The organism is Paraphotobacterium marinum (assembly GCF_002216855.1).
Lineage (GTDB): Bacteria > Pseudomonadota > Gammaproteobacteria > Enterobacterales > Vibrionaceae > Paraphotobacterium > Paraphotobacterium marinum.
On sequence record NZ_CP022356.1, the window covers coordinates 519,045 to 576,715 of the forward strand.

General features: G+C 29.8%; 58 protein-coding genes and 1 riboswitch (2 of these 59 cut by a window edge). Of the genes, 23 read left to right on the top strand and 35 right to left on the bottom strand.

Going from position 1 to position 57,671, the window contains the following annotated elements:
• Window positions 1-408: the 5' portion of a uridine phosphorylase gene (udp, locus tag CF386_RS09535; RefSeq protein ID WP_089074207.1), read on the bottom strand. It extends 375 nt beyond the left edge of the window; 408 of the gene's 783 nt are visible here — the first part of the coding sequence; the start codon lies at window positions 406-408; its stop codon lies beyond the left edge, outside the window.
• 167 nt (window positions 409-575) lie between these two features.
• Between udp and CF386_RS09540 the strand changes: the two genes are divergently transcribed.
• Window positions 576-1,001 (top strand): membrane lipoprotein lipid attachment site-containing protein, encoded by a 426-nt coding sequence (locus CF386_RS09540; protein WP_089074208.1) that lies wholly within the window; start codon window positions 576-578, stop codon window positions 999-1,001.
• 23 nt (window positions 1,002-1,024) lie between these two features.
• Here the strand turns inward: CF386_RS09540 and CF386_RS12865 are convergent, their stop codons facing one another.
• The 5 genes from CF386_RS12865 to CF386_RS09555 form a co-directional block, all read right to left on the bottom strand.
• A complete protein-coding gene (locus CF386_RS12865; RefSeq protein WP_158522375.1) occupies window positions 1,025-1,183 on the bottom strand; it encodes a hypothetical protein in 159 nt (52 codons plus the stop codon).
• Between the two features lie 147 nt (window positions 1,184-1,330).
• Window positions 1,331-1,987 (bottom strand): 3,4-dihydroxy-2-butanone-4-phosphate synthase, encoded by a 657-nt coding sequence (ribB, locus tag CF386_RS09545; protein WP_089074209.1) that lies wholly within the window; start codon window positions 1,985-1,987, stop codon window positions 1,331-1,333.
• Window positions 1,988-2,103: 116 nt separating this feature from the next.
• A riboswitch (FMN riboswitch) is annotated at window positions 2,104-2,250 on the bottom strand.
• Window positions 2,251-2,269: 19 nt separating this feature from the next.
• Window positions 2,270-2,572, bottom strand: a complete 303-nt coding sequence (locus CF386_RS13155) for an MFS transporter (protein WP_225971790.1) — start codon at window positions 2,570-2,572, stop codon at window positions 2,270-2,272.
• Window positions 2,566-3,450: an MFS transporter gene (locus tag CF386_RS09550; RefSeq protein WP_225971791.1), complete on the bottom strand. Its 885-nt coding sequence runs from the start codon at window positions 3,448-3,450 to the stop codon at window positions 2,566-2,568. Before CF386_RS09550 ends, CF386_RS13155 begins: the two co-directional genes overlap by 7 nt.
• 194 nt (window positions 3,451-3,644) lie before the next feature.
• Window positions 3,645-3,923 carry a peptidylprolyl isomerase gene (locus CF386_RS09555; RefSeq protein WP_089074210.1) on the bottom strand — a complete coding sequence of 93 codons (279 nt, stop codon included), beginning with the start codon at window positions 3,921-3,923 and terminating at the stop codon, window positions 3,645-3,647.
• 317 nt (window positions 3,924-4,240) lie between these two features.
• On the opposite strand from CF386_RS09555, the gene CF386_RS09560 reads away from it, so the two are divergent.
• Window positions 4,241-5,134: an NAD-dependent epimerase/dehydratase family protein gene (locus tag CF386_RS09560; RefSeq protein WP_089074211.1), complete on the top strand. Its 894-nt coding sequence runs from the start codon at window positions 4,241-4,243 to the stop codon at window positions 5,132-5,134.
• A gap of 64 nt (window positions 5,135-5,198) precedes the next feature.
• On the opposite strand, the gene CF386_RS09565 is transcribed toward CF386_RS09560, so the two are convergent.
• The 6 genes from CF386_RS09565 to CF386_RS09585 all read right to left on the bottom strand — a co-directional run bounded on the left by CF386_RS09565 (window position 5,199) and on the right by CF386_RS09585 (window position 10,559).
• Window positions 5,199-6,026 carry a metal ABC transporter permease gene (locus tag CF386_RS09565; protein ID WP_089074212.1) on the bottom strand — a complete coding sequence of 276 codons (828 nt, stop codon included), beginning with the start codon at window positions 6,024-6,026 and terminating at the stop codon, window positions 5,199-5,201.
• Window positions 6,023-6,421 carry an ATP-binding cassette domain-containing protein gene (locus CF386_RS13490; RefSeq protein WP_264080503.1) on the bottom strand — a complete coding sequence of 133 codons (399 nt, stop codon included), beginning with the start codon at window positions 6,419-6,421 and terminating at the stop codon, window positions 6,023-6,025. The genes CF386_RS09565 and CF386_RS13490 overlap by 4 nt, the downstream gene beginning before the upstream one ends.
• 20 nt (window positions 6,422-6,441) lie before the next feature.
• Entirely contained in the window at window positions 6,442-6,774 is a 333-nt protein-coding gene (locus tag CF386_RS13495; RefSeq protein WP_264080504.1) for an ATP-binding cassette domain-containing protein, read from the bottom strand.
• Between the two features lie 17 nt (window positions 6,775-6,791).
• Window positions 6,792-7,688 carry a metal ABC transporter solute-binding protein, Zn/Mn family gene (locus CF386_RS09575; RefSeq protein ID WP_089074213.1) on the bottom strand — a complete coding sequence of 299 codons (897 nt, stop codon included), beginning with the start codon at window positions 7,686-7,688 and terminating at the stop codon, window positions 6,792-6,794.
• 199 nt (window positions 7,689-7,887) lie between these two features.
• Entirely contained in the window at window positions 7,888-8,793 is a 906-nt protein-coding gene (locus CF386_RS09580) for a DUF3658 domain-containing protein (RefSeq protein ID WP_089074214.1), read from the bottom strand.
• Between the two features lie 272 nt (window positions 8,794-9,065).
• Window positions 9,066-10,559, bottom strand: coding sequence for an amidase family protein (locus CF386_RS09585; RefSeq protein WP_158522376.1), 1,494 nt, complete (start codon window positions 10,557-10,559; stop codon window positions 9,066-9,068).
• A 299-nt stretch (window positions 10,560-10,858) separates the two neighbouring features.
• Here CF386_RS09585 and queF point away from each other — a divergent pair, with 299 nt between their 5' ends.
• Complete coding sequence (queF, locus tag CF386_RS09590; protein WP_089074216.1) at window positions 10,859-11,686, top strand: NADPH-dependent 7-cyano-7-deazaguanine reductase QueF; 828 nt, start codon at window positions 10,859-10,861, stop codon at window positions 11,684-11,686.
• Window positions 11,687-11,769: 83 nt separating this feature from the next.
• On the opposite strand, the gene CF386_RS09595 is transcribed toward queF, so the two are convergent.
• The gene (locus tag CF386_RS09595) at window positions 11,770-13,662 is read right to left on the bottom strand and encodes an SGNH/GDSL hydrolase family protein (RefSeq protein ID WP_089074217.1); all 1,893 of its coding nucleotides are present in this window, start codon (window positions 13,660-13,662) and stop codon (window positions 11,770-11,772) included.
• Window positions 13,663-14,495: 833 nt separating this feature from the next.
• Here CF386_RS09595 and CF386_RS09600 point away from each other — a divergent pair.
• Both CF386_RS09600 and CF386_RS09605 read left to right on the top strand, forming a co-directional pair.
• Window positions 14,496-16,010: a SulP family inorganic anion transporter gene (locus tag CF386_RS09600; protein WP_089074218.1), complete on the top strand. Its 1,515-nt coding sequence runs from the start codon at window positions 14,496-14,498 to the stop codon at window positions 16,008-16,010.
• 587 nt (window positions 16,011-16,597) lie between these two features.
• Window positions 16,598-17,101, top strand: a complete 504-nt coding sequence (locus tag CF386_RS09605; protein WP_089074219.1) for a DUF2165 family protein — start codon at window positions 16,598-16,600, stop codon at window positions 17,099-17,101.
• A gap of 21 nt (window positions 17,102-17,122) precedes the next feature.
• Here CF386_RS09605 and CF386_RS09610 read toward each other — a convergent pair whose 3' ends face one another.
• Window positions 17,123-18,064, bottom strand: a complete 942-nt coding sequence (locus tag CF386_RS09610) for an AEC family transporter (protein WP_145955048.1) — start codon at window positions 18,062-18,064, stop codon at window positions 17,123-17,125.
• Between the two features lie 299 nt (window positions 18,065-18,363).
• Here CF386_RS09610 and CF386_RS09615 point away from each other — a divergent pair, with 299 nt between their 5' ends.
• Window positions 18,364-18,828 carry a GNAT family N-acetyltransferase gene (locus tag CF386_RS09615; protein ID WP_089074221.1) on the top strand — a complete coding sequence of 155 codons (465 nt, stop codon included), beginning with the start codon at window positions 18,364-18,366 and terminating at the stop codon, window positions 18,826-18,828.
• Window positions 18,829-19,221: 393 nt separating this feature from the next.
• Here CF386_RS09615 and CF386_RS09620 read toward each other — a convergent pair whose 3' ends face one another.
• A complete protein-coding gene (locus CF386_RS09620; protein WP_089074222.1) occupies window positions 19,222-19,683 on the bottom strand; it encodes an SAM-dependent methyltransferase in 462 nt (153 codons plus the stop codon).
• Window positions 19,684-20,235: 552 nt separating this feature from the next.
• Between CF386_RS09620 and CF386_RS09625 the strand changes: the two genes are divergently transcribed.
• Both CF386_RS09625 and CF386_RS09630 read left to right on the top strand, forming a co-directional pair.
• Window positions 20,236-20,793, top strand: a complete 558-nt coding sequence (locus tag CF386_RS09625; protein WP_089074223.1) for a GNAT family N-acetyltransferase — start codon at window positions 20,236-20,238, stop codon at window positions 20,791-20,793.
• 315 nt (window positions 20,794-21,108) lie between these two features.
• Window positions 21,109-22,377, top strand: a complete 1,269-nt coding sequence (locus CF386_RS09630) for an O-acetylhomoserine aminocarboxypropyltransferase/cysteine synthase family protein (protein WP_089074224.1) — start codon at window positions 21,109-21,111, stop codon at window positions 22,375-22,377.
• A gap of 245 nt (window positions 22,378-22,622) precedes the next feature.
• Here the strand turns inward: CF386_RS09630 and CF386_RS09635 are convergent, their stop codons facing one another.
• On the bottom strand, window positions 22,623-23,168 hold the full coding sequence (locus tag CF386_RS09635; protein ID WP_089074225.1) for a nucleotidyltransferase domain-containing protein: 546 nt from the start codon (window positions 23,166-23,168) through the stop codon (window positions 22,623-22,625).
• Window positions 23,169-23,391: 223 nt separating this feature from the next.
• Here CF386_RS09635 and CF386_RS09640 point away from each other — a divergent pair, with 223 nt between their 5' ends.
• Window positions 23,392-24,165, top strand: coding sequence for an acetolactate decarboxylase (locus CF386_RS09640; protein ID WP_089074226.1), 774 nt, complete (start codon window positions 23,392-23,394; stop codon window positions 24,163-24,165).
• 467 nt (window positions 24,166-24,632) lie between these two features.
• On the opposite strand, the gene CF386_RS09645 is transcribed toward CF386_RS09640, so the two are convergent.
• Window positions 24,633-24,956 carry an antibiotic biosynthesis monooxygenase gene (locus CF386_RS09645; protein WP_089074227.1) on the bottom strand — a complete coding sequence of 108 codons (324 nt, stop codon included), beginning with the start codon at window positions 24,954-24,956 and terminating at the stop codon, window positions 24,633-24,635.
• A 378-nt stretch (window positions 24,957-25,334) separates the two neighbouring features.
• Here CF386_RS09645 and CF386_RS09650 point away from each other — a divergent pair, with 378 nt between their 5' ends.
• Window positions 25,335-26,216, top strand: a complete 882-nt coding sequence (locus tag CF386_RS09650; protein ID WP_089074228.1) for an alpha/beta fold hydrolase — start codon at window positions 25,335-25,337, stop codon at window positions 26,214-26,216.
• A gap of 89 nt (window positions 26,217-26,305) precedes the next feature.
• On the opposite strand, the gene CF386_RS09655 is transcribed toward CF386_RS09650, so the two are convergent.
• Window positions 26,306-27,271 carry a hypothetical protein gene (locus CF386_RS09655; RefSeq protein WP_089074229.1) on the bottom strand — a complete coding sequence of 322 codons (966 nt, stop codon included), beginning with the start codon at window positions 27,269-27,271 and terminating at the stop codon, window positions 26,306-26,308.
• A 472-nt stretch (window positions 27,272-27,743) separates the two neighbouring features.
• Here CF386_RS09655 and CF386_RS09660 point away from each other — a divergent pair, with 472 nt between their 5' ends.
• The 6 genes from CF386_RS09660 to CF386_RS09685 all read left to right on the top strand — a co-directional run bounded on the left by CF386_RS09660 (window position 27,744) and on the right by CF386_RS09685 (window position 34,538).
• Window positions 27,744-28,694: a VUT family protein gene (locus tag CF386_RS09660; RefSeq protein WP_089074230.1), complete on the top strand. Its 951-nt coding sequence runs from the start codon at window positions 27,744-27,746 to the stop codon at window positions 28,692-28,694.
• 710 nt (window positions 28,695-29,404) lie between these two features.
• Window positions 29,405-29,608, top strand: a complete 204-nt coding sequence (locus CF386_RS09665; protein ID WP_089074231.1) for a hypothetical protein — start codon at window positions 29,405-29,407, stop codon at window positions 29,606-29,608.
• 9 nt (window positions 29,609-29,617) lie between these two features.
• Window positions 29,618-29,827 carry a hypothetical protein gene (locus tag CF386_RS09670; protein ID WP_089074232.1) on the top strand — a complete coding sequence of 70 codons (210 nt, stop codon included), beginning with the start codon at window positions 29,618-29,620 and terminating at the stop codon, window positions 29,825-29,827.
• Window positions 29,828-30,361: 534 nt separating this feature from the next.
• Entirely contained in the window at window positions 30,362-31,276 is a 915-nt protein-coding gene (locus tag CF386_RS09675) for a LytR/AlgR family response regulator transcription factor (RefSeq protein ID WP_089074233.1), read from the top strand.
• Window positions 31,277-31,442: 166 nt separating this feature from the next.
• The gene (locus CF386_RS09680; protein WP_089074234.1) at window positions 31,443-32,522 is read left to right on the top strand and encodes an acyltransferase family protein; all 1,080 of its coding nucleotides are present in this window, start codon (window positions 31,443-31,445) and stop codon (window positions 32,520-32,522) included.
• A 777-nt stretch (window positions 32,523-33,299) separates the two neighbouring features.
• A complete protein-coding gene (locus tag CF386_RS09685) occupies window positions 33,300-34,538 on the top strand; it encodes an MFS transporter (RefSeq protein ID WP_089074235.1) in 1,239 nt (412 codons plus the stop codon).
• A gap of 111 nt (window positions 34,539-34,649) precedes the next feature.
• Here CF386_RS09685 and CF386_RS09690 read toward each other — a convergent pair whose 3' ends face one another.
• Window positions 34,650-35,543, bottom strand: coding sequence for a hypothetical protein (locus CF386_RS09690; RefSeq protein WP_089074236.1), 894 nt, complete (start codon window positions 35,541-35,543; stop codon window positions 34,650-34,652).
• Between the two features lie 228 nt (window positions 35,544-35,771).
• Here CF386_RS09690 and CF386_RS09695 point away from each other — a divergent pair, with 228 nt between their 5' ends.
• From CF386_RS09695 to CF386_RS09705, 3 genes are all read left to right on the top strand, one after another.
• Window positions 35,772-36,671 carry a hypothetical protein gene (locus CF386_RS09695; RefSeq protein ID WP_089074237.1) on the top strand — a complete coding sequence of 300 codons (900 nt, stop codon included), beginning with the start codon at window positions 35,772-35,774 and terminating at the stop codon, window positions 36,669-36,671.
• Window positions 36,672-36,965: 294 nt separating this feature from the next.
• Complete coding sequence (locus tag CF386_RS09700) at window positions 36,966-38,243, top strand: MFS transporter (protein WP_089074238.1); 1,278 nt, start codon at window positions 36,966-36,968, stop codon at window positions 38,241-38,243.
• A 434-nt stretch (window positions 38,244-38,677) separates the two neighbouring features.
• Window positions 38,678-39,523 carry an isocitrate lyase/phosphoenolpyruvate mutase family protein gene (locus tag CF386_RS09705; protein WP_089074239.1) on the top strand — a complete coding sequence of 282 codons (846 nt, stop codon included), beginning with the start codon at window positions 38,678-38,680 and terminating at the stop codon, window positions 39,521-39,523.
• Between the two features lie 224 nt (window positions 39,524-39,747).
• Here the strand turns inward: CF386_RS09705 and CF386_RS09710 are convergent, their stop codons facing one another.
• Both CF386_RS09710 and CF386_RS09715 read right to left on the bottom strand, forming a co-directional pair.
• The gene (locus CF386_RS09710) at window positions 39,748-40,257 is read right to left on the bottom strand and encodes an NAD(P)H-dependent oxidoreductase (RefSeq protein WP_089074240.1); all 510 of its coding nucleotides are present in this window, start codon (window positions 40,255-40,257) and stop codon (window positions 39,748-39,750) included.
• Window positions 40,258-40,546: 289 nt separating this feature from the next.
• Window positions 40,547-40,966, bottom strand: a complete 420-nt coding sequence (locus CF386_RS09715; protein ID WP_089074241.1) for a VOC family protein — start codon at window positions 40,964-40,966, stop codon at window positions 40,547-40,549.
• A gap of 126 nt (window positions 40,967-41,092) precedes the next feature.
• On the opposite strand from CF386_RS09715, the gene soxR reads away from it, so the two are divergent.
• Both soxR and CF386_RS09725 read left to right on the top strand, forming a co-directional pair.
• Window positions 41,093-41,524: a redox-sensitive transcriptional activator SoxR gene (soxR, locus tag CF386_RS09720; protein WP_089074784.1), complete on the top strand. Its 432-nt coding sequence runs from the start codon at window positions 41,093-41,095 to the stop codon at window positions 41,522-41,524.
• A gap of 222 nt (window positions 41,525-41,746) precedes the next feature.
• On the top strand, window positions 41,747-42,337 hold the full coding sequence (locus tag CF386_RS09725) for an NAD(P)H-dependent oxidoreductase (protein WP_089074242.1): 591 nt from the start codon (window positions 41,747-41,749) through the stop codon (window positions 42,335-42,337).
• 18 nt (window positions 42,338-42,355) lie between these two features.
• Here CF386_RS09725 and CF386_RS09730 read toward each other — a convergent pair whose 3' ends face one another.
• From CF386_RS09730 to CF386_RS09760, 9 genes are all read right to left on the bottom strand, one after another.
• Window positions 42,356-42,901: a flavodoxin family protein gene (locus tag CF386_RS09730; RefSeq protein ID WP_089074243.1), complete on the bottom strand. Its 546-nt coding sequence runs from the start codon at window positions 42,899-42,901 to the stop codon at window positions 42,356-42,358.
• A 143-nt stretch (window positions 42,902-43,044) separates the two neighbouring features.
• Window positions 43,045-43,587 carry an MFS transporter gene (locus tag CF386_RS09735; protein WP_158522377.1) on the bottom strand — a complete coding sequence of 181 codons (543 nt, stop codon included), beginning with the start codon at window positions 43,585-43,587 and terminating at the stop codon, window positions 43,045-43,047.
• Between the two features lie 68 nt (window positions 43,588-43,655).
• Complete coding sequence (locus CF386_RS09740) at window positions 43,656-44,252, bottom strand: MFS transporter (protein WP_089074245.1); 597 nt, start codon at window positions 44,250-44,252, stop codon at window positions 43,656-43,658.
• A 277-nt stretch (window positions 44,253-44,529) separates the two neighbouring features.
• Complete coding sequence (locus tag CF386_RS09745) at window positions 44,530-44,985, bottom strand: hypothetical protein (protein WP_089074246.1); 456 nt, start codon at window positions 44,983-44,985, stop codon at window positions 44,530-44,532.
• Window positions 44,986-45,109: 124 nt separating this feature from the next.
• Window positions 45,110-46,084, bottom strand: a complete 975-nt coding sequence (locus CF386_RS09750) for a Gfo/Idh/MocA family protein (RefSeq protein WP_089074247.1) — start codon at window positions 46,082-46,084, stop codon at window positions 45,110-45,112.
• Window positions 46,085-46,344: 260 nt separating this feature from the next.
• Window positions 46,345-48,906 (bottom strand): TM0106 family RecB-like putative nuclease, encoded by a 2,562-nt coding sequence (locus tag CF386_RS09755; protein WP_225971792.1) that lies wholly within the window; start codon window positions 48,904-48,906, stop codon window positions 46,345-46,347.
• Window positions 48,903-49,349, bottom strand: coding sequence for a hypothetical protein (locus tag CF386_RS13160; protein ID WP_225971793.1), 447 nt, complete (start codon window positions 49,347-49,349; stop codon window positions 48,903-48,905). The genes CF386_RS09755 and CF386_RS13160 overlap by 4 nt, the downstream gene beginning before the upstream one ends.
• An 86-nt stretch (window positions 49,350-49,435) precedes the next feature.
• Window positions 49,436-49,810, bottom strand: a complete 375-nt coding sequence (locus CF386_RS13165; RefSeq protein WP_225971794.1) for a hypothetical protein — start codon at window positions 49,808-49,810, stop codon at window positions 49,436-49,438.
• 482 nt (window positions 49,811-50,292) lie between these two features.
• The gene (locus CF386_RS09760) at window positions 50,293-50,988 is read right to left on the bottom strand and encodes a pirin family protein (protein ID WP_089074248.1); all 696 of its coding nucleotides are present in this window, start codon (window positions 50,986-50,988) and stop codon (window positions 50,293-50,295) included.
• A 143-nt stretch (window positions 50,989-51,131) separates the two neighbouring features.
• Here CF386_RS09760 and CF386_RS09765 point away from each other — a divergent pair, with 143 nt between their 5' ends.
• A complete protein-coding gene (locus tag CF386_RS09765; protein WP_089074785.1) occupies window positions 51,132-52,025 on the top strand; it encodes a LysR family transcriptional regulator in 894 nt (297 codons plus the stop codon).
• A gap of 173 nt (window positions 52,026-52,198) precedes the next feature.
• Here CF386_RS09765 and CF386_RS09770 read toward each other — a convergent pair whose 3' ends face one another.
• From CF386_RS09770 to CF386_RS09780, 3 genes are all read right to left on the bottom strand, one after another.
• On the bottom strand, window positions 52,199-52,978 hold the full coding sequence (locus CF386_RS09770) for a helix-turn-helix transcriptional regulator (protein ID WP_089074249.1): 780 nt from the start codon (window positions 52,976-52,978) through the stop codon (window positions 52,199-52,201).
• A 91-nt stretch (window positions 52,979-53,069) separates the two neighbouring features.
• A complete protein-coding gene (locus tag CF386_RS09775; protein ID WP_089074786.1) occupies window positions 53,070-53,549 on the bottom strand; it encodes a YbhB/YbcL family Raf kinase inhibitor-like protein in 480 nt (159 codons plus the stop codon).
• Window positions 53,550-53,818: 269 nt separating this feature from the next.
• Window positions 53,819-55,393, bottom strand: coding sequence for an ATP-binding cassette domain-containing protein (locus tag CF386_RS09780; protein WP_089074250.1), 1,575 nt, complete (start codon window positions 55,391-55,393; stop codon window positions 53,819-53,821).
• Between the two features lie 658 nt (window positions 55,394-56,051).
• Between CF386_RS09780 and CF386_RS09785 the strand changes: the two genes are divergently transcribed.
• A complete protein-coding gene (locus tag CF386_RS09785) occupies window positions 56,052-56,591 on the top strand; it encodes a DUF2938 family protein (RefSeq protein WP_089074251.1) in 540 nt (179 codons plus the stop codon).
• A gap of 38 nt (window positions 56,592-56,629) precedes the next feature.
• Here CF386_RS09785 and CF386_RS09790 read toward each other — a convergent pair whose 3' ends face one another.
• Both CF386_RS09790 and CF386_RS09795 read right to left on the bottom strand, forming a co-directional pair.
• Window positions 56,630-57,208 (bottom strand): LytR/AlgR family response regulator transcription factor, encoded by a 579-nt coding sequence (locus tag CF386_RS09790; RefSeq protein WP_158522378.1) that lies wholly within the window; start codon window positions 57,206-57,208, stop codon window positions 56,630-56,632.
• Between the two features lie 332 nt (window positions 57,209-57,540).
• Window positions 57,541-57,671, bottom strand: partial view of a LytR/AlgR family response regulator transcription factor gene (locus CF386_RS09795; RefSeq protein ID WP_089074253.1) — the 3' end only. Its footprint extends 688 nt past the window's final position; the window shows 131 of its 819 coding nt (coding positions 689-819); its start codon lies beyond the right edge, outside the window; the stop codon is at window positions 57,541-57,543.

Consider the following 57,671-nt stretch of genomic DNA (forward strand, 5'->3'; position numbering starts at 1 on the left):
AAAATCTGAAACAGCAGGATACTCAAGTGGTGCGTAATGTTTACTAGCGCCATCTAATCTAATTGATGCTGTTGTAATAATCACATCACCAACTGATATATGAGGTTGAATGGCCCCTGTTGTTCCAACTCGAAGAAATGAATTAACTCCTAGGGTTGCTAGCTCCTCTACAACAATTGATGTTGAAGGGCCTCCGATGCCAGTTGAGCAAACAATGATTGGGGTATTTTCAATAAAGCCCGTATAAACACAAAACTCTCTTGAGTGATTTATAAAAGATGGACTATTTAATTTGCTTGATATTTTTTTTGCCCGGGCAGGATCACCTGGAAGAATCGCTATTCTTGCACCTTTCAAACTTGCTTTGTTGACTCCTAAATGGAAAACATGATCATTTTTAATATCCATAAATCAAAAATACCTTTCAACAATAATTGTAATCAAATACAATATTAACGAATAATAACAATAAAAAATATTAAGGACATCTCAAGAATCAAGTTAATTTGAATTTTGGGAAAGTGTAAATTTTTGTACTAGTATATCTATATTCAAAAAATATAACGGAAAATATTATGAAGAAAATATTAAGTTTTTTATTTTTAGCTCTAATTTTGACAGGTTGTGCTACAAGAGAAAATTACGATCAAGCGGTTAGATCTTGGATAGGTGCACCTAAGGAGAGGTTAACTTCCGTTCCCAATTGGAGTGTGCCCTCTAGAATTGTAAAAACTGGTAATAAACAGGAAAAGCTTATCTATATTTATGATCAAAGTGGTGTAACACCAGTTGAAGTTCATCCTGCTAAAAAAGAAGTTCGTTGGGAGGGTGATAGAAAAATCGTAACAGAAACACCTGCTTATACGACTGGCGGAGATCATTACCGTCATTATTGTAAGACAACATTCTTTATTGAAAACGGATACGTTTCTAATGTTACAGGTGTTGGGAATTACTGTATCATGACTGATGATTACAAAGAAGCTTCCTCAAGATATTAGATTTAAATGAGTAAGATAACCTCTTACTCATTTTTTTCTGTTTTATCAACACTTCCTTCTTTATCAATCGACTTCTTATCTTTGTCATAATCACCACTGCAATGATGGGCAAGTGAAGTAAACGAAAATAGACCTGTAAATAAAACAAAGATAAAAGAAGAAACAAAATTACGGATTTTCATAAACAGCCCTCTATTAAATTAACTTTTACTTAATAGGTATAATATAAGTTAATGAGATTTTCCAATTTCAAAGATATTTACTTGAAACTTATTTTTTTAAGCTGTTGATTTTTCAATACATAAAAAGTTTCTGTCAAAATTGCAAACTTAAGCGCACGATAAAACTGCTTCTTCAGTTAAGTACTGTACAATATCTTCAATACTTAAAACTATCATGTTATTTTTTTCTGCAAAATTGATAATTTCAGGTAAGCGTGACATTGTACCATCAGGGTTTGTCATCTCACATAAGACACCATATGGTTTTTGATTCGCAAGTTTCATCAAATCAATTGAAGCTTCTGTATGTCCTCTTCTTGCTAGAACGCCTTCCGCATTTGCTTTTAAAGGAAATACATGTCCTGGCCTATTCAAGTCAGAAGGAACCGCATCTTCTTTGATAGCTGTTTTAATGGTTTGAACGCGATCTGCTGCAGATACACCTGTGGTAACACCCTGAGCAGCCTCTATAGATACAGTAAAACCAGTTCTATTTGTACTGGTATTGTGTTCAACCATCATAGGCAAGCCTAATTGATTCACTTTTTCTTCTTCTAGGCAAAGACACACAATACCTGATCCTTCTCTTATCATTAAAGCCATTTGTTTTTCTGTAAGAGTTTCTGCTGAGAAAATAAAGTCACCTTCATTTTCACGATTTTCATCATCAACAACGAGAACACCCTCGCCATTTTTAATTGCTAAAATTGCTTTTTTGACTCTTTCAGTAGCTGTACCAAATTGAGATAGTAAAGATTGACTCATATTAATAATTTCCTATATTAAATATCAAATGAATCAGGGCGAAACAACAACTATTTAATTGTTATTTTATACATATGGAATATGATGTTTGAAGCTTAATGCTTAAAACATATATATTTAATACTCTTTCATCCGGACTATAACCGTCGGCTTTGGAATCTCACCAAATCTGCTGACCTTTTCTAGAAAAGAAAAGCGCTCGCGGGCTTAAGCTAAAAACTAATACCGCCGGTGGGGAATTTCGCCCCGCCCTGAGAATTAGTCTGTATAATAAAAAAAAAACTAATATGATTCAACTAGTTCTTGTGAATTCAACGAATGATTTTTTTTAAGTTGTCCCAAAAAAATAACCAATAACATGCCCAAAATGGCAATACCTATTGCAGGAACTTCCGGACTTTTATACGAATAATGATATGCAAGAGGTAACCCACCGAGAAAAGCACCTAGGGCATTAGCGATATTAAAGCCTGATTGAGCCAAAGCAGAACCCAGCATTTCTGATCCTTTAAACGTATTAATTAAAATCATTTGAATTGGCGAAGCTAGAGCAAATGCGAATGCCCCTGTCAAAAAGGTTAACATGAGTGAAATGATTTTGAATTGCGAAAAAAGTATACCATCAGTAAACAACCAATTAATCCTATCAAAAGATAAATTGTGCTTTTAATGGGATCTAACCTATCAGATATTTTTCCACCGACAATAACACCCATTAACATTCCAAAACCTGTTAAGGCCATAATATAGGGAATATAAATTTCTGAAATTTTAGTCACATGTATCATTAAAGGCGCAATATAACTGTACCATGCGAACATTCCACCACATCCAAATGAAACAATTGCGAGAGATACCCATATATCTAACTTTTTAAATAATTTTAAGTCCTCTTTCAATCCTTTAGTTTCCAATTTATCTATATTAGGTATAAAGTAAACCACGCTCATAACCGTAAAAAAACCAAGCAAACCTACCATTAAAAAAACATAATGCCATGAAAAATGAATCGCTATAGATGTTCCAACAGGAACCATCATTAGATTTGCAACGGTTAAACCAGCAAACATCATAGCAATAGCTGCCGATCCTTTTCCTTTTGGAGACAATTTGATTGCAACAATCGCACCTATCCCAAAAAATGCACCATGTGGTAAACCAGATAAAAAACGAACCAAGAGCATTAAGTGATAATTAGTGGATAAAGCTGATAAACTATTTGAAATAGCAATAAAAGCAGCAAGGAAAATTAAAATACTTTTAGGTGAAAATTTATTCGAAAAAATAACAAGCAGTGGTGAACCTACTACTACACCCAAAGCATATATACTGATTAGGTGCCCAGCTTCAGGAATCGTAATTTTTAGAGATTGCGATAACTGAGGTAAAATACCCATCATCACGAACTCTGTTAAACCAAGGGATATGCCTCCCAAAAACAAAGGGAAAATATATTTTTTCATTGAGTAAATCCTTGAACAGACGAAATGTAGTTTTATTTAAAAAATAAAACCAAAGTCATTCAATTAAAACGACTTTTACAAAAAACAATTATATAAAGAAAGACTGATTATATTTAAAATGCAAACAAGCCATATTTTACACAAATAAAAAATAATTCAGCTATTAAATTCATTTAAAAGCAATTAATAACAACCTACGTTCGATATAATACTTTAACAATGTGCCAACCAAACTTTGTTTTAATCAAATGCGGTTTTAAAATTTCTCCAGTAAAACAGACTTTATCAAACTGAGCTACCATTTGACCTCGTTTAAACTCCCCCAAATCTCCTCCTTTTTTACTTGAAGGACATATAGAATATTTTTTGGCTAAAAGATGAAATTTTGCGCCTTTTTCAAGCTCTTTTAAAATTGTTTCTGCCTTTTCTTTATGCTTTACAAGGATGTGTAGAGCGTGTGCTGTGTTTGCCATAAAATTAAGTACCACTAAACGATTTATTTATAAAAAAAAGATTATAGAGACAAAGGATTTATAATACAAATATCTAAAGATATTTCACTTTATAATTTAACACATAAACTCCTTCCCAACTGAAGAAAACCTTTATTTTATGAAATTAACTAAATATAAAAATCTTGAAATAAAATTTAATGTATGGATCTCAATTGAATAAACGAAAGCACCATATCCATAATTTTTTAATATTATACAGGCATAACAAAGTCTGTTAGTTTTAATGACAAACAGATAATTTTTATTTATAAGTCTTTGAACATTAGGAGTCTCACATGAATATTTTAGTTTTAGGTGGAACCAAGTATTTTGGTCGTTCTCTTGTGAAAGAATTACTATCACAAAACAACGAAGTCACCGTCATATCAAGAAATATCTCAAATCAAATAGCGCACCCTAATTTAAATTATATAAAAGAAGACAAAGAAAACTTTTTATCAACTATTCAAGAACTGGGACAAAATTGGGATGTTATTTATGATCAAATTTGCTTCAATGCTAGCGATGCCCAAAAAACCCTCAATGCATTAGAAAATAGAGCAAAAAAAATCATCTTTACATCTACCTTTTCGGTTTATGATTATGGTTTCCAAATGACCGAAGATAATTTTAACCCATATACTTTTACACCTGTAGATCAAAAAGATACATGCTATCAGACAGAAAAGCGCTCTGCTGAGGCAATTTTCTTACAAAATGAACAAGTACCCGTTATTGCTGCTCGAGTTCCTCTAGTGCTTGGCCCTAATGATTATACAAACAGACTTTATAATCTTATAGAGGCAATCTATCATAATCATGCTTTTTCTTTAAATAACCCTGAAGCAAGGTTATCTGTCATCCATGAATATGATATTGGAAAAGCTTTAGCAAATTTATCATCTGTTGATTTTCAAGGAGCGATTAATTTAGCCCCTTCAGATAATATAAAAATACAAAATGTCATAAATACCATTGAACATCATACCCATAAAAAAGCTCAAATATTAGATAAAAATGATCCGAGTATCACTTTTCATCTTGAATTTGATGCTGAGCAGGATTTAACTTGTAATAACAGTAGAGCTATTGAACTGGGACTAAAGATCAAACCCGTTTCAAGTTGGTTAGAGGAGTTAATTCTTTTGAATATTAAAAGAATTAAAACTAATGAAGTACATATAAATTAAATTCATGGCAAAAAAGTAAAATATGAATATATAGCAATACTTTTTTGCCAATTAATCAATAAAGTTAATTTAGTTTTATACGATTTCTTTGTAACAAAGTTTTTATTAAAAAATTTAAACCAACGCAAACTGAAGCAACCAAGACAATAGTAGCACCTGACGGCAAGTTCGTATAAAAAGAGACAATAAGACCAACCAGTGTAAAGAAAAGACACCATAAAATACTATGAATCATCATGCCCGCTGTTGATTTAGCATATTGTGAGCCTAAATATGCAGGCATAGTTAACAAGGCAATAACCATAATGATGCCTACCACTTGAACCATAATGACACTGGTAATAGCGATTAACACGAGCAAGGTAAAATATATTCTTCGAATTTTAATCCCTTTACTTTTTGCAAATTCAGGATCAAAAGCCATGAGCACTAAAGAACGGTAATTATAAATTGTATAAATCACAATGATGAAAGTCAAAACTAACATTAAATAAATAGAGCTTTTAGGTATAGTTAAAATACTTCCAAATAAATAACTAGATAAATCAGCCGTATATCCGGGTGTAAGTGCCATAAAAATGATGCCCAGCGCCATTCCAAATGACCAAATAAGACCAATAAACACTTCAATAAAGCCAGTCTTTTTTATCGTTATAAAACCTAATAGTAAAGCGCTTAGAGAGGTAAAAATAAGTGTGATGGGCAAAACTGAAGAGCTACCTACAAAAAATGCAAGCCCTACTCCACCATACGCAGTATGCACAATTCCACCAGAAAGAAAAACAAGTCGATTAATTACAACTAAAACGCCCACTATCCCAACAGCAATACTCACTAAAATTCCTGCATAAATAGCATGTTGAATAAAATTATATCCTAATAACTCAATCATAACGACGGCTCACATGGTGTGGGTACTATTGTTTCATCTTTAATAGATAAATGGTGACAATTCATACCATATAAATGATCTAACATTTCAGGCGTTAACTTAGCTGAATTTTGAATATTCATGGTCTGATTTACTCCAAAAACTCGATTAATGTTGTGACTGAGAACACTTAAATCATGACTTACAACTAAAATAGTGATATCTTTTGGTAACTTGGCTAAAATCTTATAAAAACAAGCCGTCATATTTGGATCAACATTGCTCGTAGGTTCATCGAGAAAAAGTAATTTGGGATTACCCATTAAAGCTCTTCCTACTAGAACTCTTTGACGCTGTCCACCAGACAACTCAGAAAACATGTATTGTCTTAAATCTTTTATTTCTAAAATATCCAAAACATAATCTAATTGATCAATTAACTCTTTTTATTTTTGATTTGCTTTTTAGTAGCGCCCATTAAAATCACGTCACTAACTCTAATTGGGAAAATGGGTTTAATTTGATGATGTTGAGGGACATAACCAATTAAGTTTGGCGATCCTCCCGGATTTTGATTAAATACTTTGATGGTTCCACGAAAGCCATCCTCAATACCTAGCAATAATTTAATTAAAGTTGTTTTTCCTCCGCCATTAGGACCAAGCAAAACTGCTCGGTCCCCTTTGTATAATTGGAAGGAAACATCTTTTAAGATTAAATCAGTATTGTAAGCAAAACTTAAACCTTTAACATCTATGATGTTTTCCATTATATTCTCACTACATCTTATTTCATTGTGGCTTTAAATGTTTCTGCAATTGAAACTAAATTCTTGCCCCAATCTTCAGCTAATGGATCTATAGCAATAACTTTGCCACCAATAGCATTGGCTATTACTTTAGCTTGTTTTTTGGAGAACTGTGGCTCCATGAAAATAACTTTTATATTTTCTTTTTTTGCATAATCAATTAACTTTTGAAGGTGTTTCATATCAGCTTCTTTACCTTCAACTTGAATCGGAAGTTGGTGTAATCCATAATCTGCAGCAAAATAACCCCATGCTGGATGGAACGTAATAAAACTTGTTTCAGAGGCAGGTATACCTGACATGATATTTACTAGCTGCTCATCAATAGAATTAATTTTCTTAGCAAATTTCATATAGTTTTGTCGGTAGTATTCTTTATGCGAAGGATCAGCATCTGACAATGCATCTCTGATATTCATTGCTTGAATTCTAACTAGTGCAGGCGATAACCAAACATGTGGATCCATCAAACCTTTTGATGTTGGGATACGATTACCTTCATCATCAAAAGCGAGAGGCATTTTTTCAATACCCTGTTCAGTCTTGATAATTTTCATATCAGGATTGGCACCTTGAAAACGATTTAACCAGCTTTTCTCAAAAGGGACTCCAATTGAAAAATAAAGTTTACTCTTTGATAACTCAGTCATTTGTGAAGGTTTTGGTTCATAATCTGCAGGCTCTGCTCCTGGTGGCACCATAACATTTACTTTTACATATTTACCACCAATTTCATTTAAGAAATATTTTTGTGGCAAGATACTGACAGTCACTTGCATGGGTTCTGCTTCAGAATGTCCTTCAGCAAACGTCTGAGTCGACAAAAAACCGACGAAAAGAGTTAAGATACTAAAAAAAATAGCACGAAGCTTCATAATTTTCTCCAAATAATTAAATTTTATATTATTTCAATGATTAGCAAAAGTTATGATGCAACATAACAAAAATCTAATCTATTGTAATTTTATAAAAAACAATAGATTAATCTAATCTTATCGTTAGGGTTTCTTTTTAAGATAGAAAATAAAAAAAGAAACCAATAGGAGTAATAGATTATTTTTCAATTATAGAAATTTAATTTAAAGAGATCCAATAATTATCAAGCATTTGATGATACAAAGATGTTGTATGGACATTAAAGTCACCATACACCTCGTAGTTTATTTTTCCTATGTCTATGAGATAAATTAAACGATTTATAATAGCAATATCACCTAAAAAATACTTTCTCATGACTGAACCATAAACATCCCCTAAAGGGACGTATTCATGTAGTTTTTTGGGTTGAGAAACAAGATTTAATTTTGGGTTTTTTATAGGCACCTTTTGCATTTCAAACTTTAAACAATCTAATATTTTCTCGTCATAATAAGATAATTTTTCATTAGTTAATTGTCCTTTGGCATATACCCGCATTAAATCAGGAGTCACCCATATGTTTTTCCATAATTTTCTATACATTAATATGTCTTCTTGACTAACTTTTATACTCATCTCAACAGCCTTATTAAGGGTATTTTCACACCAATTATATTCAAGATATGCTGATTTTTTTTGACCTTTAAAGATATTATTTTTAACTTGGTTTTCATCTATTAAATAAACATTTTTGCAATCGGATAGTGTTGCCAGATAACATAACAAAAGAGGATTGCTGCGTGAGTTTTCCTCCATCCAAATAATTACTTTTATGTCAGATTGCTTCAATGCTTGTTTAAGTTTCTTATTGATAGACTGAAATTTGTTTTTCCATATATCTGAATATGAATTTTCTTTACGATGCGGACTTATTTGAGGCTCATAAAATTTATCTAACCAATTCATATAACTATCTAGTGAATTCTCATCTTCTATATCAAGATAAGGCCCGTAATGAAGAAAAATCCAATCCCAAGCATTCATGACATTTTTCTTATTTCTATTATTTTTATGTATTAAAATATCATGCATTCTTTCATCTGCTGTAATATGAAAAAACATTAAAACCTCCAAAAGTTTTGTTATTTAAAAGATTGATAATAAAAAATTTATTCGATAAATTTTTAACAGCCTTTGTGTTAAAAAACTTAGCTTATTTTTTTAAAAGCACATTAATTCATTTATATTTGATGGATATAAGAAAAAAGTTGGAAGATTATACTGGATATCACTCTCCATTCAACGTAAATGTGACGAATGCTCCTATTTTGGTATCAATTGGAATATGCTTTAGGAAATGATTGAGGTTTTAAAAACCAAATAGGCTTTTTAACTCATAATTCAAAATTTGGTTTTTTTCGAAAAAAAGTATTCTGCTCAAAAGCATAAGCATAACTTATTAATTTGGCATCTTGATTTCTATTTGCAAAAAAAGAAAGCCCAACAGGTAATTTGTCAATAAATCCCATCGGTAAAGTAATATGAGCACCTCCTGAAAATGCTGGCAAAGCTGCACAACTAATTCTAGGAATATCACCGTTAACCAAATCTGTCTTGTGAGGTTTTTCACTTAAAGTTGGAGCTATAATGGCATCTATCTGATGAATGTTCAATAATTTATCAATACCTTCTTCTACCGACAAGTGAAAACACTGTCTTTTAATTTCTTCATACTCTTTGGAGTCAATATCACTTTTCATTTGAGCTAATTCAAAAAGTTCTTGCTTGAAAGTGGGCATAATAACATCACAGTATTTTATGTTCAGCTCGATTAAATCAGATAAACTATTGGGCTTTATCTCTGGATTATTTGATAAAAAAGCATTCATCTTTTCTTTAAAATCAAATAAAAGTAATTCAAATCCTTTTTGTCTTAACTCAGACTCGTTTGATGAGAAAACAGGATCGATAATAATGGCTCCTAACTCTTTTAATTTTAAAATAGCTTTTTCAAAAACAGTATCAACTTGTTCACAGTACCCGGTGTAAGAACGGTTGACACCTAATCTAGCACCTTTTAATGCATCAATGTCTAAGTAATCTTCATAATTAATTATTTTTTTTCCACTTATTTTAAAGCACTCTGATTTTGTTACCATATGAGTCAGCAAAATGGATAAATCTCTTACGTTTCTTGCCATTGGTCCTGGAGTATCAGTAGAAGCGACAGGAATAACACCTGATGTACTAATTAATCCAAGTGTCGGTTTAAGACCAACAATACCATTAACAGAAGCTGGAGAAATTATAGAGCCTAAGGTTTCTGTTCCTATAGAAACAGTGCACAAATTAGAAGATACACTCACCGCAGAACCAGAGCTAGAGCCTGACGGAGTTATATCAAGTTGATAGGGATTTAAGGTTTGTCCCCCGAGACTACTCCACCCACTTGATGTTTTTGTAGAACGAAATCTTGACCACTCACTCAAGTTTGTTTTTCCCAAAATTAAAATACCCGCATTTCTTAAGCTTTTTATAACACTAGCATCTTCTTGAGCATAATGGTTTTTTAACAGAACTGAACCCGCTGTTGTAGCCATATTATCTTGAGTCAAGATATTATCTTTTATTAAAATAGGAATACCATGTAGAACACTTTTTTTCCTTCCTACTACCCTATCTTTATCTAATTTTTTGGCTTCTTCAATAACATCTGGATTTATTTGAATAATACTATTTAATTTTGGTCCTGCTTGATCTATTGAATAAATTTGTTCAAGGTAAGCCCTAGTTAAATCTTCTATGCTATATTTTCCAGCATCATAATCGCTTTGAATTTGATTAATTGTCAATTCGTCAAGCTTAACCTTTTTAAATAGTAAGTTCATATTTTGCTTATCACCCCTAGTTATATAGTCAAATTTTTTGTTAATTTTAATATTGAATTGCATTAAAATGACATTCACAATTTTATTTAAATGTTTAGGGCTTCTTAATATTCAATTCAAAAAAGAAGTTTACAGCAATCAATCATATTTTCTTTTATAAATGACATAAAAATTATAAAAACGAACGATTAAACCTGAATTAAAAACCTGGTTTCTCTATTAAAACTTTTCATTAAAAGAATAATCATCTATCATGCTTGAAATAAATTTGTATCATATTACTAAAAAGGTATCAATCTATGCTTTTAGACAATTCTGAACTTGGAAAAAAATCTGCATATAAAGATCAATATGATCCTAGCCTACTTTTTCCTATTCCAAGACAAACCAAAAGAGATGAAATTCATATTTCTAAAGATTACCAATTTGAAGGATGCGATATTTGGAATGCTTTTGAAGTCTCTTGGTTGAATTCAAAAGGAAAACCAGTCGTAAGAATCATGCAATTTCGAATTGATGCAAATAGTCTAAACATCATTGAATCAAAATCTTTTAAACTCTACCTCAATTCATTTAACAACACAAAATTTGCTAATGAAAAGGAGGTTCTCAATACATTACAAAAAGATTTGGAATTGAATGTTAAAGGAGTGGTTTCAGTCAAATCAAGTCACGTAGACAAATTTGATGACGTTCATAGCATCTACCAAATAAATGACACATGTATTGACGATTTGGATATTGAAATAGATGATTATGAAATAAATCCAAGTAAATTAAAGATCGATTCAAATACAATAACATCTGAAACAATAACCAGTCATTTATTAAAATCCAATTGTCTCATTACAAACCAACCAGATTGGGGAAGTTTAATTATTAAGTATGAAGGACCAAAAATAAATCGTGAAGGCCTACTTAAATACATCATATCATTCAGAAATCATAATGAGTTTCATGAACAATGTGTTGAAAGAATTTATATGGATATTATGAAAGAGATTAAACCTCAGAAACTTCTAGTATATGCAAGATACACCAGAAGAGGTGGTTTAGATATTAATCCATTAAGAGCAAATTATAAATATGACTCTAACCTTGAACAAATGAGATTAGTTCGTCAATAAATTAAGAAAAGACAATAAGCCATATTGTCTTTTCAATCATTTGACCTCTAAGTTAAAGTTAATTTATTTGAAGATGTTTTTTGTTAAGAAGTCTTAATTAAATCTGGGTTGCAGTAAAATGTCCTACCCCCGCTGTTTTTAAAGCTAGAATATGCCTCACAAAGCTTCTTCGCAATGACCTTCTGTCCCAGTACATTTGGGTGTGTACCCTGATCACCATAATACTTAAACCCATCGGGTTCATTCGGTAACCAGTTATCACTTGGATCATAGCCATCTTTTGGAAAGACCGAGACTCTTGAGCTATTTAAATTTTGAACAACATTTTCAATGGCTTTCCAACAATTTTTCCATTTTTGAGAATAATAAGCAGTGGTACCTTGCAATGGAAGAAATGCAATCACATGCGCATTTGGATTATCCGTCAAAACTTGTTGCATTAATTTTTTATAATAATTTTTAAATTCTTTTACAAAAGCAGAAGAAGAAGGAGAAGGCTGATCATCCCCATAACCAACATCAAAATCATTTGTTCCTAAGTTTACAATAATTAAATCAGGCTCTATTTTGTTTGGAAAATTCCATTTGGTTGCATATTGCTCATCCCAATTCACTTGTTGATAGGGATACTCAGCTATCATTTTAGGAGTATCACTCACTGGACCAACACCGATCCCAGATACGGCAATTATTGACCAGTTATTTGAACCAAAAGCACGACTTAAAATAGGTCCATAGGTTAAAGTCCCATCTTCAAAAAAAGTTCCATCTGCACTTCCACAACCTTTGACAGAACTTCTAGTTCTCAAATCACAATACCCAGCTGAAATAGAATCTCCTATGACCTCTATTTTTATAGGAGTTGAGTTAGCTGATTTTTTTTGAATTAACTTAGCAGAGCTATCCATTTTGATTTTATCAAGAACTAAACTACCTTCCATACCCTCAGTTGATTTGACCAGCTCTAAGGTGTAAGTTTTGTTTTTATCTAACCCTTGATAATTGAGATTTGGTGTATTATCAATTGAAGTTCTCTTAAATTGTGTATCTATTGGTGATGTGCCATTTATTTTAACAGACAATTTGGAAGATACTTTATTTTGACAAATAGTTTGTATCTGATATTCAAATGGTGGTGTTTTTCCCTCTGTTGACCTATCAATGAATTTTGTGGACTTATTTTCTTGAAGTATTGAAGTGCCGCTTTGATTATAAATCTTATATGCAATCGCATTTTGTTGTTTATCCCAAGAAATCTTAGCATCACCTTTTGCATTAATGTTTGTTTTAATATTTCCTGGAACATTACAACTCTCAACCGGAGGTATGTTTTGATTGACCAGTGAAACAGTTTCACATGCATCTGAAGGAATATTTTTAGCTGAAATGGTAAAATTAAGGACATGATTTTTTGCTAGTTCATTTGAAGAAAATTTTTGGGGTTGAACTTTCTCTATTCCCTCGTCAAATGTATATGTGGCCTCCTGAATGGCAGGTTCAGAATCAACTTGAATCCATGTTGATGTCGGCTCAATTGCATGGTCCGTATTAAACTGTAAAAAATCATTACTTATATCGACAGGATTTTTGTTACGGTTCTGATATTGTACACTTAATATTGTGTTATCATGTGTGCAATTAATTTTAGTTAAGTTAGTTGTGTTTTTAAATTTCTGACTATTATTCTCTAATAGTCTATAAGAATAATAAACAGGATGTTGATCACTACCTGCTTCCAAATCAATAGATAAATTAGACGTTCCTGTAAAGGTTACAGTCAGACCTCCTTGCCAGTTGAGCGTATGCTTTTTATCTTTTAAAAACCAACGACCATTATAATCAATATCTTTGCTTGATAAATTTATGCTTTTAAGAGACTGCTCCCCAATTAAACGCAGATTCATATTATTTTGAACAGAGGCATAACTAAGTGATGATATTAAAGTTATACCTATGATTGAAATCATTTTTTTCATTTAAGTCTTTCCTAAAGTTGTTGTGGTTAAAAATCAAAACTAATCAGAAAAACAAGGTATTTATAAATTATTTTTATTCACCCAAAATATATTTTTTTCACGCCAATAAATATCAAAAACACATTACACAAAAATGATCTTAGATTAAATTTCAGATATAAATCACGGTCTTGGTATGATTTTATATGAAATATGAGTATTTAAATTCCAATAATAGATTATAAAGTAAAATTTATACGTACTTATAAAGATTTTGTTATTAATGAAATTATAAGAACAAATAATTTCCAAAAAAATTGAGTGATTTTAATGTTTTCTCAACCACATGTTTGTTTAGATAGCCTAAGTATCGATCATCCAAGAGGCATTAAAAAATTTTTGATACCAGCTATAAAAAGGAGGTCCAATAATCCTTCAAATAATAAGTAATGTTTCTAACTCTTATCTAACCGAATCCTTACTTTAATTATTCAATCTTCAAATCTGAAAACTATGTTTGTTTTTAAACATGGCCATCTGTAATTGAAGTTTCATTCTCAGGAAGGTATATTTCAAGAACTTAATTTTAATATGAGAAAAATAAGTCACAATGAAATCAAATCTTAATATCTTGATCTTGTTAAAACCCCACACTTATTTAATTAGTCCGCCCTAATTACAAACCATTCTTTTTAGATTTAATTCTTTATTTTAGTTTTTGAAATATATAATTTAACAACTAAGTTTTGCTATGTAAAAATAAGCGATATTAAGCCTTGTTATAAGTAATTATATAGCTCTTTTATATTTCAAAAATGTCACGTTATTCAATTTAATTTGTTATGGACTATTTAATGATAAATATAAAAACATTCTTATTTCCAGAAAGCTCATCATCTCAAAAAGAAATTTTATCCGGTATGACAGTCGCCTTGGCACTCATACCAGAAGCAATTGCATTTTCAATCGTCGCTCATGTAAATCCTGCTGTAGGCTTATTTGCTACGTTTTTTATGTGTTTAATTACTTCTTTAATAGGTGGAAGGCCCGGTATGATTTCAGGTGCAACTGGCTCTATGGCTATAGTTATAGTAGCTTTGGTTTCTCAATACGGTGTCGATTACTTATTTGCTACTATATTACTTACTGGTATCTTTCAAATCTTAATAGGAGTCTTTAAATTAAACAAGGTAATTAACATTTTGCCAAGATCAGTCATGATAGGTTTTATCAATGGATTAGCCATTGTCATTTTTTTAGCGCAAATAGAACAGTTTAAACACACATCTATAACAGGAAGTGTCTCTTGGCTACCGCAGCATGATATTCTTGTAATGAGTATTTTTATTATCATAACAATGTTTATCTGTTTTACCTTACCTAAATTTTTGAAATCAATTCCTGCTGCATTAGCTGGGATCATTATTGTCACAATTATTTGCCATTACAGTGGTGTCCATACTCGGCTTGTGCAAGATATGATGAATCATGCTCAGATGGATCTTACTTTCCCTAAATTCCATATACCTGAAATACCTTTTAACACACATTCATTAGCAATTATATTACCTTACAGTTTAATATTAACAATCATCGGCTTATCCGAATCCTTAATGTCTTTGCTAATAATTGATGATATTACCAAGAGTAAAGGAAAACAAAGTAAGGAGTGTATTTCTCAGGGACTATCTAACATTGTCTGTGGCTTTTTTAAAAGTATGGGAGGATGTGCAATGCTTGGTCAAAGCATGATCAATATAAACAATGGTGCTAGAGGAAGGTTATCTGGCATTATTGCTAGTGTAACCCTCTTATTCTGTATTTTAGTTTTTTGGCCTGTTATGAAAATCATACCCCTAGCAGCGCTCATTGGCGTTATGTTTGTCGTTGTCATAGAAACTTTTGCGTGGGAAACGTTCAGATTACTCAAAAGAATTCCAATCCACGATGCCATTATTATATTAGCTGTGACAATGATAACAGTTGCAACTGATTTAGCTATAGCAGTTATCGTAGGGATTATTATTGCTTCTCTCGAGTTCGTCTGGCGATTATCTAAAAATTTAAAGATTAATGTCCAAAATACAAAAGAACATCAAAAATATAGTATACAAGGAATCGTTTTCTTTGGAAGCTCTTCAAAATTAAAGTCTGCGTTTAACTTTAACCCTTCTCAAAACTATGTGGTCATAGATATGAGTACGGCAATATTAGTCGATTATAGTGCAGTTCATTCAATTCAGTACATTATTGAACAATATAAAATGAATAAAATTGAGGTTAAATTATCTAATTTGTCTTCACGTTGTAAAGAGTTATTTTTAAAAGTAGACTCAAATATTAATTTAGACGTGCTAAGTAAAGTTTAGTTTACAAAATTAATGATCAATATAAGAATTCTTTTTGATTTTGTTTAAAGCACATATTATGTATTTAGCGAGTGATTGAGTTGCTGGTTTAAACACAAGAGCATTATAGAATGATCAAAATGATACGCACAATTTTTGGTACGACCTATTTTGCTTTTACTCAACGAAAATGCTTATTTGAACTGTTATAATCCTAAATTTAATAGTTTTTGTACTTTATCATGAAATATTTAAACTTTAGGATGAAATTAGAAACTCAGAGAATAATACTCAATTTTTAAATTGGGTGTTCTTTTCGAAAATTTATTTAATAACAGATATATTATCTCTTCTTAAAATATATAATTCTTCTTTAAAATTCATATTCTCTCGCTCAAAATCTTTAATGTTCTCATTGCTTTAACCCAACAATCCCTTAAATAATTGTGATGGGAAAAAATAAATAAATAGCCTACTTTCATTTGTTATATTTTTATAAATATTTTAAAAATGATAACTAGGTACTCTTTATTAAGGAAAAATAATCAAAGAACCATAAATTAAGCTTTAATAAATATATGGTTTTAACAACTAACTAAGTACACTTTATGAGCTATAAACAAACTGTTCGGTTATCTATTATTTTAATGGCACTTTTTCCTACGTTATGGGGATTGTTCTCATTCATGAATAACACATCTGGTTTTTCAGGAACAGCTCAATATGCTGTCGCCCCTTTGTTATCCATGTCTGATACGTATGGTAACCCAGCTCAAACATGGCGAGCCATTACCTCACCTATGGCTGCTAATATTTTTTTAGCTATCATTACAGCAATTGAAACACTGGCAGGTTTACTAGGTCTTTGGTCAATATTTAAATTACTAAAAGCCTTTAAAGATACACCCAAAGCTTTTGAAGATGCAAAATCTCCACTTGTTCTATCTTGTGTTTTAGCTATTTTAGTTTGGGGAGTAGGTTTTGCGGTAATAGCAGGTGACTACTTTTTAGCATGGCAATCAAAAACAACCCTAGCAACTCAAATTGGTGGTCTCATATATGCTATACCATGCTTCTTAACACTAATACTTGCAGTGATCCACAAAGAGTAGCAATTCAATCCATAAATTCATCTATTGAAAAATATACACTATTAAAGGCAAGCTTAAAAGTGACAAGATCGTTGAAGTTAAATAAAGACTAGTTGCCTCATTTTCAATCGTGTTCCATTGAAGGGCCATAATTGTTGATATAGTTGCCGTTGGCATTGCTAAAAGTAAAACAAATTCTTTTGCATCATTTCCGGATATATTGAACAAATAAACCAGAGAAAAACCTACCAAAGCACTAATTAAAGACTTTAAAGATAAATTAAAAAAAAGAAATTTGCTGATCTTAAATCTAATCCCATATAAATTCACTCCAACAGCAAATAGAGATATAAAAATACAAGATTTAGAAATTAATTCAATTGAGTCTGTGAACACAGTTGGTAAAAGTTGTGTGATATGCATAAAGCTAAATATCACACCTAATATCACTGCCAGTACCATTGGTTTTTTAATTGATTTAAGCAAAGCTTTAATAAAAAGATGAAGCTTATTCATTTCATTGTTTTGATTTTTATTTATTTCCATTAGGAAGATAGTTAAAGGAATAAGCGTCAATGCAATAATAAAATTTGCTCGAGCAACGGATACAACTGCTGTTAATCCAATTAAATGAGTTAAAAAAGGGATCCCCATTCCGCCCTCATTTGGAAATGTTGAAATAAAACTTGAAACAACATTTTCCTTGTTAGGTAACTTAAATACATATCGATTGAACAGAACGCTTAAAAGCCAAATGATACTGATTGCTAAAAAAAAAGCTAACATCCATTTTGGATAGATGATTTGTTCTGGCTTTGCCTTTGCAGTTTCCATAAATAATAATGCAGGAAAAACAAAATAGGCTACTAAATTAGAGCAAACATCTTTTGCTTCTACTCCAACTAATTTATACTTGACCGCACCCCAACCAATGAAGATCAAAATAAAGATTGGTAAAATAGAGTTTATTAATGTTCCAATCAACTTGAGCACCCTTTTTAAAAAAAGGACTATTTTAATTCAAAATTCATTCGGCTAAATTGATATCACTCACAATATTCACAAAAATAAGAGGCTATTTTATTTCCTATTGCTGTTTGGTTAGTCTTACCCTTTAAAAATAAGAAGCATAAACTTTTTTGCCTGCTTTTATTTTGTATAAATAATATAAAAAAGATCAAATTCACAAAATTTTTTATAAAAATTTGCATGTCTTTATAAAAAATGGATAATGAAATTCAGTCAATATTTTATATTATTCAGTAATAACATAGGGTTATCTAGTGATTAAAATTAGAAAAGCTGATAAAAAAGATATAAAAACTATTCATACATTAAGAAGCCGTTCCATTTTAGATCAGTGCTCTCCGCATTACTCCAATAAACAATTAGCTCTTTGGACTTATGGTGGTATATCCGATTCCTTCATACTCGACGTATTAGAAAATTTTTATGTGTCGGAATTAAATAAGTCTGTCATTGGATGTGGTAAGATAACTCTGCATACAGGCATGATCGATGCCATTTTTGTAGATCCTGATTACTTTAGATTAGGTGCTGCAAAAAAAATGATTTTATTTTTAGAAGATATAGCTAAAAAAAATAGCCTAAAAAAAATAAAATTAGAATCAACATTAAACGCCGCTTCTTTCTACAGACATTGCGGTTATAGTGGAGAGAAAGTATCTACATATGAATCACCGAGAGGGATAAGTTTAGAATGCATTCCAATGGAAAAGTATTTATAGCTTCCTTAGAAGAGAATTTTGTTTTTTTCACTAATTTTAGTGTTATCTGATAGTCCAAAATTTTTCTTAACCAGAGTAGTCATTTTAATAATGTATTCTTCATCTAAGAAACATACATTTTAAATTCATTCAAATAAAATACTTCTATTAAAAAACTTTATTACTTATAGAAATAACTTAGGATTATTTCTTTTACGATCAGAAGCCCAATATACAACAACTCCCCTCAAAAACGATACACATTAAACTATTTTTATTTTATTTTATTTATGTGTTTGTGTAGTTTTCATGTTTTAAGCAACGATTGATACCAACTCCTTATAAAATTTTTGGGGGTTGTTTTTTTTTATTTTATAAACCAGTTCATCTTAAATTAACAAAAAAATATTGAACTTATTCATAATAATTTTTCATTACATCATCAACCCACCTTGCTTCTTGGATGTCTTTCTGGTCAATAGTAAATTTTTTAAATAGTGGTTTAATATCTAAAACTGGTGTGTTATTGATGGCATCTAACCCTTTAACATGTAATATATTTTGATTTACACCGACAATCTCACAGGTTGTAACTCCTATTTTATTAGGTCTATTTTTTCCTCTTTGTGCAAAAATGCCCACTTTATCCAATGATGAATTATTTCTAGGGTATCGACTGTCGATGCAAATTCTTTCATTTAAAACTTTATGCATGTAAAAAATAACAGTAACATGGGAAAATTTATCGATTCCTTCAAAAGATGATGCAGGTAAATGTTTTTCTAGTTCAATGAAAGACTCTACATTTCCCCAAAAATCATCATTAATATCATTTCTATTATTTCGAACAATTCCAACTTTTTCTATTTCAATCATATCTCCATTCCTTGTCTTCATTCATCCTATTTTTAAAAAAAATAAGATCTTATCTAAAGAAACATTTAAGCTTTTAATTACTTGTTATTCTTATTTGACAGTATGTTTTTCTGCAAATTATATTTAATAGTCATTTTTTTGATGGATTTTAGGAATATCTTTATTTTTATGATAATTAATAAAAATACTAACTTGTTTAATGTGGAGTTTTACTTAAAAAAACCATCAATAAAGTTATTAACTTACTCATTATATTTTACTTTTTCTATAACACAATCAACAAAATTATATCTTTTTAAGATAACAATATTGAGTATTCCGTGTTTAAATCATTCATTAAATAATTACAATCGATTTGTTGATTTTATCAAAAAATAACTTTCAAAATTAAGGCATTAAATAATAAATATAAATAAAAACAAGATTAAAATCTTACACTTATATTGAGTATTTTTTTATAAAGGTACATATTGATATTTTAGTTGTTAATGATTAACATTAACCTTTTTTCTAAAAAAGAAAAAAGAGATATCAAATAAAAAAGGAATTTTAATGAGTGACTTATTGATTAGAGCGGACAGAGTTTACATGGAGATATTTAGTCTCAAACACGTTGATAATATATTAAATTATCAATTAAATAATAGAGATTATCTTTGCAGATGGGAACCTCTTAGGGATGATGAGTTTTTTACTAAGGAATACTGGTCCAAGGAAGCGAAAATTAATGAGCAAGAATATCTAGATGGTAAAGCATATAGATTTGTTATTTACAGACATAACGATAAAAAGTTAATTGGCCAATGTAACTTTACTAATGTCGTAAGAGGCCCCTTTCAAGCTTGTTTTCTTGGTTATTCCATTGATCATCGGGTGCTAAGAAATGGATACATGTATGAGGCATTGTCAACGCTTCTTGACTACATGTTTTCAACTTTAAGACTAAATCGAGTTATGTCAAATTACATGCCAAGCAATCTAGCTAGCGCAAATTTATTAGAAAAACTAAATTTTAAAATCGAAGGTCGAGCACAACGTTATCTAAAAATAAATGGGAAGTGGGAAGACCATATTCTTACTTCTAAGCTTTCAGATGTGAGTGCAGTGTAGTTATCAGCCCAATCTATGTGAGTGCTACTTAATTATGCCAAATGCTCTTTCATCAAAAAATATCCTATTTTCTTGTATTTAAATATAACTAATATATAAATATACTTTGTCTTATAAAAAGCTTACCTTAAAAAAGTTAAAGTTTAAAAAATAATACAATTTAAAAAAAACAACCTTACTATATTTGATATTTGATATTTGATATTTGATATTTGATATTTGATTGAGTTTCTCTAGTGTGAGCTACCTTGCATTTATCTCATTAAAAAATAGGTAAGATAAACAACGAAATAACTAATCATAAAAGGGATATTTATGAAAGATGAAACACTTTCAATTCATTTTGGTTACGAAACTGATCCAACAACAAAATCAGTAACAACACCAATTTATCAAACGGTTGCATATGAGTTTGAAAATGCACAACATGGAGCAGATTTATTCAATCTTGAAGTTCCTGGAAATATATACACTCGAATTATGAATCCAACCAATGATGTTTTAGAAAAACGGATGGCCGCTTTAGAAGGAGGAATTGCTGGTTTAGTTGTTAGTGCAGGCAGTGCTGCAATCAATTATACGATTCTTACTTTGGCTCAATCAGGTGATAATATCGTTTCAACTTCACAATTATATGGTGGAACGTATACTTTATTCGCTCACATGCTTCCACAACAAGGAATTGAAGTTCGTTTTGCAAAAGACAGTAATCCAGAAAGCCTAGCCGAACTGATCGATGATAAAACAAAAGCTGTATATTGTGAAAGTATAGGTAACCCTGCTGGAAATATCATAGATATAGAGCCATTAGCAGAGTTGGCACATGCTAAAGGTGTTCCTTTAATTGTCGATAATACCGTCGCTACGCCAATTTTATGTAAGCCCATCGAATTTGGTGCAGATATTGTAATTCACTCTCTTACCAAATATGTCGGTGGCCATGGCACGACGTTAGGTGGCATTATTATTGATTCCGGAAAATTTCCATGGTCTGAACACAAAGAGCGCTTTCCTTTGTTAAATCAACCAGAACCATCATATCATGGCGTAATATATACAGAAGCATTCGGAGAAGCTGCATTTATTGGTCGAGCAAGAACTGTTCCTCTTCGAAATACCGGCTCTGCTCTATCACCAATGAATGCCTTTATGCTTATGCAAGGACTAGAAACTCTTCCTCTAAGAATGGAAAGACACACAGAAAATGCTCTTAAAGTTGCAGAATATCTTAATCAACATGAAAAAGTAAGCTGGGTGAGTTATGCAGGTTTACCTGAATCTAAATTTTACCCACTTGCTGAAAAATATATGAAAGGCAAACCTTCATCTATCCTTTCATTTGGACTTAAAGACGGATATGAAGCTGGTGTACGTTTTTATGATGCCTTAAAAATATTCAAGCGATTAGTTAATATTGGTGATGCAAAATCTCTTGCTTGTCACCCTGCTTCTACGACTCATCGTCAACTGAGTGAATTAGAGCAAACAAAAGCAGGAGTTTCTCCTGAAATGATACGACTATCAGTTGGAATTGAACATATAAATGATATTTTGGCTGATTTAGAACAAGCCCTTCAAGCTTAATGAATGCAATTAAGTATTTCTGACTTATATCTGGCTAGTTTGGGATAAAATTTGTAATAATCAAAACTAGCCATTTATGCTATCCAAAGATTACGTCAGTGATTCAGTAATACAACAATGAATAGTTTTCAATTACTCAACCTAAGAGTTTAAGCTAAATTCAATAACCGTTGTTGTACTTGTATGCTGCATGTATCACTAGCCTCAACAATGATATAATTTGAATATCAATTCTAATTATAATCTTAAAATTCTTTTGCAAGTTTTTTTATATGATGTTTGGCTAAATCATTTTTTCCTCGACTTAACCATTTTACACATTCAAAGACATCCCAAATTAAACCTTTATCACCAAAATAATAAGCAGGAAAATCTTCGTGCTTTGGAGCAGGTTCATCACATACTAATGAGGGAACGATATTCTCTTTATCTAATAATACCAAATAAGGATTGTGGATCTTTATGTCATAAGATGTATCAAAGCAGTGTATCTCCGCACTTGTAAAATCATGAAATAGATATTTTTTGGTGTACCATTGGTCTTCATCTAAAGCATCAAAGCAATATACAATATCTTTATCTGCTTCAAATTTTTTATAACAGCTCTCTACCTGATTGTGGTATTTGTTTTTTGTAATAATCAGCAAATCCGCATCAGAAATGCGATCGCCTCCTCCCTTAGCTAAAGAACCGATTAGGATTATAGCAATAACATCATCTTCAGACTCAAAAGCCTTACAAGCTGATTGAATAATATTCTCTTGCAAAAATAACTCAGGTTTTAATTTCATTATTTTCTCCTATTTGATACTTTTATAGTTAAATTTTATTCTAAAACTTAACATTAATAATATAAAAGCGTCCAATAGAAATTAATTATCAAATATTGCTCCTTTAAAAATACTGATATTCGTTGTGTAATAAACAGAATTAAATGCTTTTATGTATCAAAATTTAAAGTTATATTAACTATGCGAATAAAATTAACCATATATTTTGAAAGGACTAATCTATATGTTAAAACAACTCTTTTGCTCATCATTATTATTTGTTTCTTTTTTATCATTTTCAGAAAATTTAAACATTGAAAACCAGTATAATACACTCGACAATATGTTTTCAGGAGATTATTCGACTCAGCTTACAGTCAATGAAGCCATGAAACAAAACAATAATTTTGGTATTGGTTTAGCGAAAGAGCTAGGAGAACTTATTGTTATAGATAATAAATACTATGTTGCTGACTCTAAAGGGAATGCAAAATTAATGAAAGGAAATGATGGGATATCTTACCTTACTGCTACCAATTTTGATTCAGATAATGCATTACATTTTGAAATAAAAAAACCAATGACATTAATTAAAATCCAAAATTTAATTAATAAAGAATATAATTTGGCTGATACACTTTACGCTGCAAAAGTGATTGGTAAATTTGAATACATTAATGCCAGTAATCAAAATAGAGTTTTAAATCAAATTTTTTTAAAAAAATGGCCCAAGAATCATCAGCATGATTTTACAGTCACTAACACAAAAGCAACCATTGTAAGCTTTTATACCCCTCTTTCAAAAAATGAGTTAAAGGGAATCAGTATTCAACCTCGCTACACGCATTTTATTTCATCGGATATGAAAATGGGAGACGTTTTAAATGCTAGGATTTTATCCGGTGATATATATATACAAAAAATTGATAAAGTTAAAATCATTAACCCCAAACATGAAAACACAAATAAGAATGTCGGTTTGAAAGATGCAAAACAAATTGAGTCTTCGTCTAATTAATTTCATTTTTATAATATCAAACTAAATTTAAAAGCCGGAACTAATTCATTAGTAGACGCGCATTTATAAAAGTGATTTTAAAAACAAAATATAAGTTATCGGAGTTATGAAGATGAACTACACAATAAAATATTTGTTGATTCAAAGTTTACTCTAATAAAATTCACTTGATTTCTTAAAGAGACAATTAAAAAAAATGTTTATGGAAGCTGGTCGTATAGAATAAATACAAAGAAGATAATGATTAGACCACCCAAAAGTATTTCATTAAATGAGAGGAAACAAACATAATAAAAGGGAACACTGTAAAATGTACAGTAGTTCCCTTTACTTTTTAATAAAAAAACCCCACTGATGAAGGGGTATAAAAAAATGAGCTAATAAACAAGGAAAAATGAAAAACTACTCACTGTGAATAAATTTTCAAATAGCTCATTTTTTTAAAAAACATTATTGGTATGTCCAAACTAGTGACTTGTCAAATTTGGTAACTGAAAAAAATCATCACTAACCTCAAGTTTATACACAATTTTGGATTGAATTAAACATTCAAGCATTCTATTCAAAGCTGACTCATAAATTCTATCTTTTAAACTTGTTCCCTTTTGCCATTGTTCACGGTTTGGCCATTGAGCATAACCAATCATCACATTAGACTTTTCCGAATGATGTAGTCGAGACCCAAAGCTACCAAAATGTTTAAATATAGATTCGGTTACTTTCAACCATGATTCCCTAAAGTTTTTTTCTTTACCTTCAAAAATCTCAAACTCATACACGACAACAAACATTGTTTTATCCTGACAAATGAAAATTCTCAATATTCATACTAAATTTGATTTATCCATTCATGTTTCATTTAGTAATTACCTGAGAATTATAAATTAAAATAATCCAATAATTTCATGAAAATAATAACTCAATAAATACATTAAATTCACTAAGGTATACACCTTAAATTGATTTTTAAAATTATATGAATGTTTATAAAACGTAAGCGAATATCGATATTTATATTATTTATCAATGAGTTAAAAGAATAACATCATGATTCAATCCATCTGTTTTCAAAAAGTAAATGAGCAGTATTAATTTTTAAATTTATATCAAAAATTATATAATAAGCACAAAATAACATATAAATTTTGAACAAATGTAAGGACATCTAAATGGAATTTATTAAAAAGACGATTCCGCATTCAGAACTATCTATCAAGGCTTATTTAAAAAAAAATGTAAAACAAAGTATTTTATTCATTCATGGAGGACCAGGTTTTAATAGTTTGCCACTACAATATCTCATTGAAGAGCATAATCTTTTTAAAAACCTTAATGCTAACTTATATCTGTATGATCAAGCTGGTTGTGGGAACTCCAAAAAAAAATCTTCTTATTCTCACCAAAATAATATTCAAGATCTTTTTCAAGTCATCGAATTGGTGTCACAAAATAATTCAATAGATGCCGTTATTGGTCACTCATACGGCGCAAAATTGTTGTCGGATTATTTAAAAGCATTTACCGATAATTTTCTACCGATATTTGTGGGTAGTTCAGAATCTATTATTACACCACGAGCCACAAACCTTCTTCTGGATTTGAATTGGCTAAAAAATACCAATGCTCTAGAATATCAGGAGTTTTATAATCAATTACAAGAAGATATGTCAAATGAAACAATTTTAAATCTTTCACAAAAAATTGCTCATTTGTTTTTCAAAAATCCAAATCGTGCAAATGTGTATTGGGCTAATATGAACTATAAAAATATCGTATTAAATTTTCAAAAATTAAATTCGTATGATGTAAATATGGAGGTATTCAAACATGTTAGAGCGGAGTTATATTCAAATGTAAATAATTTTCAAGTTGAATCAAAAAATGCAATATGGATAAATGGATTTCATGATTTGATTATGCAAGGATACAAAAAGATATTAACTTGTAAGAAATCCTATATTTTCACAAAATCTGCTCATTACCCTCATATCGAAGAAAACGAAAAATTCTGTCTTTTAATGAATGACTATTTACGAAAAATGAAATCATAATACGTTATATTCTCTTAATAAAAAACCATATTGGTTAAATTCAATATGGTTTTTAAAATATCAATGAGTTGATTAAACATCAAATAGAGTTAGAAATTATAATTTATACCTAATCTTAATACATCTGTATCTGTATTTTTTGATGTTAACATACGATCTAAATTTAAGCCAAATCCAATATTTTTATTCAAATTATAATTAAAATTTATAGAGATAAACCTTCCCCATGAATTTTTTTGACCATTCTCTATAAGATAAGCGGGTCCAAAACCGAAAGCTGTAGAAAAAGATGGAGTTAAATCCGTTTTTAAAAGAACTTGCGTATATATTTCATTTCGATTTAATTTTTCTTGTGTTTGGCTATTGGCCTCATCAGTCTGCTCTTTATTCCATCCCAATGATACAGCAAAGTGCTTTGCTAGGCTTCTTTGATATTCCAACCCATAGTTGGAACCTTTTTCATCTTGAATAGAATGCATAATGGTAAGTCCCCAAAATACAGATATTTTATTTAAATTTGGTGAAAGATCATTATCTTCAACTTTTAACTCTTGTTGCGTTTGATCAAATTCATAACCCAAACCCAAAAGATAACTGTAAGAATTTATATTATGAAAACCCCATACTCGTTGAAACATTAAGCTATAAATAAAAGGAGAACCCTGAGATTTATAATTAATCCCTGTTTCCATCATCATTGCAAATCCATAATTATCTTCGTAGTTAATCGAGTTCTTTACATCGGTATTATTAAAATAATAGGGTCCAGCGGCTAAACTCAGATTAAAACCATAAACAGAAGGGGTATAATAATTTAAAAGTAAACTATAACCGTCTCTTTTATTTGCATCGAAGTTACCTTCATTTAAATAAATAAGTTTTGTTGAAAGGGATTGATTTATAAAGCCTTCATATTGACCTTGCCATCCCCTACTTTTTGTATCTAAACCATTAGCTTGCCCTATATAAAAATAGAGTCTTTGTTTATCTAGAGCGGATACATTAAATACCGAGCACAACAAACATAATAAAAATAACTTTTGAATCAATTTCATATTTAACTATTACCTCCATGTAATCTAGAAATCTTCCATAAACTTCAATATGATTGTATCACTACGCGTCGTAATAAAATATATAGATATGAAGTTTTGATAAAATATTTTTCTAAATAGGTGTTGATGCTTTGGGAGCAATTTATAAAGTTTACAGCTTTTATTTTAAAACTTATAAAGTGCGGTTAAACGTGACATGAGTCACACTTATTTCGCTTTAACATTTTTGTTACATTAACTTATCTTATTTTGAACACAACTTAACTGTAAAGACCTACAAATCGAGTTTTAAATTATAAAATTAAATGATTTTGTAATAAGTCTTTACTAAGAAATACATAAATATTAATCAATAAAATTAATTACAGTCCAAATATCAAGATTAAATATTAACTTTAAAACAATTGAGTAAATATATGTACGCAAAAATCAACAATACGTGATTATTTTATTGATAAACCAGGAAAATAATATGTTCAAAAAATTAATGAATTCATTCCGACTTATTAAAAATATGAATGAGAATATAGTTGTGTCCATAAATAGTGATGACATTGTAGAATATAGAACGCCTAACCATCACAGACATGGAAAACTTCCTCTTGAAACTATCATTAATGATGCCAAACAATTAGAAAGTTTTTCGAAATTATCCATAGCACAATTGTTAAAACATCCAAGAGGAAAAAAAGAAAGTATCGTTTACGAAAAAAAACCTAAAAGCTTTATTCCCTTTTGCATATTATTTACCAGTTTTATTATCTTAAGTTTTATTTCGAATATTTTTTCAATCCGATTGATTGAAATCCATGAGTATAATTTAGTGCTATCCTCTGGGATATTATTTATCCCGCTTACATTTATGGCTTTAAATATAATTTATGAGTTATATGGATTCAGATTGACCAAGTTTTTGATATTGGCAAGTACAATTGGAATACTGGCCTTTTCTTTTATTAATTATCTAGTTTTAGATATAAGTGTTCCACTTGTTGAACCTAATATTCATCAATTAAAAAATATAAATCACTCTTTAGATATTAATTTTTTTCTAAAAATTCTAACCATGCACATTGTGACTGCATGCTCTTTAGTCACACTCATAGCATCTTTGATTTCTTGTTATATTTCTACAATTTTTAAAAACATTTTTAAAGAAAAGTTTTTCGCTTTAAGGTTATGTGTTTCTATTTTTATTGGCCAAATGATTTTATCTTTTTTGTGGGTTGAAATACTTCTGAGGTATACGGATCTATTAGAACTCCATAAATATTTTAATATATTTTTAACTCAAAATATCTTCTTGGCTATATCTGAATTAATAACAGTTCCATTAATTTATGTTTTTTTACTTTGGTATAAATATCATTTAGGCACTATGTTTGTTTCAAAAAAAACACAATTAAACCATGAGTATCTCTGAATTATTTAAATATGTACTATTGAACTTGTATATATCATTATAAAATTAAAAAATATTAAAATTATTTAAAATTTATAAATATATTTTTTTATATTACTTTTATTAAACTTATCACATAAAGTTCACCAGAAGAATAAAACAAGTGTACATAATACAAATAATTATATATTTTTTTTCATGTATTTAGTTTTAACTCAAAATTAAATATTCCCTTTATTTGTTCAACTCTTGTAAGTTCGAGTTGAACTTTTTCTTCTTTTTTAGGCGTATCTAATTTATTTGTAATAGCCTAGTTTATTCATTTATATCATGAAAAAAAATTTAAAATTTCAAAACATATCATTCATAAACCCCCTTTGTTCTGTACCCATTTTTTTTAATAAATTGTATCTTTTTTTTAAATTTTTAGACTTCTTATAATTACTTTAAATTAAATTTACAACAAATTATTTTTAATTTTATTTGTAAATTCTAATAAGAATATAAAAGGCGATACATAAGAAAATTGTATCGGATATTACAAAAAAAATTCTATTAATGAGCACTATGTTAATCAGATGATTTATCCCATATTTGTTAGAGCTAATACTAAAATATTTGAAGTGTAAGATGAAAAAACTCTATAGGAGAAAATCAACTATTAAACCACTTCAGCTCAACTTTCGTAAATCGGAAAAATAGATAAAGAAAATTAAGAATGAAAAAAAGTTATGAAAATTTTAAAAAATACTATAGCCACTTTATTTGCAATGATGGCATTAATGATTGCAACTCATTCAAATGCCACTGAATTGAAAATGAAAACATTTCAGATGCAAGGCGTTAAGTGCTCTGTAAAAGAAAACCTGCAGTTAAATCATGCTTCAACTTGTGAAATATTCAATCCACTTTTTCAAGGTCGCAAAAACAGATAAAACCATATTATGAAAAATTTAAAAACTATCGTAGCCACCCTATTTTCAATGCTAGCATTAGTTGTTGCAATTAACGCCAATGCAAGTGAGTTAAATTTAAAAAATATTAAGGTGCACCATGTTATATGTTCTGTACAACAAAATCAGCAGTCAAATTATGCGCCAACTTGTCATATCTTCAACTCAATTTTTGAAGACCTAAAAAGCCAAAATAGTTAGACTGTTTTGTAGTTAAAAAAATGATGAAACGAATAGACTATATTTTGGCAATTTTTATAAGTTTTATTTTATTGTTAAGTAGTTTTTCATCAATGGCTTACGACTTTAATACTAAAAAAAGTCATACTATAACCAATGGCTGTAGTATTAAAGTTCGTCCTTTAAACATATACTTAACTTGCAATTTTCCTTAAATTTATAAAGTATGCTTTAAAAAATTAAAGGATAATAGAGCAATTTCATGAGCACTTAGTATGATTTGATGCAACATACTAGGTCTCATTAGAATAATTTATAGGGTCCATTTTTTGTGAAAAAAGGCATTCTTTATATTCAATATCAATGATCGTCTTAATCCTAAAAAGATTGATTATCCGCTAATAATTATAGGTTTAACAATAACAAAATATACTATTGCTCTTTCTAGTTAAAACTATATAAAATCCCTAAAAAATAGTTCGATTATATTGTCTATATGAATTAGAATTTGTCTAGTAATAAATTCTAAAAATATTAATCTAATTAAAAGTAATTATGTTTACATTATTAAAAAAAATACATCAAAGTAACCCTTTTATAAATTTTTTTGTTTTCATCATTATTCTTTCACAATCCCTAGGTTTATTGGCAACCTTTTTTAAAAGTTATCAATTGCACTTTAGAAATGAAATAAATTTAACTGGAGAAATATTTGCAACTTTTTCAAATATGTTGTCCTACATCATAGCTTTGTACTTTATAGACATTGTTTTTCTCCAACCCAAAAAATCATTTTTAAAATGGCAAACATGGATTCAATTTATAATTTGTCTTTTTATTTGCTATATCATTCGTTTTTTATTACTAATGATAAGAAATTTGTTACTCTACGGAAACTTAAAAGGTTTACATTTCTTATATGAGGTCTTTGTTAACCTAAATTTAATAACTATAATTATTGCTTATATTTATGCCACACGCTTTTGGGCTGAGGTATATATTTTATTAACAAAAAATGTTCATTTAATGCAATCAAACCCAAACAATAAAAAAGAGACTAACAATCAAGGAATTCAAGTTTCTGAAGAATCCAAATTCTTTGATGAAAAAAAAATACAACCAAATAAAAATTATTTCGAAGTAGTAAAAAATAACCAAACTTATTTTGTAAAACATGATGATATTTTTTTTATTAAAGCTGCAAGTAATTATATGGAGCTAACTGGGGTTAATGGGTTATTTCCAGTTCGTTCTTCTTTAAAAGGAATAAAATCAATACTTTCTGATCATTTCTGTCAAATTCATCGTTCCGTTATAGTCAACATCTATTCAATCAAATCTTTCAAGTATGATACTGATCAAAGAAAGCACTTTCTGATAATGGAAGATGGCTCTAAACTAATTATTTCTAAAACTTATTTTAATGATTTTAAAGTATTGTGGAAAAAAAAAGAACTTGATACATTTTAGTTTCAGAGTTTACCTAAAACCATACATAATTATACGTCCCATATAATACAACTTTCATCCCAGACTATAAATATACACCTTAAAAGTGAATCATATCCCAAATTCATATGGCTTTAATTTGAAAAATCATATACTTGAGACCTATTTTTAATAAAGGATTCAACTGATGCAAAATTTTAATACCAATCGACTCGATTATTTTGACAATATAAAGTGGATTTTAGCGATTATAGTTATAAATTTTCATTCATTCGTACATTTTCAAGAAGTTTACCCAAAGTATAGTAATGCCTTTAACTATGTAATTGAATTTAATTCAAGCTATTTTATGGAATTATTCTTTTTTGTATCTGCTTTTTTTGTTATCCCCTCTTTTTTAAAAAAAGGTAAAAAAGAATTTAATAAAGATAAAATTGTTCGTTTGGGTTCTGGTATTCTTCTTGTAATTTTTGCAGTTAATCAGATCCCGGATATTATAAATAATTGGGGGCAGAAAAGTATTTTTCAATTATATATTAATGAAATAACTCATGGTTTGAAGCCTTTATTTGATTTGCAATGGGGACAATTTTTAAATGTGGCATGGTTTTGTTGGGTCCTTCTAGTCATGACATTAATTTGGAGTTATTTTACAAATAAAGAAGCTATACAAAATAAACCAAATAAACCTTTACCATCATTTGTAACAATCATTTTGTTCTGTATATTCATGATCCCCTTCAATTGTTTAGCAATGGGTTTAATGTCTGTTTTAGGTGATGATTTTCTTGGGATTCATCTTATGTACTATTTACCAACATATATTGCTGCTTTTATTATTGGTATTCAATGTTATAAAAATCAATGGGTCTACAAAATAGACAAAACTTATGGTTTTTTTGGTTTAGTTTTATTTTTAATTTGTATTTCATTTAGTTGGAGTTTGTTTCCTGGAATGACTGTCGGAAGTTTTTATTATATTCCTCTACACACAGGCTGTGCAATCGGAATGTGTTTATTTATCATATATGTATTTAAAACTTATTTTAACCGTTCAAATACATTCACTCAAATTTTAGCAAGAGCATCATTTCCAGCATATTTGGTTCAGTCTATATTTTTAAATATCCTGTTTAAGTATGCTGAATCCGCTGTATCATGGAATCCTTGGGCTGTTACATTATTTATTGGAGCTATGGCAACCATATGTTCTTTTATTTTAGGTATTGTTTTAAATCGACTACCTTATACCAGAAGCGTCTTTTAATTAAGGCTTCACATATAAAAGATAACTTTAACATTATAATAAAATGAGAGATATTAAACATGTTTAAAAAACACTCTCTCATATTAATTTATTTTTGAAATTAACTTAAATTATCTTAATTAAGTGTTAGAATTTTTTCATTTCCTTATTTATTTATATTCATTGTCTTTGAACCTCTCAGTTTTATTTCAGGGAGAAGTTTGATATTGTAACAATGAGCTTGAAGATAGGACTGTTTAAGATTCTTATTTTATCTCCCTATATGTTAATCATTTACTTTGGTTATACCAAATAAATGTTTAAATAAAAGTGCATTGCAACGTTAAAAGCAAATTGTTCGCTAGCTTTATTGTATATTTTTTTAAAGTTCGCTTTGTTTGCTTTCTACATTCAGTTTTTTTGTTATTTATCTGATAGGGGTTTTGACAACAACACCTTGAGACTCTGTTATATCTTACTTGAGTTGTTTTATTTTCTTAACAAAGTCAGGATAGTAGTAAAAGCCGTAACCACCAACTTTCTCTTTTATTTCAACAGTTCTAGCAATAAACTTTTTATCATTAGAGTGCTTTTATGAATTGATCAATATTATCCACTTCTTAGTTTTAATACCAGCATTCCTACAAATATAACATTTATATATTGTTCAGATTATATTCAGGTACTTATATAAACTAAAGAGTATCATTCTATTTGAAATTAGCCATAACACTTCCCTATTCAACATGGTAATTATGGATTTTTTATTACAACTCTAATAAAAGGAAACAGAGCAACATGAATAAGCACATTATATATTCCACTTTAGGCGGGATATTAGAGTTTTATGATTTTATAATTTTCGCTATTTTTTCGAAAATTATTAGTACTACCTTTTTTCCAAATCATAGTTCCATATCCGCTCTTTTATTGACTTTCACAATATTTGCGGCAGGTTACATTATTCGACCAGTTGGCGGTTTAATTTATGGCCATTTTGGGGATAAGTTTGGTAGAAAAAAAACTTTTTCGATTTCAATCATCATGATGGCATTTAGCACATTATTCATTGCTTTCATTCCATCTTATGCAAGTATTGGTATTTTTGCACCAATACTCCTAACCATTTTAAGATTGATTCAAGGCGCATCAATCGGTGGTGAAATACCAGGTGCCCTAACCTTTGTCTCAGAAAGTATTGTTAAGCGAAAAACATTAGCCTGCTCTATTGTATTCTTTGGTCTTGTTCTCGGCATCATACTAGGTCAATTAACAAGCATTGTTATTAATAAGGCATTTACAGTTGAACAAGTGAACAGTTTTGGTTGGCGTATTGCTTTTATTTTAGGAGGGGTATTTGGTATTTGGGGTGGATATCTTCGAAAAAAAATTCACGAAACACCATCCTATCTTGCAATTGAAGATCACAAAACAAAATATCCATTTTTAGATGTATTAAAAAAGCATCCAAAAGAGATATTCATGGGCTGGGCTCTCATGGGGCTTGTTTCGAGTGGTATAATGGTCTTCTTTTTAATTATGCCTTCATATGGAAATCTAGTTGAAATTTCTAGCAACACAATTTTTTTAATCAATACACTTGTTTTATTTATAGTAACTTTAGCCAGTATCTGTTTTGGGTTTTTAGGCGATAAAATCAATAAAAAATATTTAATTTTGGCTGCGGCTATTATTTCCATACTTTTAACATATACTATATTTTCAAGACTAGTTACTAATGAATTAACTTTGGTCAGTTATTGTGTTTTTTGTATATTCTCTTTCGGTATATCAGTTGCTGTGATCCCATCGGTATTGACTGAGCTCTTCCCTACTGAATTACGATATACTGGCGTAGGATTAATCTATAATTTAAGCTTTGCAACTACAGGTGGTCTTGCACCCATGCTGATCTTTTACTTTATATCAGAAACAGGAAACCTTTTAATGCCTGCTTTCTATTACGTATTAATCTCCATAATCGCTTTAGTAAGCTTGTTGTTATATCCAAAACAAGTCAAACATTTAGCGGCCTAACAAATAAGAGATATCACATACAATCATAAAAATAATAGCAACTAAAAATTAAAGATACAAAAATTTATTTAATTCTTGTATCTTTTTAAGTTGTATTTGAATGGCGTTAGGTTAGAATTCTAGCAAAAAAGGAGCGCAAAGACCTTGAGTATTCCCTTTCGTACACTTTTGACCAAATTGTGAAAAATAAGGTATATCATTACATGGAACCCTCAAATCATAAGATAAATTATTAGGCGACAACGATCCAACTCTAAATTGATATTCTTCATTACCACAAAACACTGTTGGTGCACCTAAACCATTTCCTAGATTATACCCTTCAAAAAATGTAATGGATAATTTAGAAAAATCGTCAGAGCTTTCTCCAATATTGTTTACAAAGAATAGGTTCTGCTTTGTATTAGACAGCGTAACGTTATTCTCAGTAAATTTCAGTGTGGTCGTGCCATTATTACTAGCTGTATTTGCTACATCAAGAAGGTCTGCTGGAAAAGACAATGAATTAATGAATACATCATTTATTACATTTAAAGAATTATTGCTTGTTAATATTTTTGAAAATGTTTGTACACCTGTGTAGGTAAGCTGATTATTAATGGGTACTGTAATGACACACAATATAAAATTATAGCTTTTTATTTCTTGAAGTGTTTTTTTCTGAAATCCATCTACGTCAGGTCTAAAAAAAGCCAACTCATTATCATTCATATTTCTACACCCTCTAAATTCAAAGGGTAAATTTATTAACTCAATTCTCAAAAGATTCTTTACTTCATTTTCTGTAGGCTTTTCATAAAAAATTTTCAGTGTCCCATCTCCATTATTTACTGAGTTTACTTTATGAACCAGAATGGGGATATTATCAGAGTAAAAGAAATTAGTAGTTTGATAAGTAGCTGGAAAAACCACTTTAGAGGATTGTGTATCATCTTGATTAGAATCATCTCCACCACAACTTATGATTATAAATATTGAAGAGAATAAAAATAATAATTTAATCATAATATTATCACTCAAAATTTAATGAACTATATTCATAATGTAGTATATTCAACACTATTTTGTGGAAAATCTTCTTTTTATGGTAAATATTGAATGATGTAATCTTTTAATTAAAAATGAAAATATTAAAAAAAATATAAAAAATTGATATTTTTATAACAATAAAATAACTTTTGTAATATATTATAGGTCATTATTTTATTATCTAGCTATAAAAATTGAGTAACAATGGAATTATCAATAATCTCACGACATTTTCGAACAAATTATCTTATCTTAAAAAAAATAAGAACGGAATTAATTCGTCAGAAAATAACCTACAAGGATTTAGGTCAAAACTTGAGTCGCAGTAAATCGGTCTATCAAAAAACTTTTATGCCAAACTCAAAAAAATCAAAAATTGATTTTAGCATTATTAAAGAAGTTTCTGATTACTTGAATCTCAATTACAGAGAAATTCTATATAAAAACCCTGTAGATTATATAGATCCAAAGCTATCGACCTTACAAAAAATTATTATTTTGTTTTCTGAGCTTGGTATTAGTAAACAAAATGTAATTGCTAAAAAATTAGGATTATCTGTTGCCTCATACAATAATCTACTTTTAGGAAAGACTATAAACCTATCAGAAAATATCGCAGAGAGAGCCGCCAATTTCTTTGGTATTACAAGGGAGTCATTAATAAGCAAAGAGGTTCCTATTTCGATTTTAGATATTATTCAACAAGTTAAAGTCGAAACACCAATATTTCATTACCCTCTTTTAAATTCTAAAATGGCAATTAATTATCATGAAATCAAGCCCTATCTTAATATTAAGCGAGTAAATTATATTCAATCTGATGAAGGGTTAGACAATGCATTTTTTATAAAATGGGATACTAATGATTATACGATTTCATTTCCGAAAGAAACATTGTTATTAATTGATCCCGATATTAAAAGTGAAAGTGCATTAAAACTAGAGACTAACCATCAATATTTAGCCCGTGATATAGACTTAAGCCTATGGGTTGTTGAGTCAAAGACGATAAATGATGAGAGAGTTTGGGTAGACATGAAAACTCATGAGCCTTTAGATGTAAGATTAATTGGACAAATTGTTTCAAGACAATACCCAGTATAATAACAGTACTTAAATCCTAAAATATTTTATGGGGTATTTGATACTAATTTAAAAAACATAAACTGAGCAAGGTTAAATCCCTTTCAGTTTATTTTTATTAATAAGTGTAAGTTTTAAATCTTACTATGAAAAAACCCGATTTTTTTATCGGCTGTATTTTATCTTTAATATAGCTATTAATGAATTTACATCTTGTGAGGCTCTATTTTTTTAAGCAGAAATGAATAGTTATAGTATGCTAACTATTCTTTTACAGAAGGTTTTATTTTCATTAAATCATAATGTGTATATTTTATGAGAACAGATTCGTTTAAATTAATTAAAATATCTTTAGGAAATATTATTGAGTGGTATGACTTTTGTTTATATGCCTATTTTGCAATAGAAATTTCTAAAGTTTTTTTTTCACTACATAGTACTTTCATTTCATTATTAGCAACATTTGCTGTTTTTGGTGTCGGCTTTTTAGCTAGACCTGTAGGTGCAATAATATTTGGGTATCTTGGCGATCAAGTGGGAAGACATTATGCAATGAACCTATCTATATTATTGATGGGAATTGCGACAACATTGATCGGACTTTTACCAAGTTATGCATCTATTGGTATTTTGGCACCCATTTCATTAGCTTTTTTAAGGTTGTTGCAAGGGCTCTCCCTTGGAGGTCAGTATGGTAATTTATTAACAATTACCACTGAAGATAAATCTTTTAAATTTAAAGGGTTGAATTCTGGCATTGCTTTCTCAGTTTCATCTTTAGGATTTCTTCTCGCGGTATCAGTCAGTTATTTTGTGACAAAATTAATACCAAATGAATATCAAAATATTGCCTGGAGAATTCCTTTCATATTAAGCTTTATTTTATTAATCCTCCAACTAATGTTTAAGGAAAAAGATTCTAAAATAAATATTTTGTCTAATAACAGAGCCAAAAAATCTCCTGTACTTATTTGTTTCAAAGAGCATACACAAAGCATGGTTTGTATTACGCTTTTAGCTGCAGTTACTGGTGCACTTTTTTATGTAATCATCACTTATCTCGTTACATATATGACTATTCATTTGCATTTATCTGAAAGTGAATCTTTTGGCTATAACATTTTAAGTTTGGTTATTATATGCGTTTTTGTTCCCCTTTCTGGGCTTTTTTCAGATTATTTTGGGCGAAAGAAGTCGCTTTGCTTTGGATTACTTACCTTGTCCGTGACAACTGTACCAGGATTTGTATTATTATATAACCCTACGCCAATGAACATTATCACAGCAACATTTATTCTTGCTTTATCAACGGCTGTGGTTCAAGGCGTTGCAACACCTCTATATACAGAAATTTTCCCAAAAACAGTTCGTGCTTCCGGATGCTCTATCTCTTATGGTTTAGGGGTCGCCATATCTGGGTTTGCGCCTATGTTAGCGGGTATATTTGTTAAATTATCTCCACAATATGGGCTAATTGGGTTTGTTTATTTTCTAAATGTTACTGGATTAATAGCCTATTATTTAATACCAAAAAATAAAATAAAATTAATTGAAGAAACAAGAAAAATGAATTTAATTCGCGCTTTAAGCTAACACAATTAAATTTATATATTACCTATTTTTTAAAGCTGAAACTATTTTAGTCCTTCCGTTCATATTAAAAATTATTTAAATTTAGAGATGGACTCTTAACTTAGGGATATATTTTAATTAAAATAATTTTGGATCATGCTCAATTTTTTTAACTTATATGATATCCAAAAAAATTTAACCTATTTAATATTATAGATACAGTTTGGTTGTTTAAAAAATAGATGATGTATTAATACATTTTTAATAGTAAAGTATATTTATAAACATCCTTCAAGTATCAATTTCACTAAAGATTTTTCACTTCTAATTTATATAGCTAAAATTAGTTTCTAGTTTAAATAAACTAACAACTTTGTAAATTTTTATTGATTGATAGTCATAGCTATAACACCTTAAAATCAATAACATAATCAATAAAAAAGAGTACCCAAATTATGAAAAAAAGTGAATTATTTAGAAAGCTAGCTTCTAATAAAAATATTTTAAAAATTATTGGGACCCCTACACCATTGTGTGCCATATTAGCTGAAAATATGAATGCTAAAGCCATTTATCTATCAGGGGCAAGTGTTTCAAATTTTTTACATGGCGTAACAGATACAGGCCTTGTTTCTATGAACGATGTTTTAGAGGCAGCTCAATCAATTACTCAAAAATCCAAATTACCATTACTTGTTGATATTGATACTGGATTCAATGATCTATCCGGTGTTATATCTCGGATGACTAAAATTAATGTTGCAGCTGTACACATTGAAGACCAAAACATACAATTTAAAAGATGTGGACACCTTCAAGGAAAACAAGTTGTGTCTAAAAGTGAGATGTGTGAGAGAGTTAACTATGCATTTACAAGCATACCAGATGACAAAGATTTAGTTATTATGGCTCGGACCGATGCTTATGCAATAGAAGGATTAAATAAGACTATAGAAAGAGCTAAGAGTTATATTGAGAATGGTGCTGAGATGATTTTTGTCGAGTCCCTAAAAACTTTAGATGAATATACCCTATTCTGCAAAGAGTTAGGTCCAGTACCTGTACTTGCAAATATAACTGAATTTGGTTGTACTCCTCTACTTAAAGATTCTGATCTTGAAAGAGCTGGCGTTTCCATGGCACTTTATCCCAGAAGTATCGAAAGAACAATGATGTATGCAGCTGAAAAAATGATCAATGAAATTGAGATGCATGGAAGTCAGAAAAATTTAATCAACAAAATGATGGATCGTCATCGCACAAATGAATTATTAAACTATAGCGCATCTGTTATTGATTAAAAAACATGAAACACACTTATTTAAGTGTTAGATTTTTTTCATTATCCTTATATTTATATTCATTTTTAAATCCCTCAAATCGTTGAGGGTATTTTATATATCTTGTCACCCATAAACTAATGAAACTGACAAATTTAGTTAGATTAATATCAATTACGTTAGAGGTATCAATATAACGGTATGCGGTAGCACTTAAAACAAGAAATATTATAAAACATTTATATTTATAAAATGATATCTTTTATAATATCATCTACTTTTTCTTGGGTTAGTCCGTGCGCATTATACAAAACATGCGTACCAGTGTGTTTGGCCTTTATATATTCTATAGTTGAATATATTGGACATAAAAAATATTCTACACTATATTTGTTTTTTCCTGTTGAACTAAAATCTTGTTCACTTCCACCTGCAGTTACAATTAGATTAAATTTTTTATTTTTTAATAAAAAATTAGTACTGTAAGCAAAATCTTTAGTGAGAACCTTTTCAAACCATTTCTGTAATAAGTATGGGGCTGAATACCAGTAAAAAGGAAATAATAAAATAATATCATTGTAAGTAAGTAATTCCTTTTTAATCAAATTAATTGACTCTTTATCATCTAAATCAATATCAGATACGATACTAAAATTCACATTTTCAATCTTCCTAAAACTATTAATAATGGTTATGTTAGCATGAGATTCACTTAAATTAGGATGAAAAGATATAACTAAAATGTTTTTTGTCATAAAATAATTCCTTGTTATCTAACTGATAAATACAATATTAAACTTTAAAAATTTAGCTATGGCTCTTCCGATACCAATTGAGGCGCATAGGCCAACATATTTGTTAGCTAAAAATAAATTACAATCTCCAAATCAAACCACTCAAATTTAGCATTATAAACTTAAGTGCCACTTAATTTTTTTGCCTTAATTAATGAACAGCTTAATTTTTATAAACAGCGGTATACTTTTCATTTTTACATGTAGCACTGTTTATATCCCTATAGTTTATCGACTATATTTCATATGATTAGCTCGAAAGATTACGTAGCTTAGGATCATCACTAAAATACTCAACAAACTCCACTTCAAATCCAGCAGGATCAAGAAAATATACATTTTTTCGGTAAGAGTCTTTAGTTCCGTATTGAGAAATTGTAAACCCTGCTTGTTTTAGCCTTTCTATTACAGCATCAATATTATTTGTTACATAAGCGAAATGCGCCAAACCTACTTGATGACCTTTTATATCTCGGTTTTCTCCCTCACCATGATCGCTAAGTGCAATATATTGGTATTCATTACCAAAATGTAGCCAAGTCCGTTGCTTTCCTGACCACTCTCCTTTTCCTTCATCCCTTACATACCAATGTGGAAAAGCTGCTTGGTAAAATTTCAGCATTTCTGGGATATCTTTTACTACTAAATTTACATGCTCAAGCTGGATCATACTGTTCTCCTTATTCCTTTATCCAAGCCAACATTTAGCATAATAAAACCTAAACTTAAGTTGAGGTAAAGAGTTTTTTTCAATATAATTTAAAATGTTTATAGGAGACTTATTTTGAAGAATAAAATGGCTTGGACAGTTGGAGAAGTTGCAAAACGTTGCGGCATTAAGGTAAGCACTTTACATTTTTATGAAAAAAAAGGGTTGATTTACAGTAGCCGTAACGCTGGTAATCAAAGACGATATCAAAAAGAAGTGCTTCGGCGCGTATCCGTAATCAAAGCTGCACAAAAAATGGGAATAACGTTAGAGGAAATCAAGCAAGCCTTTGCTTCTCTCCCCGATGAACGTGTGCCTTCAGCGGAAGATTGGGAAGTACTTGCTACAAAGTGGCGAGAAAGTCTCAACCAACGTATAGCCTATATGGAACGTGTTAGAGATCGCCTTACTGGTTGCATAGGCTGCGGCTGTCTATCAATGAAAAGCTGTCCTATGTACAATAAAGACGATCAACTGGAAAATGAAGGACCGGGACCGGTGCTATTAGAAAGAAATTAAAACCCAAATATTTAACATACATTTCTGTTTTTTCATACAGTGACCTATTGGTCTTCAAATCTTCATTTCGATTCTTTAGGTTACATGATTCAATCATCTAAAATTTATGAATATTAAAATTGGGATAGTCATTCCCATTCTTGTCACTTATCAGGCATCCTTCAAATCATTATAATATTTTTAAATAGCAATAATTGTAACAACAGTAAAAGGTACATTAGTATGAAAAAAGTATTAATCATAAATGGACACGAGAAATTCGGTGATTTTGCTCAAGGAGATCTAAACAACAAAATTATTGACTTAGCCGATTCATTTTTCAAAGAGAAAGGATTTGAAATAAAACATTCAGTCGCAGCCCAAGAGTTTGATGTAAAGGAAGAAGTTGCTAAGCATATGTGGGCTGATTTAATTTTTGTTCAAGCTCCTCTGTATTGGATGAGTGTACCTGCTGCCTTTAAAAATTACATGGATCAAGTTTATACTGGTGGAATTGATGGAGAGCTTTGTGATCATGACGGTCGAACAAGAAGCGATGAAAATGCATTTTATGGTATGGGTGGCCTAAGATCCAATACGCATTATATGCTAAGCGTTACTATGAATGCACCAGAATCAGCTTTCAATTCGTCAGAACCTTTTTTTGAAGGAAAAAGTGTCGATGATTTATATTGGCCAGTTCATCTTAATTTTAAGTTTTTTGGCATGAAGCCTCTTCAAACATTTGTTATGCATGATGTTTACAAAAATCCAAGTATAGAAAAAGACTTAGCTCGATTACCTCATCACTTAGAAAATGTTCTAGTTAGTTAATACGAGCTTTATCATAAGCTAACTTCTAATGTATGCTGCTATTCTTTTTCCGAACATTCTAGCAGTTTCAAGATCGCCAATGGATGGCGCTTCTTCAGCTGAAGCATCTGCTGGACTTTGTGCTAATAAACCAGAAAAACCGCCAAGATAATTGATATCATCCCTTTTTGAATCCTTTTGGTTCGCAGGCATCAAGGCAGTTCCCATCCAAACCATACCATGTTGCATGGCTAATGTGATTAAATAAGAAATAGTCATTCCTTTATCTCCATTCATGGAACCTGAATTCGTAAAACCAGCTGCAATTTTATCTTTCCAGTCCATGTTAAACCAGCGTTTACTTGAAGCATCTGCAAATTTTTTAAACTGCCAGGAAACCATTCCCATATAGGTTGGACTACCAAAAATAATTGCGGTGGCATTGTCTAGTAGACTCCAATCTTTTTCCGAAAGCTCTCCTTCTTGGTTAATTTTCACAAGAACTCCATTAGAGCCCTCAGCAACAGCCTGAGCTTGTTTTTCAGTATGTCCATAACCACTGTGATAAACAATAATAATTGACATAAAGTACCTCACTACTGAACCATAATTACACATATTTATTTATAGTTTTATTTTAAGAAAAATAAAACTTTTTTTACAAAAAGTTAACATCAATATTATTTCAATATTCTAATTATATTTTTTCAATCGGTTAAGGACTTAACTCATATAACTTTTCCAAAAGTTATAATTCTAGACTCATTACTGATTAGTTTTAATCCAATAAAACAAAGAAGGCATGAAAGCCAGACTAAATAAATTGGGTTAAACATGCTAGCAAACAATGGTGATAAGCCACCAAAAAAAGCAAACCCAACATTAAATGATATAGCTACACCAGTATATCTTATATTTGTTGGGAAAATTCCTGCGATAACACTTGGGAATGTACCTGTAATTACCCCCGATATAACCCCTAAAACAAAAAAGCTTACTGTCATAGATAAAAGATTGCCATGTAAATTAATCAGTTCGTAAAAAGGGACAATAAATATTGCTAAAAACACAACCCCAATGGTAAGAAATTTTACTCGTCCTATAAAATCTGACAACGCTCCCATCAGAGCCATACAGCTCAAATAAGCTATCATACTTATCGTTGTTAAATAGGTGATTTCACCAGTGTTATAATTCCCAAAATTTTTTAAATAACTCACCATTGAAATAAATAATAAACTGACGATTGTAGCACCTAAACTAGTAACCAAAATTCCTGAAATCACTTTGCGTTTATGAGATTTAAAAACGGAAATAATTGGAATTTTATAGAAATCTTTTATATTTGAAAAACCGAAGTTTCTGTCAAATTTTTTCTCAATAGAAAACTTAAAAATGAGAATACGGCACCTAGGAAAAACGCTGTTCTCCAACTTGATAGATTTAACGAATGTACAAGGTTTGCAACCAGAATTCCTAAATTATTAAATAAGAACAGAAGACCACATGCTAACCCTGGGCTTTTCTTAGAATGCTCTACAATATATGTAATGGCCCCAGGTATTTCTCCTCCCAATGCTAAGCCTTGAATCATTCGAAGGGTAACAAACGTGATAGTACCGAACCAACCAACAGCGGAAAATGAAGGAGTCAAAGACATTGCTAGTGTTGTAACTCCCATCAAAAAAATAGAGTTCATAAAAACTTTTTTACGGCCAATCCTGTCACCAAAATGACTAAAAAAAACGCCTCCAATTGGCCTGACTAAATATCCAATAGCAAATAAAATCAAAACAGAAACTATTTCTAAGTTTGGATTATTATTTGGAAAATAGGTTTGTCCAATTTGTTGTGAAAATGATGCAAAAATCACAAAATCATAAAGTTCAATTGAGCCACCAAGACTAACTATCCCTATAAGTTTAACTAAATTCATCCTATCTTTTTACCTCAATAAAAATTGAACACATAATGATTTATAACCTTGAGTTAGACTCAATACTGATTACAAATAAAATATATGCGTTGCTTGAAAGGACTTTAGACTACATCGAGTAATTTTGAATTAAAATAAGCTTTACACCTTAAATTTTAAAGTCAGGACTAAATTTTATAACGTGATTAGGGTTAGAAAGCTTAGTTAAACAATATACGTACAAATACAAAATATTTTAAAAGGTAAATTAAAATTTAATTTTATCCAATTTAACCTCTTAATTTTTTTTCACTGTTCTAAGGTGTGCATCAATATATTCTAAAATATCATTTTCTTCTTCACTCGATTGATTTTCTAGACTTTTAGTTTTCAATTTAAAGCGATTGTTTTGCTTTGATCTTCGAAAGTAATGAATGGTTAAAAAAATGCAGAACAAACCTACTACAAAATAAACACCCAAAAGCACAAAAATATTGTTAGTAAAGTTTTCTATCATTAAATTTTGAGTAAAAGAGCCTTCATCAGAAAGAGTATCAACATTGTTAATCAAGACAACTTGAGATAACAAGCTTCCAACGATAATTGATGTTAAAGCAAAAAACAAAAGATAGTTGAAGAGTTTAATAACCCTAATAATCGGATAGAAACTCATACTTTTCAATGAAAAGATTTTCATCAATAAGGTCATTAAAACCATTATTAATATAAGGATGTTAGAAATATCATAAATCATAAAAGATTCCTTGTTTTTATAATTGGATCGACAAAGAAAAACATTCACTACTCTGTCGAACTGATAAATTTAATACTACACCTTAAATAAAAATATACCCTATTTAAATTGTAAAAACGAGGAATTAATCATCATCTGGAAAAACAACTCCAATTTGCTTTCTTATTTCAGTTAAAACTTCTGAAACAATCAATGAACGATTTATCTCTTGCTCTAACATTTGTTTTTTTTCAACTCTTTGGCAAAACTCCTGTGCTTCATATACCATACGATTATCATTTTGCAGAACCCCAATATCTTTTTGAAAATCTTTATTCTGTAATTTAATTTGGCTTATAATATTTAAATTTTGGATGACTAATGATGCTTTCTCTCCTTGAATTTCACTAGGAACAAATGAATTACTTACTTTAGAATGTTGAATAACAACATTGAAGTCATGATAACTCATGATCACTTGGCCATTAGCATCTACACCCGAAGAAAGAAGCGTGCCAAAGGCCTGAACATTTTGAGGTTTGCCCCACAACTCAACTGCTAACGCAACCATATAATACCCAATATCCATTATAGATCCATTAGAAAACTCAGGATTAAAGGTATTTGGGTTTTCACCGTTTAAAAATTTTAAATACCTAGATGAATATTGACAATATGAAAATGAAGCAGATCTTATTTTACCGAGAGACTTTAAATTTTCTTTTAACACTTTAAAGTTTGGATTATATGGTGTGGTGAAGGCTTCAAAAAGAACCACTTTATTTGATTTTGCAACATCAAACATTTGTTTTGATAATTCATAGTTGGACGAAAGTGGTTTTTCACAAATGACATTTTTTCCATGATTCATGAGCTTGATGGCATAAGGTGCATGAAGTGAATTTGGACTTGCGATATAAACGCTATCGAAATCCTTTGATTTTGCAAATTCATCTATATCGTTAAAAATTGACGAACATTGATATTTTTTTCCAAAATCGATCCCTCTTTCAATTGTTCTTGAAAAGATAGATTTTAGTTTATATTTTTTTGTTTCCAGAGCTGCATCAATAAATTGCTCCGTAATCCAGTTAGTTCCAATTATACCTAGATTTATCATCTATAATACCCCTTGTAAATTATATGTGAGTATCTCTTTTAAAAAGATACTCTTAAACTATTTCCCATGATTATAATACTTTAATTGTAGAAAACTGGACAAAGCAGATACAAAATTAGACAAAGTTATAAAGTCTTAGATTTGAAAAAATTAAATGAAGTTTTATCAGCATACAAATTATTTTAAATAAAAACACAAAAAGTATAATCTTTATTTCATTCTATAAGAACATAAAATACTTAAAAAAGTATTAAAATAAATCAATTTTTAGCGTAATCAATTAAGGCATTATATGTATTAATTAACTCCAACTGTCTTAATTGAGTTGCTTTGGTATATTGTAATTTAGGGTTTGCAACAATTATCGCCAAACACTTTGCCCTCGATATTGCTACATTTAAACGATTTTTATCAAACAAAAAATCAACACCCCTTGGTGAATCCTCAGCATTACTAGCGCACATACTTAAAATGACAATAGGGGCTTCTTGTCCTTGAAACTTATCAACACTTCCTATTTTAGCTCCTTCACCAAGGACATTTTTTAAAATATTCACCTGGTGGTTATAAGGTGAAATAAATAAAAAATCATCTATTGAAATTTTCCTAGATAATTTTTTCTTCTTATCTAAAATTAGTTCTTTTTTAAGTAATTCTTGTACAATGGCTTCAATCATCTTGGCCTCTTCAATTGATGCCTGACTATTACCCTCATGTTTTACAGGAACATAACAGATTCCACTCACTTTATTTATTATGGTGTTTTGACTATTATTAAGTTCGTCTTTTATAAGTCTCAAGTCATTATCTGGATGAGACAATAATTTAGAATCATATATGAATTTACTTATGAATTGATTGATAGCGGAATGCATTCTATATGTGGTGTCTAAAAATATCCCCATATCCGGGGAAATAGTCGATTGACATTCAAGCAAATAATCTAAAGTAGATTTTCCATTATCAAAGGGATGTGATCCTTGTATAGGTTGGCCCAACTGCATTTGATCACCCATTAATATAATGTTTCTGGCAGCTTGTCCCATCCCAATTAAATTAGCAATAGAAACTTGCCCTGCTTCATCGATAAATAAATAATCAAATTTCTGATCTAACTCTGCTCTTGAAAAACCCCATGCGGTACTTCCAATCACTACACCTTCTTCAATCTTAGAATCTATTTTTGCTGTTGATTTCAAAACTTCAATGTTATTTTCTAAAATTTCTGGACCCGTATCTTTCGTACAATAGAAGTTCCCTAGAATTTTATGTTCATCACAATATTTTTTGGTACTTACTAATAAATGATTAATGGCTTTATGACTATTACTTGAAATAGCAATAGTTTGCCCATCTCTTATTAATTCACCAATTATATGCTTACCAGTGTAGGTTTTTCCGGCACCAGGAGGACCTTGTATCACAAGATAGCTATTATCTAAATGTTTTACAGATTCAATAATACAGTCTAAATAATTATGGTTTTTATTCAATTGATCATTAAAAAATGATTGTACATTTTTATGTTTTTCATGTTTGAAATTTGGACTTCTTCTAAGGAAAAAATCCAAAACTGCTGTTCTGCATTCATTATCATAGTGTTCACTAAAGTCAGTACAAAAACGACTGATGGCATCCTCTATCACTCTAGCACCGATGATCTCATCAGGAATCAAGCTAATAGTTTTAGGTAAATCAGTTCCACATGAGATAGCAATTATGCCTTTATTTAAATCACTTAAATCTTTTTTAAAGGTGACACTAATATTTTTTCCATCATCTTTAAACTCACTATGAAGAAAAAAACGTTCACTTTTGATACCCTTAAAATCTTGTGAAGTATCAAAATGATATTCATATACTGGGTTACCTCTTTTAGATGGTTTATAAGGTTCAACATCGGTTTGGTTACAATTTGCTAAACAGTCAAAATCCTCATATAACTCATAATGAGACATTGATAAACGATCGAAGAATTTCCACCATACAGGTTTATTTTCTCTTTTATGAAAGGTTAATAACCCAGACAGATTTTCTGATAAGTTCTGTTTATCCTTGTTGATCGAGTCATCCTTTGAAAGTTTTAACAGATGTGCTTTAAGCGTATCGAGTTCTTCATCCATCCCCTTTAAAGATTCATTTGCAGAGGGAATATTAACAAAAGAAATTTTATTGAGTTTCTGTTGTTCAAAAAGCCATTGGTAAAGCTCCTGTGTTGAGTTACAGTCATCAATATTATAATTTCTAATATCTGCAAGAATTTCAGACTCCCTCCAGTCCTTGCTCTCTAATCCGTTATCAAATAATGATCTCCAATTTTCATATACTACAACTGAATCACCGCCATTTTCTACCTCAGTTTCTCGTTTACCACGATAAAGATGTTCAACATTTTTAATTGAATATTTGGGCTCACCAATTAATAACCCCGTTTTAACAACTTTATATAAATCAACAAATACATTGTGCCTTAAAAGGTTATCTACTTCTTTTTCGCATACATTATAACGTCCCATGAGCTTTCTACAGGCAGCAATTTCATAGTTAGCATAATGATAGATATGCATGTTTGGATCATTAACCCAACGCTCATAAACCCAGACAATAAATTGTTGAAAAGCAATTTTTTCTTCTTCTTGATTATGAGCCCAAAAATCAATGAATTGTCGCTGTCCTTCCGGATCAAAGTAAGTTGCTCCCCACAAATACTCAAGCCCACCTTCCGTTAAAGGAAACCCTTCTATATCGAAAAAAACATCTTTTTTTGAAGGTGGCGGTAATAAGGCAAGACCTTTCTTCTCTCCTAAATTTGGAGGAATCACTTTAAAAGCTGGCGAACAATTTGGGTCCAGTTGTTTATTTTTTTTGTTTGATTTTGAATTTCTGCTTGTGCTTTAAGCTTTGCAAATATATCTGGCTGTATACCTGGAATTTTTATTTCATTCGACTCCAATAGTTGAGTGAAAGTCACAATATTATGTTTTTTTAATTTTTTAACTTGTCCTTTAGTAATCCCTGCTATTTGCAATAAATCGTCTTTTTCTAAAAGGAGTGTACTCACATAATTATTCCATTCACCATATGCTTTAGAATCTTCTAAATTAGGCATTTGGTTCATATCAAACTCATCATGATATTTTATAAAATCATCTTTTATACTTAAATAATAAAAATAAAAATTTTGAATATTAAATTGTTTTTTTTCAAAATTACCCAGATAAATACCTATTTGAGGTGATAAAGTTCCTTGTTGAACTTGAAGCATCTCAGCATAGGCACATAACTGAATTATAAAGGAAGGTTTAACTGTATTAGATAACTTCGAATCCCATATTTCATAGTAGTAATCACCTAGATTACTCTTGCCCTTTTTTTTATTAAAAAGTCACTTGCTCCTATTAAGTTATCCTTTTTTAGGTGAGCTTGGTAAATCACATCATAACCTTTTTTAAGGGCTAATATTGTATTTTGGTACTTATCTTCAAAAGAATCCCCCTCAATGATTTTGACTTCAAAACATTCACTAATAAGGAGATCTTTTATTTTTATTTCATGTTGTATGCCATTTTTAGAAAGGGTTTCAAACAAATCAGAGCGTGGGTCTTTTAATTTTTTCACTTCGGGCTTATGAAGACAAAAACGATCCATCCATGAGGCAAATGGACTATCAAGAAATTGAGTGAAATCTGAAGGTGAGAATACAATTTCAGTACCATTTAATTGCATCGTTTAAGCTCCCTGGGGTTGGTTTTTTAAAGCACATATTTATCTTCCATTCGCTTATAGCATATTGATATTTTAATTGTATATCAATAATTTTATTCAATACCATTTGCTAAAAAAAAACCCAACTAAAAAGTTGGGTTAATTAAAAAGGAAAAAAACATATACAAACACAATATAAATATACAACAATAAGGATGATTTTATATATATCATGACAATTATTACGATATATATCATATATTTAATCATCATGATTCATTTTTAAAGAAAGTAACTGGATCAATATCTCATACAATAAACAATGTATTTAAAATCAAAAATTTCATGATAAAAAAACCCAACTAAAAAGTTGGGTTAAACAAAGGAAATAACATGAAAACACAATATAACTTTATAATAACTTACAAAAAACACCTTGTTTAATGAATATAAATACGATCAAAGTCAATTAATATTCAAAAATTATTTGAATCATTGATCAATTAACGTAAATCAAAAATTAACGATGTGCTTATTTGATCTGATTTATTACAAAGAATTAATGATTTTTCGTTTGTAACTTTTAAAGCATCCCCAACTTCAAGAGATTTTTCGCTGTAAATGCCTTGACCTTTCACCTGATGAATAAAAATATTTCTATCAGAATTAATATCTAATGTCATACTTTCTCCAGGCTTTAATTTAAGTTGATATAAGTTTACATCCTGTTTAATTATTAAACTTTCATTTTTACCGTTAGATGAGACAAGAGGAACTAAACCAAATTGTTCTCCGATAGTTTTTTGCTGATAACTTGGTTTTGTATTATGTTTATTTGGATTTATCCAGATTTGCAAAAATTTTACTAATTTTGTTTTTGATGCATTGAACTCACTATGCATAATACCACTCCCTGCAGACATGAGCTGGATATCACCACTAGGAATCGTTTCAATATTTCCTTCGCTATCTTTATGAGCAAGTTCACCTTCTATGACATAACTAATAATCTCCATATTTTTATGCCCATGTGTTTGAAACCCCATACCAGGTTGGACAGTATCATCATTCAAAACTCTTAAATCTGAAAATCCCATTTGATTTTGATCGTAATAATCAGAAAAAGAAAAGGTATGGTAACTTTGTAACCAATGGTGATTTGCATATCCCCTATCTTTAGATGCTCTCAATGTCAACATGAAGTTTTACCTCTAAATTAAACAAAAATTATTTAAAATTAATATAAGATATTTTATGAATAAAAAAAATTAGAATGTTTTGAACTATTAATTCAAATTATTTGAATATACTTAAAAAAAGCAATCAAAATTTAAATAATGATATGAAAACAATTATTACGATTGAAGCATTAGTTGCTATAGATGCCATTCATAGATACGGGACATTTGCATTAGCTGCAAAATCTTTGCATAAGGTTCCATCTGCCTTGACTTATACAGTCAAAAAGCTTGAATACGATTTAAAGGTTTCCTTATTTAATCGAGATAAGCAAAGAGCAACACTAACTCAAGCAGGAAAAAAAGTTTTAGAACAAGGAAGAGAGATTTTGAAAGCGACTGAACAGTTAAGAAAATCAGTCCAAAGTGTTCAGGGAGAATGGGACGGTGAACTCAAAATAGCCCGAGATAGTATTATCTCAGAACAAAAACTATTCGATACTTTACATCTCTTTAATAAAACTAAAATCAATGCGGATATTTATTTATCAGAAGAAGTTTTAGGTGGTAGTTTAGACGCAATAGAAAATAATCGTGCTGATATCGTGGTTGGCTTAACGGGAGATTTCCCAAAAACTAAACTTAACACGTTTAAGATTGGTGAGGTTCAGTTTGTTTTTGCCTTATCTAAAAACCATCCATTAGTTAAAATTAAAGACACGCTCACATCAGATGCTCTAAAAAATTATCCAACAATTGTTGTTAGTGATACTTCTAAATGGATACCCCCAAAAGATTCTATTATTGTAAATCAAACTAAAGTAATTAAAGTTCATTCCATAATGAGTAAGTTAAAACTACAAAAGCAAGGTCTAGGAATCGGTTTTTTGCCTCTGCACCTAGCTCATCCTTATATTTTAAAGGGTGATTTAGTTGTCAAGGAATGTAATATTCCCAAGCCTTCAGAAAATGTATACATTGCATGGCATAAAGATTACATACCCTCAAAATCATTTAATTGGTTTCTTGAAAAGTTCAAAAAACAACAATGGTTTTAAATTAATACCTATTGAATAACGCACTCTACCGCTAGTTTTCTTTTGTAAAGTAAGACAAAAAGATTTACTACTTGGACACGGGATTTATCGAACTCATTCCTAAGTTCTTGTTTATTTTATTTATAAAATTAGGATAGTAGTAAAATATTTAAGGTAAATGAGTTGTATTTATCCTAATAAGATTCAAATGTTTTTTGATATTGTTTTAGGCTCAAACCAAATTGATGTTGAAATCGTTGAGCAAATCGAGCCTCTGATTTGTAGCCACATAAATGCGCAAGCTCTATTTGTGAGTACGGTTTAGTTTGCAACAAGCTTAATGCATACCCCATTCTTAGCTCTGCTAATACATCTCTAAATTGGGTGTTCTCATCTTTTAATCGCCTTATTAATGTCGATTTACTTAGTCCAAAATGAGCACATACTGATTCAATGGTGTGGTTGGCTTTGGGCGCATCATTAAAATATTGGGTTAACTTATCTCTCCAACTCAAGTTTCGCATTGAAAATAACTGATGTAGAAAGCCTTGGTTCATAAGATGCTCAAATAACGCCTGAACAATATGTGTTTGGACATTTGGTTCAATATTCTGAGGCATGGTTATAATACTTTGCCATAAGTATTTCGCAGTTTTATCTATTCTATATTCTGGTGTTAAACCCTCTTTCTGGTTTTCTTGTGAACGTTGAATTAGTTCATCCGAAGGACGGATTAAAAAACTAAGTTGGGTAGAAAAAAATTGAGTTTTATGAGGGTTATTAATAAAAGTTAATGATTTATTCCCATTCGCCAATAGCCAATTATGACTATTGAAATGAATCCAATCATTTTGCCATTGAAGTTGTTTATTACCTTTTTCAATCCAGAATATTGAAGGATAAATCACAGGTACATTACGAAGATTCTGAGGTCGATTCCCATTGTAATAATTAAGCTTTATGATGCCTGACATGTTTTCTTTTTATAAACCTTGTAACCATTTATTGATAATAGCAATAAATAGACACAAAGTTTATTCCTTTAATTAATAATATAAGTGTTAATTAGCGTACATACGTTGAAGTAATCGTTGATTTACCTAACGCTGTTGCATTCAGCATGTAGCTCACTAATGCACATGATGCGTCTTCAGGTACTTCAAGCTTTTCTACTGGCAGAGCCCAGACAGTAAATTGATAACGATGCATACCGTGACCTTCTGGAGGACAAGCGCCACCGTAACCCATAGAGCCATAATCATTACGCATCTCTAAACCAGAAGCAATTTTACCTGATGCGCCCTGCTCGATTGATGTTGTTGATGCGGGAATATTGATCACTTGCCAGTGCCAGAAACCGCTTTCAGTTGGCGCATCGGGATCAAAACAAGTGATTGCAAAACTTTTCGTGCCTTCTGGCGCGTTTTCCCATGATAATTGTGGAGAAATGTTGTCACCATCGTTTCCAAAACTGTTAAATGAAAAGCGTTTATCTTTGAGTTGACCTTCTGTGATGTCTTGGCTGTGTAATTTTAAAGTTGTCATTTTTTTATTTCCTCTTATTTGTTGTTGGAATAATAATAGAGCTATTCTAATCACAAAAAATAACATTAAGCGCCAAATTTAATATAAAGTATACTTTTTGATACTTATTGTTTTTATTTTGTTTTTTTAATCCAACGCGTAACTTTTAGATAGAAACCAAATTTTACTCTAGGGAAGTTCCTATTAATTTTAGAATCAGTATTTCAAAACAAAAACAATTTTGACTCCGGTATATAATATTTAACCCCATACTATTTTGTTAACTAGTTTTATTTATAAAAATTTACAACTTTAGTGTGCTCTAAGCATTTAACAAAATCTTCATCATGACTGACTACAATAAAACCGCCCTTATATTGGTTTAATAAATTAGAAAGTAATAATTTTGAATCCAAATCTAAATGATTGTCTGGTTCATCTAGAAGCAAAAAGTTTTGTTTTTGTTGATGACTAACAATTAACATTGCTAATTTCATTTTTTCACCGCCACTTAATTCAAAAGTGTTTTGAAGAGCTTTATTTTTATTCAGACCAATTCCAGCGAGAAGCATTCTTGCATCATTTTCAAATAACCCATTACAATGCTTCATTACATTACCTAGAACACTTAACTCTTCCTCAATTAAGCTAAAATTATGATTAAGATAGGTAAAATGAGTATTTACATGAAGTTCACCTTTTAAGTAATTAACATCACCCATAATTGTTTTAAGTAAGGTTGTTTTACCTGAGCCATTATTTCCACATAGAATAATTTTATCATTAGAAAAAACTTCCATAGATATAGAGTTTCGACTACCGAACATAGGAACGAGTCGACTCAATGAAATTACTCGCTTCCGTTTAATATTTTCTTCGTTGATATAAATTTTTTGTTGAATGAGTTGTTCCTTTTGACTAACCAAGTTATGTTCTCTTTTTTGGATATCATTCGTTCGATGAAGCTCCATTTTTCTTTGAGAAGAGGATTTCTTAAATGCCCTATTTTTTTTAAAATCAAGAATTATCTTGGGTTGGCTATTACTTTTACGTAACTTTTTCCCTTGATTTTCTCTTTTTTGTGTGGCCTCTTTACTTCTTTGCTTTTTCTTTTTTAGTACTTCTTTTTGCTTTGATAAATTATTTAATTGTCGCTCAATCGACTCTAGCTCATTAGTTTTTTGTTCTTTATAAAAATCATAATTTCCTCCATATCGTTTCAAACCGATACTTGATAACTCCCAAATTTCTTCTGTATGATTCAGCAGATATCTATCATGACTGACAAGTAAAATTGTACCTCTAAATTCTTTAATTTTATTACATAACCATTTTTTATAATCCGTATCTAAAGTATTTGATGGCTCATCAAGAAACAAAATTTCTTTGCGTTCCTTAAATAAAGACCAAAGTTTCAATCTTGTTAATTCACCATCACTAAGACCGGAGCAAGATTGCATAGGATTTTGAGGTAAGCCTAACAATTTTAGTTCAAAATTCAGTTTTTCTTCTAAATCCCAATTTTCATCCACAATTTTAAATAATTGTTCACAGCATGCTCCTTTCTCAATTTTTTTAATTGCCTCCCAAATGTTTTTTTTATCAACAAACTCAATAAGACTTTGTTTTTGTCGATATTTAATGCTTTGTTGATGAAAAGTATTTATTGAAGACGAAATACTTACTTCTCCTGACGTTGGTTTTAAAAAACCACTTAAAATAGAAACCAGGATAGATTTTCCGCATCCATTTTTGCCAACTAAACCAATTACCTTGGGCTTATCAACAGAAAAAGATAAATCTTTAAAAAGGGTGTCCCCGTTGTCATGTTGGTATGAGAGATTTGTTACTTGCAGTATGGTCATATTTAGCTCCTATCAGAACCAAGACAGAGCGACAATACATTTAGAAATTTTAATAAAAAAAGTAAAACTAAAGCATCTGAAGAGTGAGGAAGTATATGCGCCAACTAATCTTGAAATTCAAAAAATAATTTAAAAAAGTTATATTTGTGAATACAAGTTAATTGTTCATGATAGGTAAATCTCCTGTTAAAAATTCATTATTAACTATTTTAAGATTGTTTGTCAATATATTATATGGCTCATCATCACGGATAAAAAACAAGGTTTTCAAAAAATATAAAGAGGTTATCAATAATTGTGTGGTTAAATTTTTAACAAAAATTTAAAAATTTTGTTTAAAATGAATGATATAATAAGCGCATCATTTTTTTATAAAAAGAGAACCCTGTTCATATTGATGAGAGTCAGTCAACAACACTTCATTTGGTGATGTAATTTTAAAGCGAACCAGCTGAACAGATTTATCCATAAAAACTCCTTTTATAATTATGATTACACTGTCGTGTTATCTATATTATTTGTCAATATATCTAAACATAACAAGTTTTAAAAAAGATATAATTAAATCCACTAGAATAAAAACAATAGGTATTAAAATGATTACGCATAACAATAAATTTTTTATCATTATCTTAGGTCTTATAAGGAACATCATTCAATGAGTATTATAAAAAAAACCAACATTTACTCAACTGCATTAAATATTCTATTTATAGGTTTATTTAGTGCATTATTCTTAGATTTGGGTACTAATTTATATAATTTAATCATGGGTCTTCCCTTAAATGACTTTGCTGTCATTGGCAGATACGCGCTTTATACACTCCAAGGACATATTATTACTTCTCCTATCAATGAAATACCAGTCATGCAACATGAAGTTGTTGTGGGTTGGATGATTCATTTTATGGTAAGTTTTGTTTATGCTTTCTTCTATGTGCTATTTGTTGAGAAAGGATTGTTTTTAAAACCTAGTTTTAAAAAAGGGATCGTTTATGCATGGGTTTTATTAGTGTTTCCTTTAATAGTTTTAAGCCTTGCATTAGGAGATGGAATCTTTCATGATCACAACCCCCATATGATAAAACTTATTCTTTTTTCAATCTTTGCACACACATGTTACGGTATAGGGCTTTATGTAACGGCATCCATTTTATATCATGCAAGATTAGAGTTATTTAAACAAATTAGTGATTAATATTTCATTTACACTTTCTGAAAAATTTAATAGAAAACTTAAATAGAACGACTTTCGTCAATATTTATAGAATTAATTGTATTTAAGTTTTCTTTTAGAAACTTTCTTCTGGATTTTGATATAGGGTAAACTTGATTATTCTTCAACAAAACATTCTCCTGTTTATCATCTAATTTTTTAATAAAACGTGCATTTATAATTGTTGAGCGATTAATTCTGTAAAAAGAGGATATATTTAATTTTCTTGCAAGTTGTTCTAATGTAATTCTAATAGGAAATATGCCTTCGTCTAGATGAAGATTCATATAATTACCATCGGCTATAACATAGTTAATAGATTCTGGTTCAATCACATATTCTTGTCCAAGCTTTAAAGCAATAAAATAAACTTTCTCATCTGAGGCAAGTTGAGGAATGATTTCTGTTTCTCCTAAATAATTTTTAAGAAGTAACTTAATTTGTGAATAAAATAACCAAGAACTTAAAACAAGATATATATTTAAAAAAGTATAATTTTTAATAAGGTTAATCAAAATAATTAAGAACTTACTCCAGTCACCATCAAAAACAAGTATTATCCGAAAGACTGCATTTATAATATTAATTAAAATTAACATTAAAAAAATGAAGATTAAATAAATTACATATTTTACATGCTTAATTTTTAAAAAGTGCACTTTGCTAAAACAAAAATATGAAATTAGAAGAGTTGTAAAAAATGAGTAAATCAAACAATCAATCCATAAATCCAAATGAGAAGTATGTGTACTACCCCGACTCAACCAAGCTTGGAAGATAATATTATGAAATGTAAAAATTATGGTTCCAAAATGCACAATTGTTATCATAAAAATTAATAAAATGTCATTTGAATTGATAAACTTTAATATTTTCCTCAATCTCATTTTAAACTCTCAATAACAATAAAAATAGATTATTACCTTCAACATTAATTCTTATCAAAATGATAGGCTTTGGATGATGAGACTTTAAACGTTTCATTATTTTTTAGTTTTACTAAATATTCTTTTTTTATTTCTTTTATATATGCTCTATTTACAATAACGGAGCGATTAATTC

What these genes read in the sequence shown, in the direction of transcription:
- CF386_RS09675 (WP_089074233.1), top strand. Translation starts at nt 30,362, where the DNA reads ATGTTTACATTATTAAAAAAAATACATCAAAGTAACCCTTTTATAAAT.
- CF386_RS09780 (WP_089074250.1), bottom strand. Translation starts at nt 55,393, where the DNA reads ATGACCATACTGCAAGTAACAAATCTCTCATACCAACATGACAACGGG.
- CF386_RS09770 (WP_089074249.1), bottom strand. Translation starts at nt 52,978, where the DNA reads ATGTCAGGCATCATAAAGCTTAATTATTACAATGGGAATCGACCTCAG.
- CF386_RS13160 (WP_225971793.1), bottom strand. Translation starts at nt 49,349, where the DNA reads ATGCTTCAAGTTCAACAAGGAACTTTATCACCTCAAATAGGTATTTAT.
- CF386_RS09575 (WP_089074213.1), bottom strand. Translation starts at nt 7,688, where the DNA reads ATGAAGCTTCGTGCTATTTTTTTTAGTATCTTAACTCTTTTCGTCGGT.
- CF386_RS09550 (WP_225971791.1), bottom strand. Translation starts at nt 3,450, where the DNA reads ATGAAAAAATATATTTTCCCTTTGTTTTTGGGAGGCATATCCCTTGGT.
- CF386_RS09785 (WP_089074251.1), top strand. Translation starts at nt 56,052, where the DNA reads ATGAGTATTATAAAAAAAACCAACATTTACTCAACTGCATTAAATATT.
- CF386_RS09605 (WP_089074219.1), top strand. Translation starts at nt 16,598, where the DNA reads ATGAGCTATAAACAAACTGTTCGGTTATCTATTATTTTAATGGCACTT.
- CF386_RS09765 (WP_089074785.1), top strand. Translation starts at nt 51,132, where the DNA reads ATGAAAACAATTATTACGATTGAAGCATTAGTTGCTATAGATGCCATT.
- CF386_RS09710 (WP_089074240.1), bottom strand. Translation starts at nt 40,257, where the DNA reads ATGACAAAAAACATTTTAGTTATATCTTTTCATCCTAATTTAAGTGAA.
- CF386_RS09690 (WP_089074236.1), bottom strand. Translation starts at nt 35,543, where the DNA reads ATGATTAAATTATTATTTTTATTCTCTTCAATATTTATAATCATAAGT.
- CF386_RS09660 (WP_089074230.1), top strand. Translation starts at nt 27,744, where the DNA reads ATGTTCAAAAAATTAATGAATTCATTCCGACTTATTAAAAATATGAAT.
- CF386_RS09680 (WP_089074234.1), top strand. Translation starts at nt 31,443, where the DNA reads ATGCAAAATTTTAATACCAATCGACTCGATTATTTTGACAATATAAAG.
- CF386_RS09745 (WP_089074246.1), bottom strand. Translation starts at nt 44,985, where the DNA reads ATGATTTATGATATTTCTAACATCCTTATATTAATAATGGTTTTAATG.
- CF386_RS09705 (WP_089074239.1), top strand. Translation starts at nt 38,678, where the DNA reads ATGAAAAAAAGTGAATTATTTAGAAAGCTAGCTTCTAATAAAAATATT.
- ribB (WP_089074209.1), bottom strand. Translation starts at nt 1,987, where the DNA reads ATGAGTCAATCTTTACTATCTCAATTTGGTACAGCTACTGAAAGAGTC.
- CF386_RS09585 (WP_158522376.1), bottom strand. Translation starts at nt 10,559, where the DNA reads ATGAACTTACTATTTAAAAAGGTTAAGCTTGACGAATTGACAATTAAT.
- CF386_RS09555 (WP_089074210.1), bottom strand. Translation starts at nt 3,923, where the DNA reads ATGGCAAACACAGCACACGCTCTACACATCCTTGTAAAGCATAAAGAA.
- CF386_RS09595 (WP_089074217.1), bottom strand. Translation starts at nt 13,662, where the DNA reads ATGAAAAAAATGATTTCAATCATAGGTATAACTTTAATATCATCACTT.
- CF386_RS09665 (WP_089074231.1), top strand. Translation starts at nt 29,405, where the DNA reads ATGAAAATTTTAAAAAATACTATAGCCACTTTATTTGCAATGATGGCA.
- CF386_RS09715 (WP_089074241.1), bottom strand. Translation starts at nt 40,966, where the DNA reads ATGATCCAGCTTGAGCATGTAAATTTAGTAGTAAAAGATATCCCAGAA.
- CF386_RS09725 (WP_089074242.1), top strand. Translation starts at nt 41,747, where the DNA reads ATGAAAAAAGTATTAATCATAAATGGACACGAGAAATTCGGTGATTTT.
- CF386_RS09790 (WP_158522378.1), bottom strand. Translation starts at nt 57,208, where the DNA reads ATGTTAATTTTAATTAATATTATAAATGCAGTCTTTCGGATAATACTT.
- CF386_RS09600 (WP_089074218.1), top strand. Translation starts at nt 14,496, where the DNA reads ATGATAAATATAAAAACATTCTTATTTCCAGAAAGCTCATCATCTCAA.
- queF (WP_089074216.1), top strand. Translation starts at nt 10,859, where the DNA reads ATGCTTTTAGACAATTCTGAACTTGGAAAAAAATCTGCATATAAAGAT.
- CF386_RS09560 (WP_089074211.1), top strand. Translation starts at nt 4,241, where the DNA reads ATGAATATTTTAGTTTTAGGTGGAACCAAGTATTTTGGTCGTTCTCTT.
- CF386_RS09750 (WP_089074247.1), bottom strand. Translation starts at nt 46,084, where the DNA reads ATGATAAATCTAGGTATAATTGGAACTAACTGGATTACGGAGCAATTT.
- CF386_RS09630 (WP_089074224.1), top strand. Translation starts at nt 21,109, where the DNA reads ATGAAAGATGAAACACTTTCAATTCATTTTGGTTACGAAACTGATCCA.
- CF386_RS09775 (WP_089074786.1), bottom strand. Translation starts at nt 53,549, where the DNA reads ATGACAACTTTAAAATTACACAGCCAAGACATCACAGAAGGTCAACTC.
- CF386_RS09685 (WP_089074235.1), top strand. Translation starts at nt 33,300, where the DNA reads ATGAATAAGCACATTATATATTCCACTTTAGGCGGGATATTAGAGTTT.
- CF386_RS09670 (WP_089074232.1), top strand. Translation starts at nt 29,618, where the DNA reads ATGAAAAATTTAAAAACTATCGTAGCCACCCTATTTTCAATGCTAGCA.
- CF386_RS09565 (WP_089074212.1), bottom strand. Translation starts at nt 6,026, where the DNA reads ATGATTGAGTTATTAGGATATAATTTTATTCAACATGCTATTTATGCA.
- soxR (WP_089074784.1), top strand. Translation starts at nt 41,093, where the DNA reads ATGGCTTGGACAGTTGGAGAAGTTGCAAAACGTTGCGGCATTAAGGTA.
- CF386_RS09640 (WP_089074226.1), top strand. Translation starts at nt 23,392, where the DNA reads ATGTTAAAACAACTCTTTTGCTCATCATTATTATTTGTTTCTTTTTTA.
- CF386_RS09625 (WP_089074223.1), top strand. Translation starts at nt 20,236, where the DNA reads ATGAGTGACTTATTGATTAGAGCGGACAGAGTTTACATGGAGATATTT.
- CF386_RS13155 (WP_225971790.1), bottom strand. Translation starts at nt 2,572, where the DNA reads ATGTTAACCTTTTTGACAGGGGCATTCGCATTTGCTCTAGCTTCGCCA.
- CF386_RS13495 (WP_264080504.1), bottom strand. Translation starts at nt 6,774, where the DNA reads ATGGAAAACATCATAGATGTTAAAGGTTTAAGTTTTGCTTACAATACT.
- CF386_RS09635 (WP_089074225.1), bottom strand. Translation starts at nt 23,168, where the DNA reads ATGAAATTAAAACCTGAGTTATTTTTGCAAGAGAATATTATTCAATCA.
- CF386_RS09740 (WP_089074245.1), bottom strand. Translation starts at nt 44,252, where the DNA reads ATGAATTTAGTTAAACTTATAGGGATAGTTAGTCTTGGTGGCTCAATT.
- CF386_RS09695 (WP_089074237.1), top strand. Translation starts at nt 35,772, where the DNA reads ATGGAATTATCAATAATCTCACGACATTTTCGAACAAATTATCTTATC.
- CF386_RS12865 (WP_158522375.1), bottom strand. Translation starts at nt 1,183, where the DNA reads ATGAAAATCCGTAATTTTGTTTCTTCTTTTATCTTTGTTTTATTTACA.
- CF386_RS09540 (WP_089074208.1), top strand. Translation starts at nt 576, where the DNA reads ATGAAGAAAATATTAAGTTTTTTATTTTTAGCTCTAATTTTGACAGGT.
- CF386_RS09655 (WP_089074229.1), bottom strand. Translation starts at nt 27,271, where the DNA reads ATGAAATTGATTCAAAAGTTATTTTTATTATGTTTGTTGTGCTCGGTA.
- CF386_RS09580 (WP_089074214.1), bottom strand. Translation starts at nt 8,793, where the DNA reads ATGTTTTTTCATATTACAGCAGATGAAAGAATGCATGATATTTTAATA.
- CF386_RS09700 (WP_089074238.1), top strand. Translation starts at nt 36,966, where the DNA reads ATGAGAACAGATTCGTTTAAATTAATTAAAATATCTTTAGGAAATATT.
- CF386_RS09760 (WP_089074248.1), bottom strand. Translation starts at nt 50,988, where the DNA reads ATGTTGACATTGAGAGCATCTAAAGATAGGGGATATGCAAATCACCAT.
- CF386_RS09620 (WP_089074222.1), bottom strand. Translation starts at nt 19,683, where the DNA reads ATGATTGAAATAGAAAAAGTTGGAATTGTTCGAAATAATAGAAATGAT.
- CF386_RS09645 (WP_089074227.1), bottom strand. Translation starts at nt 24,956, where the DNA reads ATGTTTGTTGTCGTGTATGAGTTTGAGATTTTTGAAGGTAAAGAAAAA.
- CF386_RS13165 (WP_225971794.1), bottom strand. Translation starts at nt 49,810, where the DNA reads ATGCAATTAAATGGTACTGAAATTGTATTCTCACCTTCAGATTTCACT.
- CF386_RS09650 (WP_089074228.1), top strand. Translation starts at nt 25,335, where the DNA reads ATGGAATTTATTAAAAAGACGATTCCGCATTCAGAACTATCTATCAAG.
- CF386_RS09730 (WP_089074243.1), bottom strand. Translation starts at nt 42,901, where the DNA reads ATGTCAATTATTATTGTTTATCACAGTGGTTATGGACATACTGAAAAA.